The sequence below is a fragment of the Pseudoalteromonas sp. NZS100 genome (genome assembly GCF_015864815.1).
GTDB lineage: Bacteria > Pseudomonadota > Gammaproteobacteria > Enterobacterales > Alteromonadaceae > Pseudoalteromonas > Pseudoalteromonas distincta.
Window position 1 is genome coordinate 1 of the sequence record NZ_JADYWM010000019.1, and the last position, 57,671, is coordinate 57,671.

Annotated in this window: 55 protein-coding genes, 2 tRNA genes and 1 riboswitch (1 of these 58 running past the window's edge); of the genes, 19 read left to right on the plus strand and 38 right to left on the minus strand. The window is 39.7% G+C overall.

Going from position 1 to position 57,671, the window contains the following annotated elements:
- The 8 genes from I6E69_RS16520 to xerD all read right to left on the minus strand — a co-directional run bounded on the left by I6E69_RS16520 (nucleotide 1) and on the right by xerD (nucleotide 7,165).
- Nucleotides 1-77, minus strand: a tRNA-Arg gene (locus I6E69_RS16520).
- A gap of 38 nt (nucleotides 78-115) precedes the next feature.
- Nucleotides 116-208, minus strand: a tRNA-Ser gene (locus I6E69_RS16525).
- 128 nt (nucleotides 209-336) lie between these two features.
- The gene (locus I6E69_RS16530) at nucleotides 337-519 is read right to left on the minus strand and encodes a hypothetical protein (protein ID WP_002961421.1); all 183 of its coding nucleotides are present in this window, start codon (nucleotides 517-519) and stop codon (nucleotides 337-339) included.
- Nucleotides 520-841: 322 nt separating this feature from the next.
- Nucleotides 842-2,377, minus strand: coding sequence for a lysine--tRNA ligase (gene lysS, locus I6E69_RS16535; protein WP_197121685.1), 1,536 nt, complete (start codon nucleotides 2,375-2,377; stop codon nucleotides 842-844).
- A gap of 26 nt (nucleotides 2,378-2,403) precedes the next feature.
- Nucleotides 2,404-3,502, minus strand: a protein-coding gene (gene prfB, locus I6E69_RS16540) for a peptide chain release factor 2 (protein ID WP_100218355.1) whose coding sequence is annotated in 2 segments (ribosomal slippage) — nucleotides 2,404-3,426 and nucleotides 3,428-3,502 — 1,098 coding nt in all. Because the reading frame shifts where the segments join, the coding sequence is not laid out codon by codon here.
- Between the two features lie 144 nt (nucleotides 3,503-3,646).
- Nucleotides 3,647-5,368 (minus strand): single-stranded-DNA-specific exonuclease RecJ, encoded by a 1,722-nt coding sequence (gene recJ, locus I6E69_RS16545; RefSeq protein WP_197121686.1) that lies wholly within the window; start codon nucleotides 5,366-5,368, stop codon nucleotides 3,647-3,649.
- 78 nt (nucleotides 5,369-5,446) lie between these two features.
- Nucleotides 5,447-6,175 carry a bifunctional protein-disulfide isomerase/oxidoreductase DsbC gene (gene dsbC, locus I6E69_RS16550; RefSeq protein ID WP_002961417.1) on the minus strand — a complete coding sequence of 243 codons (729 nt, stop codon included), beginning with the start codon at nucleotides 6,173-6,175 and terminating at the stop codon, nucleotides 5,447-5,449.
- A 63-nt stretch (nucleotides 6,176-6,238) separates the two neighbouring features.
- The gene (gene xerD, locus I6E69_RS16555) at nucleotides 6,239-7,165 is read right to left on the minus strand and encodes a site-specific tyrosine recombinase XerD (RefSeq protein WP_002961416.1); all 927 of its coding nucleotides are present in this window, start codon (nucleotides 7,163-7,165) and stop codon (nucleotides 6,239-6,241) included.
- A 94-nt stretch (nucleotides 7,166-7,259) separates the two neighbouring features.
- Between xerD and fldB the strand changes: the two genes are divergently transcribed.
- A complete protein-coding gene (gene fldB, locus I6E69_RS16560) occupies nucleotides 7,260-7,781 on the plus strand; it encodes a flavodoxin FldB (protein WP_024605911.1) in 522 nt (173 codons plus the stop codon).
- A 385-nt stretch (nucleotides 7,782-8,166) separates the two neighbouring features.
- On the opposite strand, the gene I6E69_RS16565 is transcribed toward fldB, so the two are convergent.
- From I6E69_RS16565 to I6E69_RS16580, 4 genes are all read right to left on the minus strand, one after another.
- Nucleotides 8,167-8,634 (minus strand): YHS domain-containing (seleno)protein, encoded by a 468-nt coding sequence (locus I6E69_RS16565; RefSeq protein WP_039488345.1) that lies wholly within the window; start codon nucleotides 8,632-8,634, stop codon nucleotides 8,167-8,169.
- Between the two features lie 137 nt (nucleotides 8,635-8,771).
- Entirely contained in the window at nucleotides 8,772-9,218 is a 447-nt protein-coding gene (locus I6E69_RS16570) for a DUF2147 domain-containing protein (protein ID WP_197121687.1), read from the minus strand.
- A gap of 145 nt (nucleotides 9,219-9,363) precedes the next feature.
- Nucleotides 9,364-11,373 (minus strand): alpha-amylase family protein, encoded by a 2,010-nt coding sequence (locus I6E69_RS16575; RefSeq protein ID WP_197121688.1) that lies wholly within the window; start codon nucleotides 11,371-11,373, stop codon nucleotides 9,364-9,366.
- A 156-nt stretch (nucleotides 11,374-11,529) separates the two neighbouring features.
- Entirely contained in the window at nucleotides 11,530-12,228 is a 699-nt protein-coding gene (locus tag I6E69_RS16580) for a tRNA1(Val) (adenine(37)-N6)-methyltransferase (RefSeq protein WP_197121689.1), read from the minus strand.
- A gap of 75 nt (nucleotides 12,229-12,303) precedes the next feature.
- Here I6E69_RS16580 and srmB point away from each other — a divergent pair, with 75 nt between their 5' ends.
- A complete protein-coding gene (srmB, locus tag I6E69_RS16585; protein ID WP_002961405.1) occupies nucleotides 12,304-13,530 on the plus strand; it encodes an ATP-dependent RNA helicase SrmB in 1,227 nt (408 codons plus the stop codon).
- A 273-nt stretch (nucleotides 13,531-13,803) separates the two neighbouring features.
- Nucleotides 13,804-14,124 carry a BON domain-containing protein gene (locus I6E69_RS16590; RefSeq protein ID WP_002961403.1) on the plus strand — a complete coding sequence of 107 codons (321 nt, stop codon included), beginning with the start codon at nucleotides 13,804-13,806 and terminating at the stop codon, nucleotides 14,122-14,124.
- Nucleotides 14,125-14,701: 577 nt separating this feature from the next.
- Here the strand turns inward: I6E69_RS16590 and I6E69_RS16595 are convergent.
- Both I6E69_RS16595 and yaaA read right to left on the minus strand, forming a co-directional pair.
- Complete coding sequence (locus tag I6E69_RS16595; RefSeq protein ID WP_024596180.1) at nucleotides 14,702-15,658, minus strand: mechanosensitive ion channel family protein; 957 nt, start codon at nucleotides 15,656-15,658, stop codon at nucleotides 14,702-14,704.
- 120 nt (nucleotides 15,659-15,778) lie between these two features.
- A complete protein-coding gene (yaaA, locus tag I6E69_RS16600) occupies nucleotides 15,779-16,558 on the minus strand; it encodes a peroxide stress protein YaaA (protein ID WP_039488339.1) in 780 nt (259 codons plus the stop codon).
- Nucleotides 16,559-16,783: 225 nt separating this feature from the next.
- On the opposite strand from yaaA, the gene tal reads away from it, so the two are divergent.
- Complete coding sequence (gene tal / locus I6E69_RS16605) at nucleotides 16,784-17,734, plus strand: transaldolase (protein ID WP_197121690.1); 951 nt, start codon at nucleotides 16,784-16,786, stop codon at nucleotides 17,732-17,734.
- A 257-nt stretch (nucleotides 17,735-17,991) separates the two neighbouring features.
- Nucleotides 17,992-18,180 (plus strand): DUF3545 family protein, encoded by a 189-nt coding sequence (locus I6E69_RS16610; RefSeq protein ID WP_002961395.1) that lies wholly within the window; start codon nucleotides 17,992-17,994, stop codon nucleotides 18,178-18,180.
- Between the two features lie 87 nt (nucleotides 18,181-18,267).
- Here I6E69_RS16610 and ung read toward each other — a convergent pair whose 3' ends face one another.
- The 8 genes from ung to I6E69_RS16650 all read right to left on the minus strand — a co-directional run bounded on the left by ung (nucleotide 18,268) and on the right by I6E69_RS16650 (nucleotide 26,100).
- Nucleotides 18,268-18,930: a uracil-DNA glycosylase gene (gene ung / locus I6E69_RS16615; protein WP_197121691.1), complete on the minus strand. Its 663-nt coding sequence runs from the start codon at nucleotides 18,928-18,930 to the stop codon at nucleotides 18,268-18,270.
- Nucleotides 18,927-19,787 carry a cobalamin-binding protein gene (locus tag I6E69_RS16620; RefSeq protein WP_197121692.1) on the minus strand — a complete coding sequence of 287 codons (861 nt, stop codon included), beginning with the start codon at nucleotides 19,785-19,787 and terminating at the stop codon, nucleotides 18,927-18,929. The genes ung and I6E69_RS16620 overlap by 4 nt, the downstream gene beginning before the upstream one ends.
- Nucleotides 19,787-20,386 carry a cob(I)yrinic acid a,c-diamide adenosyltransferase gene (cobO, locus tag I6E69_RS16625; protein WP_024604202.1) on the minus strand — a complete coding sequence of 200 codons (600 nt, stop codon included), beginning with the start codon at nucleotides 20,384-20,386 and terminating at the stop codon, nucleotides 19,787-19,789. The genes I6E69_RS16620 and cobO overlap by 1 nt, the downstream gene beginning before the upstream one ends.
- Nucleotides 20,379-21,863 (minus strand): cobyric acid synthase, encoded by a 1,485-nt coding sequence (locus tag I6E69_RS16630; protein WP_197121693.1) that lies wholly within the window; start codon nucleotides 21,861-21,863, stop codon nucleotides 20,379-20,381. The genes cobO and I6E69_RS16630 overlap by 8 nt, the downstream gene beginning before the upstream one ends.
- A 4-nt stretch (nucleotides 21,864-21,867) precedes the next feature.
- Nucleotides 21,868-22,872 carry an iron ABC transporter permease gene (locus I6E69_RS16635; RefSeq protein WP_197121694.1) on the minus strand — a complete coding sequence of 335 codons (1,005 nt, stop codon included), beginning with the start codon at nucleotides 22,870-22,872 and terminating at the stop codon, nucleotides 21,868-21,870.
- Nucleotide 22,873: 1 nt separating this feature from the next.
- Entirely contained in the window at nucleotides 22,874-23,686 is an 813-nt protein-coding gene (locus I6E69_RS16640) for an ABC transporter ATP-binding protein (RefSeq protein ID WP_197121695.1), read from the minus strand.
- Nucleotides 23,687-23,932: 246 nt separating this feature from the next.
- Nucleotides 23,933-24,067, minus strand: a riboswitch (cobalamin riboswitch).
- 61 nt (nucleotides 24,068-24,128) lie between these two features.
- A complete protein-coding gene (locus I6E69_RS16645) occupies nucleotides 24,129-25,061 on the minus strand; it encodes a porin (RefSeq protein ID WP_002961381.1) in 933 nt (310 codons plus the stop codon).
- A gap of 166 nt (nucleotides 25,062-25,227) precedes the next feature.
- Nucleotides 25,228-26,100, minus strand: coding sequence for a LysR family transcriptional regulator (locus tag I6E69_RS16650; protein ID WP_197121696.1), 873 nt, complete (start codon nucleotides 26,098-26,100; stop codon nucleotides 25,228-25,230).
- Between the two features lie 91 nt (nucleotides 26,101-26,191).
- Between I6E69_RS16650 and I6E69_RS16655 the strand changes: the two genes are divergently transcribed.
- Complete coding sequence (locus I6E69_RS16655) at nucleotides 26,192-26,566, plus strand: DUF413 domain-containing protein (RefSeq protein WP_002961378.1); 375 nt, start codon at nucleotides 26,192-26,194, stop codon at nucleotides 26,564-26,566.
- Nucleotides 26,567-26,652: 86 nt separating this feature from the next.
- Nucleotides 26,653-27,888: a diguanylate cyclase gene (locus tag I6E69_RS16660; protein WP_197121697.1), complete on the plus strand. Its 1,236-nt coding sequence runs from the start codon at nucleotides 26,653-26,655 to the stop codon at nucleotides 27,886-27,888.
- 16 nt (nucleotides 27,889-27,904) lie between these two features.
- On the opposite strand, the gene rarD is transcribed toward I6E69_RS16660, so the two are convergent.
- Both rarD and I6E69_RS16670 read right to left on the minus strand, forming a co-directional pair.
- Nucleotides 27,905-28,822, minus strand: coding sequence for an EamA family transporter RarD (gene rarD, locus I6E69_RS16665; RefSeq protein WP_197121698.1), 918 nt, complete (start codon nucleotides 28,820-28,822; stop codon nucleotides 27,905-27,907).
- A 51-nt stretch (nucleotides 28,823-28,873) separates the two neighbouring features.
- On the minus strand, nucleotides 28,874-29,329 hold the full coding sequence (locus tag I6E69_RS16670) for a thioesterase family protein (protein WP_197121699.1): 456 nt from the start codon (nucleotides 29,327-29,329) through the stop codon (nucleotides 28,874-28,876).
- A 133-nt stretch (nucleotides 29,330-29,462) separates the two neighbouring features.
- Between I6E69_RS16670 and recQ the strand changes: the two genes are divergently transcribed.
- The 4 genes from recQ to I6E69_RS16690 all read left to right on the plus strand — a co-directional run bounded on the left by recQ (nucleotide 29,463) and on the right by I6E69_RS16690 (nucleotide 34,094).
- On the plus strand, nucleotides 29,463-31,286 hold the full coding sequence (gene recQ / locus I6E69_RS16675; RefSeq protein WP_024603604.1) for a DNA helicase RecQ: 1,824 nt from the start codon (nucleotides 29,463-29,465) through the stop codon (nucleotides 31,284-31,286).
- Between the two features lie 7 nt (nucleotides 31,287-31,293).
- Entirely contained in the window at nucleotides 31,294-31,578 is a 285-nt protein-coding gene (locus I6E69_RS16680) for a DUF3630 family protein (RefSeq protein WP_197121700.1), read from the plus strand.
- Between the two features lie 169 nt (nucleotides 31,579-31,747).
- Entirely contained in the window at nucleotides 31,748-33,457 is a 1,710-nt protein-coding gene (locus I6E69_RS16685) for a BamA/TamA family outer membrane protein (protein WP_033021578.1), read from the plus strand.
- A gap of 64 nt (nucleotides 33,458-33,521) precedes the next feature.
- Nucleotides 33,522-34,094 carry a mechanosensitive ion channel domain-containing protein gene (locus I6E69_RS16690; protein WP_138489650.1) on the plus strand — a complete coding sequence of 191 codons (573 nt, stop codon included), beginning with the start codon at nucleotides 33,522-33,524 and terminating at the stop codon, nucleotides 34,092-34,094.
- Between the two features lie 356 nt (nucleotides 34,095-34,450).
- Here the strand turns inward: I6E69_RS16690 and I6E69_RS16695 are convergent, their stop codons facing one another.
- Genes I6E69_RS16695 through I6E69_RS16705 form a run of 3 tightly spaced genes read right to left on the minus strand, consistent with a single transcriptional unit; the run spans nucleotide 34,451 to nucleotide 36,838 of the window.
- A complete protein-coding gene (locus tag I6E69_RS16695) occupies nucleotides 34,451-35,509 on the minus strand; it encodes a succinylglutamate desuccinylase/aspartoacylase family protein (RefSeq protein ID WP_002961978.1) in 1,059 nt (352 codons plus the stop codon).
- Nucleotides 35,496-36,401 (minus strand): 30S ribosomal protein S6--L-glutamate ligase, encoded by a 906-nt coding sequence (gene rimK / locus I6E69_RS16700; protein WP_002961977.1) that lies wholly within the window; start codon nucleotides 36,399-36,401, stop codon nucleotides 35,496-35,498. Before rimK ends, I6E69_RS16695 begins: the two co-directional genes overlap by 14 nt.
- A 2-nt stretch (nucleotides 36,402-36,403) precedes the next feature.
- Entirely contained in the window at nucleotides 36,404-36,838 is a 435-nt protein-coding gene (locus I6E69_RS16705) for an ATP-dependent zinc protease (RefSeq protein WP_002961974.1), read from the minus strand.
- Between the two features lie 287 nt (nucleotides 36,839-37,125).
- Here I6E69_RS16705 and I6E69_RS16710 point away from each other — a divergent pair, with 287 nt between their 5' ends.
- On the plus strand, nucleotides 37,126-38,097 hold the full coding sequence (locus I6E69_RS16710) for a zinc transporter ZntB (protein WP_024605062.1): 972 nt from the start codon (nucleotides 37,126-37,128) through the stop codon (nucleotides 38,095-38,097).
- Between the two features lie 57 nt (nucleotides 38,098-38,154).
- Here the strand turns inward: I6E69_RS16710 and I6E69_RS16715 are convergent, their stop codons facing one another.
- The 10 genes from I6E69_RS16715 to I6E69_RS16760 form a co-directional block, all read right to left on the minus strand.
- Complete coding sequence (locus I6E69_RS16715; protein WP_197121701.1) at nucleotides 38,155-39,327, minus strand: polysaccharide lyase family 7 protein; 1,173 nt, start codon at nucleotides 39,325-39,327, stop codon at nucleotides 38,155-38,157.
- Nucleotides 39,328-39,937: 610 nt separating this feature from the next.
- The gene (gene rraB, locus I6E69_RS16720) at nucleotides 39,938-40,273 is read right to left on the minus strand and encodes a ribonuclease E inhibitor RraB (RefSeq protein ID WP_002961968.1); all 336 of its coding nucleotides are present in this window, start codon (nucleotides 40,271-40,273) and stop codon (nucleotides 39,938-39,940) included.
- Complete coding sequence (locus tag I6E69_RS16725; RefSeq protein ID WP_182671483.1) at nucleotides 40,273-40,986, minus strand: 1-acylglycerol-3-phosphate O-acyltransferase; 714 nt, start codon at nucleotides 40,984-40,986, stop codon at nucleotides 40,273-40,275. The genes rraB and I6E69_RS16725 overlap by 1 nt, the downstream gene beginning before the upstream one ends.
- 162 nt (nucleotides 40,987-41,148) lie before the next feature.
- Nucleotides 41,149-43,443: a DNA topoisomerase IV subunit A gene (parC, locus tag I6E69_RS16730; RefSeq protein ID WP_002961963.1), complete on the minus strand. Its 2,295-nt coding sequence runs from the start codon at nucleotides 43,441-43,443 to the stop codon at nucleotides 41,149-41,151.
- A gap of 10 nt (nucleotides 43,444-43,453) precedes the next feature.
- Nucleotides 43,454-44,548: a sorbosone dehydrogenase family protein gene (locus I6E69_RS16735; protein WP_024605067.1), complete on the minus strand. Its 1,095-nt coding sequence runs from the start codon at nucleotides 44,546-44,548 to the stop codon at nucleotides 43,454-43,456.
- Nucleotides 44,549-44,577: 29 nt separating this feature from the next.
- The gene (gene parE / locus I6E69_RS16740) at nucleotides 44,578-46,467 is read right to left on the minus strand and encodes a DNA topoisomerase IV subunit B (protein WP_002961961.1); all 1,890 of its coding nucleotides are present in this window, start codon (nucleotides 46,465-46,467) and stop codon (nucleotides 44,578-44,580) included.
- Between the two features lie 107 nt (nucleotides 46,468-46,574).
- Complete coding sequence (locus tag I6E69_RS16745) at nucleotides 46,575-47,135, minus strand: YqiA/YcfP family alpha/beta fold hydrolase (RefSeq protein ID WP_002961960.1); 561 nt, start codon at nucleotides 47,133-47,135, stop codon at nucleotides 46,575-46,577.
- Nucleotides 47,120-47,905: a metallophosphoesterase gene (locus tag I6E69_RS16750; protein WP_197121702.1), complete on the minus strand. Its 786-nt coding sequence runs from the start codon at nucleotides 47,903-47,905 to the stop codon at nucleotides 47,120-47,122. The genes I6E69_RS16745 and I6E69_RS16750 overlap by 16 nt, the downstream gene beginning before the upstream one ends.
- Nucleotides 47,892-48,350: a DUF1249 domain-containing protein gene (locus tag I6E69_RS16755; protein ID WP_002961958.1), complete on the minus strand. Its 459-nt coding sequence runs from the start codon at nucleotides 48,348-48,350 to the stop codon at nucleotides 47,892-47,894. The genes I6E69_RS16750 and I6E69_RS16755 overlap by 14 nt, the downstream gene beginning before the upstream one ends.
- Before the next feature lie 26 nt (nucleotides 48,351-48,376).
- Nucleotides 48,377-49,003: an NUDIX domain-containing protein gene (locus I6E69_RS16760; protein ID WP_138489653.1), complete on the minus strand. Its 627-nt coding sequence runs from the start codon at nucleotides 49,001-49,003 to the stop codon at nucleotides 48,377-48,379.
- 151 nt (nucleotides 49,004-49,154) lie between these two features.
- Between I6E69_RS16760 and tolC the strand changes: the two genes are divergently transcribed.
- From tolC to I6E69_RS16775, 3 genes are all read left to right on the plus strand, one after another.
- Entirely contained in the window at nucleotides 49,155-50,510 is a 1,356-nt protein-coding gene (gene tolC, locus I6E69_RS16765) for an outer membrane channel protein TolC (protein WP_002961956.1), read from the plus strand.
- Between the two features lie 111 nt (nucleotides 50,511-50,621).
- Nucleotides 50,622-51,551, plus strand: a complete 930-nt coding sequence (gene lpxL / locus I6E69_RS16770) for an LpxL/LpxP family Kdo(2)-lipid IV(A) lauroyl/palmitoleoyl acyltransferase (RefSeq protein ID WP_197121703.1) — start codon at nucleotides 50,622-50,624, stop codon at nucleotides 51,549-51,551.
- A 41-nt stretch (nucleotides 51,552-51,592) separates the two neighbouring features.
- A complete protein-coding gene (locus I6E69_RS16775; RefSeq protein ID WP_024596226.1) occupies nucleotides 51,593-52,165 on the plus strand; it encodes a toxin co-regulated pilus biosynthesis Q family protein in 573 nt (190 codons plus the stop codon).
- 66 nt (nucleotides 52,166-52,231) lie between these two features.
- On the opposite strand, the gene glnE is transcribed toward I6E69_RS16775, so the two are convergent.
- Nucleotides 52,232-55,027 (minus strand): bifunctional [glutamate--ammonia ligase]-adenylyl-L-tyrosine phosphorylase/[glutamate--ammonia-ligase] adenylyltransferase, encoded by a 2,796-nt coding sequence (gene glnE, locus I6E69_RS16780; protein WP_182682834.1) that lies wholly within the window; start codon nucleotides 55,025-55,027, stop codon nucleotides 52,232-52,234.
- Nucleotides 55,028-55,104: 77 nt separating this feature from the next.
- Between glnE and I6E69_RS16785 the strand changes: the two genes are divergently transcribed.
- From I6E69_RS16785 to gshB, 4 genes are all read left to right on the plus strand, one after another.
- The gene (locus I6E69_RS16785) at nucleotides 55,105-55,998 is read left to right on the plus strand and encodes a hypothetical protein (RefSeq protein WP_002961952.1); all 894 of its coding nucleotides are present in this window, start codon (nucleotides 55,105-55,107) and stop codon (nucleotides 55,996-55,998) included.
- Nucleotides 55,999-56,063: 65 nt separating this feature from the next.
- A complete protein-coding gene (locus I6E69_RS16790) occupies nucleotides 56,064-56,564 on the plus strand; it encodes a hypothetical protein (protein ID WP_082007357.1) in 501 nt (166 codons plus the stop codon).
- Nucleotides 56,565-56,633: 69 nt separating this feature from the next.
- Nucleotides 56,634-57,368, plus strand: a complete 735-nt coding sequence (rsmE, locus tag I6E69_RS16795; protein WP_002961950.1) for a 16S rRNA (uracil(1498)-N(3))-methyltransferase — start codon at nucleotides 56,634-56,636, stop codon at nucleotides 57,366-57,368.
- A 54-nt stretch (nucleotides 57,369-57,422) separates the two neighbouring features.
- Nucleotides 57,423-57,671 carry the 5' portion of a glutathione synthase gene (gene gshB, locus I6E69_RS16800; RefSeq protein ID WP_154903711.1) on the plus strand. The gene runs 702 nt beyond the window's last position, so the window shows 249 of its 951 coding nt (coding positions 1-249); the start codon lies at nucleotides 57,423-57,425; its stop codon lies beyond the right edge, outside the window.

Consider the following 57,671-nt stretch of genomic DNA (forward strand, 5'->3'; position numbering starts at 1 on the left):
TGGTGGGCGCAGGAGGATTCGAACCTCCGACCGCTCGGTTCGTAGCCGAGTACTCTATCCAGCTGAGCTATGCACCCATACTTTAAAATTTTACAAAACACGCCATTAAAAGAAATGGTGGAGAGGGAGGGATTCGAACCCTCGATAGAGCTACAAACTCTATACTCCCTTAGCAGGGGAGCTCCTTCGGCCACTCGGACACCTCTCCGTCTTGTGGGGCGTATAATAAAGATTTCAGAAAATATGTCAAACACTTTTCTACCAAAAACGACTATATGGTTACAGATTGCACATATGCTTGGTTTAAAAGTGTAATTAGTTTGAAATTTAAGCGGGTTACGTATTTTTATTTGAAGGATTAACACCTAGCACGGGAACTAAGTCATCAGTTAACTGAGCCAAATACTGTTCTTGGTAACCTAATTGTTGAAATTCAGCGATACAAGCACGGTAGTAAGCGTTTCGTTCTTGCTCTGATGTGCACTCTTCTGATAAATCATCTAATCGCTTGTCTTTCATACTCTTATTCTAGGTCCTTTAAGAATCAATATTTAGCTGCTAAATACCAAGCAGTGTAAATTTCGTGCGTATTCTAGCCTAAATATTTACATAAATACAACATGTGTTTAAAAAACAATCATACTAAAAAGTTATAGCACTGTTAGTTTTAATATTAAAAACTTCCAATAACAATAAGTTAGTGAAGCTGAATTGCACATTAATCAGCACTAACAATTACCTTTAATTTTTAGTGTAGTACTTATTAATTAAAACACTAATTATAAGCAAAAAAACGCCGCTATTAAGCGGCGTTTATTAACTTACTTTGTTCTACTAAAGATTAGTCAGCTTGTGGACGCATATGCGGGAACAAAATAACGTCTTTAATTGTTGATGAATCAGTAAACAACATTACTAAACGGTCAATACCAATACCTTCACCAGCCGTTGGCGGTAAGCCGTACTCTAGTGCGCGTATGTAGTCTTCGTCGTAGTGCATTGCTTCATCATCGCCTGCGTCTTTCTCTTCAACTTGACGAGTAAAGCGCTCAGCTTGGTCCTGTGCATCGTTAAGCTCAGAGAAACCATTTGCAAGTTCACGGCCGCCAACGAAAAACTCAAAACGGTCGGTAACAAATGGGTTTTCGTCGTTACGGCGTGCAAGTGGTGACACTTCCCACGGGTAACCAGTAATAAACGTAGGTTGAATAAGCATGTGCTCTGCTGTTTCTTCAAATATTTCACACAAGAACTTACCTGGACCCCAAACACAGTTTTCAGGAATTTTAACGTGCACTTGTTTAGCGTACGCTTTTAACTCTTCAAAGTGGTTTTCTGGGTCGTTAAATACCGCAGCATCAAACTCAGGGTTATATTTTAAGATAGCATCCGCCATACTTAAACGTGTAAACGGTTGGCCAAAGTCGTATTCAACTGAATCGATAACTTCGCCGTTTTCGTCTTTAGTTGTATTAACTACAATTGCACTACCTAGTACGTTTTCTGCAACAGTACGTAGCATGTCTTCGGTGATGTTCATCAGGTCGATGTAATCAGCGTATGCTTGGTAAAATTCAATCATTGTAAATTCTGGGTTGTGACGTGTAGATAACCCTTCGTTACGGAAGTTACGGTTAATTTCAAATACACGATCAAAACCACCTACCACTAAGCGCTTTAAGTAAAGCTCTGGCGCTATACGTAGGTACATGTCGATATCAAGCGCGTTATGGTGAGTTACAAACGGACGCGCAGATGCACCGCCAGGTATAACCTGTAGCATAGGTGTTTCTACTTCCATAAAGTCACGGTCTGCTAAAAAGCGACGAATGCCTTCAACTACTTGTGAACGAATGCGGAATGTTTCGCGCGTTACTTCGTTAGTAATTAAGTCAACATAACGTTGGCGGTACTTTGTTTCTTGATCTGATAAGCCATGGAATTTTTCAGGTAGCGGGCGAAGTGACTTAGTTAGTAATTGATACTCAGTCATTTCTACGTATAAATCGCCTTTACCCGATTTATTTAACGCGCCTTTAACACCTATAATATCGCCAGTGTCTAGCTGACCATATTTTTCTTTAAGGTCTTTTTGAACATCTTTAGATGCATACGCTTGTACGCGACCTTTCATGTCTTGAATTACAAAAAACGGTCCACGCTTTGCTAAAATACGTCCAGCAATAGACACAACTTCTTGTAGTTCAACTAATTCTTCTTTGCTCTTATCACCAAACTGGGCTTGCAAATCAGCCGTGTAATGCTCACGACGGAATTGGTTTGGATGACCGTTGGCTGGGCAATTTTCGCGTATCGCGTCTAACTTGCCGCGACGCTCAGCGATTAACTTGTTTTCGTCTTGGATTTTATCAGTCATTTTTTAGCTCTTTATTAGCTTGGTGGTTATAGGCCAGATTTAAGGCTGGCTTCAATAAATTTATCTAAGTTACCGTCAAGTACCGATTGGGTATTGCGGTTTTCAACGCCTGTACGTAAATCTTTAATACGTGCGTCATCAAGTACGTATGAACGTATTTGGCTACCCCAACCTATATCAGATTTAGCGTCTTCTTGCGTTTGTTTTTCAGCATTTTGCTGCTGTAGCTCAAGCTCAAATAATTTAGCTTTTAACTGCTTCATCGCTTGGGCTTTATTTTTATGCTGTGAACGCTCGTTTTGACACTGCACTACGGTATTTGTTGGTACGTGAGTAATACGAACCGCCGATTCGGTGGTGTTAACGTGCTGACCACCCGCACCTGATGCACGGTAAACGTCTATACGTAGGTCTGACGGATTAATATCAATTTCAATATTATCGTCAATCTCTGGGTATACAAACGCAGAAGCAAATGAGGTATGACGACGACCACTTGAGTCAAACGGGCTTTTACGCACTAAACGGTGAACGCCTGTTTCTGTACGTAACCAACCGTAAGCGTATTCGCCAACAAAGCGAACTGTTGCGCCTTTAATACCGGCAACATCACCGTCGGTTGCTTCAACTAGCTCAACTTTAAAGCCTTTAGCCTCGCCCCAACGTAAATACATACGAAGTAGAATGTTACACCAGTCTTGTGCTTCAGTGCCGCCAGAACCCGATTGTAAATCAAGGTACGCATCGTTTGAGTCATGAGGACCTGAAAACATACGACGAAACTCTAAACCTTCTAACTGCTCGTTTAGATCGCTAAGTTCGCTTTGTGCTTCATCAAAGGTATCTTGATCTTCGGCTTCTACAGCAAGTTCAAGTAGACCTTCAACGTCGTCAGTACCGGCTACAAGGTTGTCGATTGTTTCAACAACAGCCTCTAATGCTGATTTTTCACGGCCAAGCGCTTGTGCGCGTTCAGGCTCATTCCATACGGCTGAATCTTCAAGTTCGGCGTTAACTTCTTCTAGGCGTTCTTGTTTAAGAGCGTAGTCAAAGGTACCCCCGAAGCAATTCAGTACGTTCGCGAATTTCCTTGATTTGGTTAATCACAGGATTCACTTCAAACATGTACATCACTCCAAAATGGCTAGGTAATTGCGCCCCTTTACATGGGATTTTCGCAACAAATTATCGTCAAATGATAAAAACGCCCGATTTTAACAAAAAACCGCGCGTTTTATTAGCCTTTTATGCATGATTTGTGCATATTTTTTAGTGCACTTTTTCAAGCTCTCTAACTATTAATTGCAGCGTAAATTTACCTCTAAACTCATTTATATCGAGTTGATAGGCTACTTTTACAAACTTCGCTTCTGTGTCGGGCCATTCTTTTACATCAATACCAAAGGCAATGGCGTCAACTAATCGCCCTGATTGATGCTTTAGCACCAGCTTTAAATGCTTTTCGCCGACTATGCGCTGCTGTATTACTTCAAAGGTGTGCTCAAACACCGGCTCAGGAAATTGCTGCCCCCAAGGGCCCGATTGCTTTAATAGTTGAGCAAACTCCATAGTAAAGCAGTCGTTTGGCAGCTCACCGTCGGTAAATACAATGCAGCGTTTACTTTCTTCACTCAGTTGCGCACTCACGGCAGCATCAAATGCTTTTTTAAAGTCATTAAAGTGTTGCTCATTAATACTTAAACCAGCGGCCATTGCATGGCCACCAAACTTATTAATTAAGTGTGGCTCAGCAGTATTAAGCCCTTCGAGTAAGTCGCGCATGTGCAACCCTTCTATAGAGCGGCACGAACCTTTTATTTCACCGTTTTCGCCACCAGCAAATATAACGGTTGGTCGGTGGTATTTTTCTTTTAAGCGACCAGCCAAAATGCCAATAACACCTTGGTGCCAATCGTCTTGAAACAAGCAGATTGCATCAGGGACGTTATCGTCGCTAAATGCGAGTCTATCAAGCACGGCTTGCGCCTCGGCTTGCATGCCTTGTTCTATTTCGCGCCTTGCAAAGTTTAAGCTATCGAGCTCGCCGGCTATACTACGCGCTTGGTTTATGTCGGTGCTAAGCAAGCAAGCTATACCCAAACTCATGTCGTCTAATCGCCCTGCTGCATTTAAACGCGGCGCAAGTGAAAAGCCAAAGTCGCTTGCGCTTAAGCGGGCAGCATTGCGGTTAGCCACTTCAATAAGCGCGGTAATACCAGGGCGTGTTTTACCACTGCGAATACGTGCTAAACCTTGGTGTACTAAGGTGCGGTTATTTGCATCAAGCGCCACTACGTCAGCAACCGTACCAAGCGCTACAATGTCGAGCAAGTTAGCTAAATTAGGCGGCGGTTGCTGCTCAAAATAGCCAAGGTCTCGCATTACGCTTCTCAGTGCTATCAGTAAGTAAAAAGCAACGCCAACGCCTGCTATAGATTTAGACGGGAAGCTACATTCGTGCCTATTTGGATTTACTATTGCATCGGCATTTGGTAGTTGCTCACCTTGTAAATGGTGATCTGTTACCAGCACTTTTATGCCAACCGCTTTTAAAATATCAATACCGGCAATACACGATATGCCGTTATCTACGGTGATCACTAAATCAGGCTTTATTTGTACTATTTGCTCTGCAAGTGCGGGGCTTAAACCATAACCTAAGCTAAACCGGTCAGGAATTAAGTAATCTAAATGCTTAAAGCCAAACATCTCAAGGCCTTGCATTAATGTTGCAGTACTTGTTGCGCCATCAGCATCAAAATCGCCGACTATTAATATTTGGCTTTGCGTCTTTAATGCCTCAATTAGTAAATCGCTGGCTTTGTCGATATCTTTAAACAATTTAAAGTCGTGAAGCGTAGCTACGCTGTTATTTAGCTCGTCGGCATTAAATACATTGCGGTTAGCATAAATTTGTTTAATTACAGGGTGTAAATTACTCGGTAGATGCGAGTCGTCAACGTTTTCACGCGCAATGATCAATTTTTTCATGCAGAGTTTTAACTTATTGGGTCGTATTAAAAAGACAAAAAAAGGCCATTAAGGCCTTTTTATTAGCTATAAAACGTATTACGACGCTTTGTTAGCATCTAATGCTGCTTTTAGTGCTGCTGCTGGCTGGTAACCAGGGATCATCGTACCATCTTCTAAAATAATGGCAGGTGTGCCGCTAATACCAAAGCTTTGACCAAGCTGGTAATGCTCTGCAACCGGTGCGCTACAGCCTGCAACTACTTTAGTACTTGTACCCGACTTAGCTTCTGTTAGTGCTTCTTGCTGATCGCGTGCACACCATACGTTCATTAAATCGGCGTAGCCTGAACCTTGTAAGCCACCACGTGGAAACGCAAGGTACTTAACGGTAATACCCGCATCAAGTAAATCGTCTAACTCGCGATGTAATTTACGACAGTAACCACAGCTAATGTCGGTAAATACGGTAATACTGTGTTTTTCGTTTGGTGCTTTGTACACAATCATCGAATCTTCGTATTCTTTAATGCCCTCAACACGCACGCCGTTTAATGCTTGCTCTGTTAAGTTGTTACGATTATTTAAATCGATTAACGTACCTTGCATTAAAAATTGACCATCTGGACTTGCGTAAAGCACGCCCTTATTAGTGATCAACTCTTTTAAACCCGCTACTGGGCTTGGGTTAATTTGCTTTACAGTTACACCAAGCTCGGCAAATTTAGTAATAATAGGATCATTAGCATCTGGTGTTACAGCAACGCCATTTGCAAATGCACTAATACTTGTGCACAACATGGCACCTGCTAACATTAATTTTTTCATAACTTCTCTCTATCCTAAAAATACTTAATATATTGACCGGCTTAATAATATTTACTTTCAAACTTACGCTCGCGGATGATGCTCTGCGTGTACCGACTTTAACCGTTCATTGGCAACATGGGTATAAATTTGCGTCGTTGATAAATCGCTATGGCCCAACATCATTTGTACCACACGTAAATCTGCCCCATGATTTAATAAGTGCGTAGCAAAAGCATGGCGCATGGTATGGGGCGATAATGGAGACTCAACTGATGCCAAAATAGCATAGTGTTTAATTCTATGCCAAAAGGTTTGTCGCGTCATGCCTACTCCGCGCTTAGATGGGAACACAAAATCGGTGGCGTGTTTTATCATTTGTGCACGCCCACCCTTTAAAAATTGCTCCAGCCAATACATGGCTTCTTCACCCAATGGCACTAAGCGCTCTTTGTTACCCTTGCCTTTTACAAACACAACCGCTTGGCGCAAATTAATTTGCTCCATACGAAGCCCAACAAGCTCACTTACACGCAAGCCCGTTGCATAAAGTAGCTCTAGCATGGCTTTGTCGCGCAGTCCCATCGCTTCTTCTGTGTTGGGCGCATTTAACAATGCCTCAACTTCAGCTTCTGAGAGTGTTTTAGGTAACGACTGTCCGGCTTTTGGTTGAGCTATGTTTAGCATGGGCGAATCACTAATTATTTTTTCGCGCACAAAGTACTGATAAAAACGCTTTAACGCACTAATGCTACGTGCTGTACTGCGTGGTTTTAAACCTAAATCAACTCGATGCGCTAAGTAGCTTTCTATGTCGAGCCCCGTTACCGTCATTAAATTTTCGCCCTTTAAAAATAGGCAAAACTTATCTAAATCACTGCGATAAGCGCTTAATGTATTTTCGCTTACGCCTTGTTCTAAGTACAGGCTATCTAAAAAGGTTTCTAGGTAGTCGCTATTACTGCTCATACTGCTGTTATTTTCAAAAGAATCGTCAGATAGCGTTGTCACATTATGCTCTCATGCTTTGCTAAGGTATCAATTAAAAATACCTTACGGTAAACTTGAGCCTATCATATCAGGCAATTACACAGTGATAAATACGATGCAAATTGGTTTATTTTTTGGTTCTACTACGTGCTACACCGAAATGGCAGCAGAAAAGATTCGCGACATTATTGGTGCCGATATAGTTACCCTGCACAATATTAAAGACGAGCCACTAAAAAATGCAGAGCAGTACGACTTTATCATCTTTGGTATTTCAACATGGGATTTTGGTGAAATACAAGAAGACTGGGAGTCAAAGTGGGACGACATAGCCGACGTAAACCTAAACGGTAAAACCATTGCTTTATTTGGCATGGGCGATCAGCAAGGTTACGGGCAATGGTTTCAAGATGCCCTAGGCATGCTACACGATGAAATAAATACGCAAACATTTACTCAACTTGGTTTTTGGCCAAACGACAGTAGCTACGAGTTTGAAGCCTCAAAAGCATTAACCCCTGATGGTAAACAGTTTGTTGGTCTTGCGCTCGACGAAGACAGCCAATACGAGCTAAGCGATGAGCGTATTGCAACATGGGTTGAACAGGTAATGACTGAATATAGCGAAACGCTTTAATTAATTAGCTAATAAGTAAAAAGCCCGCAACTAGTTTAGTTGCGGGCTTTTTAACTAGGGTCTGTTGATCTTTTAAGGTTAAATTTGCAGCAGTCTGTTTGGTATTAAGGCAAGGCAGAGCCTATGCAGTGTGGTTATTCCCCATAAATGGGCGATAACGTAGCATTAATGCCAAACAGGCGCTGCCCAAAGGGTTCTTCCTAGGGGCTACTTACTCTTTGTTGCTCGGTTTTTACTTATTCTTACATGGATGTAAGTCAGTAGAATAACGCAGGAGCAGTTATCGAGCCCACTAGGTTACAAATCTCGCGCCGCGATTAAATAACCCCTAGTTTGAACAAATTTTAATCCGCAAAGTTCAACAGACCCTAATAATATGAGTAATTTATTGAAACGTCATAACATTGGTCGTTTGTGGGTAATATCCATCAGCCATCACAATGTACGGCAATAAATTACTTAACCATTTTTGTTGTACGCTTTGGCTGTAATTTAAGTAAAGCTTACCTTCGTGAATATAAAATGCTTCTGGGTCAATCCCTACGGCATTCCCCTCATCAGCCATTGCATAAGCGCACCAGCCACCGTATTGCGGAGCATAACGCTTTGGGTTTTCTGCAAATGCCGTTTTGTTTTCTTCACTCGAAAAATGCCAGTCGGCACCTAAATAACTAAACGTATATTTGTCATTGCCTTTAACGGCTTTATTTTGGGTAAAATAAGCAACACTGTCGTACCCTTTAATAGCCGTGTTATTAAACCAACCCGTGTTTACCGCATCATCCTTTGCGTTTGCCCCACCGCTTATTAACAGTGTGCTAAGCATTATTAAAGCAACTATGTACTTAATCATATTTTACCCTTTTATTTACTCAAAATTTTATGCCAATTAAATATGGCAGGCTTAGTGAGTAAGAAAGGCAAAGCGCAAAAATGATTTCAGTTAATGCTTAATTATTTAACGTTTAGTAATTAAGTAAGTAGTAAAACTTACTCTACTCTTAGCCAATATTGGTTTCGGTAAAAAAAGCCAATGTAGCCGCGTACTTCGAGCTTTTTACCTTCATCCTGCGGGGTTAATTGTAAGGTGTAGGTTTTACCATTTGTTGGATCGAGTATTTCACCGTCTCCCCATACGCCATCATCTTGTGCTTTTACATCGGTGATTATGGTCATTCCTAAAATAGGCTGATCTTTTAGCTCATCATCACACTTACTGCATATATCGTTTTGTTTTGCCGGGTCTAGAATAGTTTCAATTTTGCCGCTTAATACACCGTTGGTTTGGGTAATACGTACATACGACTTAGCTTGGCTTGTATCCTCATCAATCGTTTTCCAAAGCCCTACAGGCGTAATAGCAGCAAATACACCTTGGCTTGCAAAAATGGTGGCTGTTAACGTGCTAAGTAATGCTAATTTATTTAACTTTTTCATTGTGTTGTCTTAATTCAATGTAACTAATGAGTGAATCATAACAGGTGATTTATAAACACACTATTAAAGCGCTGTACCTAAAATAAAAAAAACCTAAACTAATAATCATTAGTTTAGGTTTTCATATGAGCTTTTTTGTTTACTTTTAAAAACTACGAATTACTACACTTGAATTATTAAACTCAAATTTATTAACTTTTCCGCATTGCGCTATATGATTAGTGCTTGTATAAGGTGTATTGTTTTGAGCAATAGCAGTCTCCCATCCTTGGCCATTTTTAATGAATGCTTTTAGTTCAAACCATCCATTAACCGATTTACTGCAATCCATATCCACATCAAGCATCCAATAGTGTTCGCCCCATATATTTAATGGTGTTACACCAAAACCATCTGTGTTTAGCGTTTTTTCAGCGCTCCAACCTGCAGGCCAAACATTCGTTGTCCAGTCGGTAGCAGAACCTTCTGCTTCGCTACTTTGTCCATTTTCTATGCCATACCAATCAAGGTAGTTATCATTTGCTTTCCAAGGGCTTGTTGTCACGTTTTTTAAATTATTATGACGAATAGGCATTGCACACTCAAAATTACTTGTTTGGCAATTTCGACCAAGGTTTGCGTTTGCATAAGCGTGGTCAATTCCACCGCGCAAAAACATATCTTGTCCGCTTTGTGTTTGTGCATTAATAAAAATAACCGTTCGCTGCCAGTCACCTTCAGTGCTTGGCGCTGAACTTGTATTTAACTTGGCATTTTTATGAATTGCCATCGCATCCCAAGCGCCAATATTAAGATTAATAGTACCGTCGGAATTAACCGTTATAACCTCACCACTACAACTTTTAGCATCAGCCGACAACTCGCCTTTTAACACATTACAGTATTGCCCTGGCGCCATATCGGTTTGCACAGTTGCACTTAGTGTTGAGTCTTCTTTGTTAATAGCCATATGACCCGAGCTACCTCGGCCAAATGAAATTTGATTATTTGTGTTATCCCACCAGTTTGTTACTGCCCAATTGTCGGCGGTGTTATTTCTAAAATCGACCCCGCCTGCAATATATGACCAGCGATGCTCACACTTCCAATTACTAGCAAAACACTCTAAGTCACCATTATTATGTACCGGTACATTTGGCCCACCAGCATCTGTATCACCATGAAAATTATAACTCGACATTACTTTTGGATAACCGTACGGATAAGCCAACATAAATACATTGGCTAAGTCATATAAGCGGCCATCTTCAAAGGTAATAACATTACCAGCGCCGCCATGCCCGCGCTGATTGTCGTGATTATCTACAAAGACCACCGCAGAAGAGCTTGGCATAAAGCCCCACCCTTCGCCAAAATTACTCAGCCATGCAAGCGAGCCGTTTCTAAAGGTGTTACCAAGCTCAGTGCTATATTTAAATTCAGTTACTAAACCTGTGCTTAAATATTCAGAGGCACCCACAGCCTCCCCACCTTGATCAATCACTTCTTGAAAAACCACTGGCGAGCCATTTACTTTAGCCATTAAACTTTGGATATCGCTTGCTGCAACATGTTTAGAAGCATCAAACCGAAAGCCTTTTACGCCAATAGCTTGTAAGTCGTTAATATATCCTGCAATGGTATTTTGCACATAGTTTGAAGCGGTATCTAAATCGGCAAGTCCAACGAGTTCACAATTTTGTACTCGGTAGCGATCGTTGCCATAGTCAGAACTATTAATGGTACAACTTTCATGAAAATCTTGTGGGCTATAAATAGGAAAGCTTTTATTACCAAAGCTATTTCCCGCTGTGCCAGTGCCACTTCCTGCTGCCATATGATTAATAAGCGTATCAACGTAAATATCAACCCCAGCTGCACTACAGCGATTTACCATATCGATAAACTGCGCACGGTTTCCGCCACGACTTTGCAGTTCATAACTTACTGGCTGATAACGTGTCCACCATTGGCTTCCTGTAATGTGCTCATTAGGCGGCGAGACCTGTACTGCAGCGTAGCCTTTTGGTCCTAGGTATTGCTCACATTCTTGCGCTACATCTTGCCAATTCCATTCAAACAAATGCACAAATGTGGTGGGCGTAGCTGTGGCAATACTCGGTAAGAGCAACCCTAGGCTTAAACCTGCGGTGGTGATTACTTTATTGAGTTTCATAGTGTGTGATCCAACTGTTGAGCGAGCAAAACAACTACTCGACGTTATTTACAAGTGGTTAACACTAGATTGAGAATTGATTAAATAAAAACTGAATACGTATGCATAATAGGTAAATTATCCTTTATTACTAGATAACCTACATAACTTGGCAATTTACATTTTCAAATAAAATGCTTTGCACAGGGCTATATAATCAGCGGTGTAGGTATTATCTAAGTTTCTAATACACAGAATTGATGTTTCTATATCGCTTTTTACGTAGCTAAATGCCATTAAACTGCGGCTAATATCTTTATTGGGCGTGGCTTTTACTTGGCAATGAGTATTTAAATAAAGCCCATTTTGAGTAGCAAGCTCAATAAATAATGCACCTTCAACGCTTGGTAGTATTAAGCTAAAGCGAGAGCGGCTATGGCTTAAACGTTTAAACGCATTTATTAACTCTTCAAAACTTAAGCCGTCGGTATGGCGCGCGGTATTACGCGCAGCATTATCGCCTTTTAAACTGTGATTAAAATACGGTGGATTGGAGATAACAACATCAAACTTAACTTCACTACTAAAGCTTTGAATAGTTTGGTGCTTAATACTTATTGTTGGCCACGGACTATTAGCTACATTTTGTAATGCTTGGGTATAGGCGCTTTCGTCAATTTCTACCGCAGTTATATCAAGCTCATTACTGCGCTGCTTACACATTAATGCTAGTAAGCCGGTGCCTGTGCCTATATCAAGTAATGACTTTGCACCGCTTAAATTAGCCCATGCGCCAAGCAAAATGCCATCGGTAGAAACTTTCATTGCACAGTGGTCGTGTTCAACTTTAAATTGTTTAAATACAAAACCAGACATTTTTTCACCTTTTCATTCACCAAGCGCAGCATAGCGCGTATAATCAGGGTAATTGTCCCTTATTTTAGACACTCTATGCAATTTTCTGAATTTGATCTTGATAACAAGCTACTCGATGCCATTAATAAAATGGGCTACGAGACGCCAACCAGCATTCAACAACAAGCTATTCCTGAAGCACTACAGGGGCGCGATATTTTAGCATCTGCGCCTACTGGTACAGGTAAAACAGCGGCATTTTTAATTCCGGCTATTCAGTACTTACTGGATTTCCCACGTCGTGATCCTGGTTTTGCGCGCGTCCTCGTTATGACCCCGACTCGTGAGTTGGCTTATCAAATTCACGAACAATGTGAACTGCTAGCTAAACGCACACACCTAAAAATTGGTGTAGTAACAGGCGGTATTAACTACGGCACGCATAAAGAAATTTTCGAAAAAAATAATGATATTTTAATCGCCACACCAGGTCGATTAATGGAATACCTAGAAACCGAAAACTTTCATGCTGAACACGTAGAAATGCTTATTATTGATGAAGCAGATCGCATGTTAGACATGGGTTTCAAAAAAGAAATGAGCCGTATTTGTGACGAAGCTAAAAATCGTCGCCAATGTTTTTTATTCTCAGCAACACTCGAAGGTGACAGCGTAGAAAGGTTTGCTGAAAAAACATTAAACGACCCTGCACTGCTTGAAGCTGAATCGTCACGTAAAGAAAAAGCTAAAATTCACCAGTGGGTACATTTAGCCGATGACTATCATCATAAACTAGAGCTTTTAGTAAATACCTTAAATGGTCCAGACGTGACTAAAGCAATTGTGTTTGTTAAAACCCGTGAGCGTTTAGAAACACTGATTGGCGAGCTAACCAATAATGGCGTTAAAGCAGCTTGGTTACGCGGCGAAATGCCACAAGACAAACGTATGAAAGCCATGGAAAACTTTCACAGTGGCAAAACACGTATCTTAATTGCTACCGACGTAGCCGCACGTGGTATTGACGTATCTGACATTAGCCACGTTATTAACTTTGATATGCCGCGCACTGCCGACGTATACGTACACCGTATTGGTCGTACTGGCCGTGCTGGTAAAAAAGGGATTGCAATATCGTTAGTTGAAGCACACGACATTGGTATTTTGTATAAAGTAGAGCGCTACGTTGAACAAAAACTAAAACGCCGTGTAATTAAAGGTGTTGAGCCACAGCATAAAGAAGCTAAGCCGCCGGCTAAAAAGCGTAAAGATCCAGTAAAAATGAAAGCCAAGAAAAAGGCTAAGGTTAAAAAGAAAAAGTAACCTAACATATTTTTATTCTAAGCCGACTTTTGTCGGCTTTTTTAATGCAAGCCTTACAGGCTCTGGTGTTTGTACCTGTTACATATGTAACCCAAGCATGTAACTCATACTCATTTAAATGTAATTTTTGCCCACCTTAATTCCCACTTAATAAAATTACCTTATATTTCATAGCGTTAATATTGGCACCGAAATTGTAACTACAAAGATAACCTAGCCTATGGAATTTCCATTTTGTGGCTGCACTATTCACCGTAATGTAAGGATTAAGTTATGAACCGCTTCAAGTTAACTATCGCTTTAGTATCATTTTGTTGTTTATTTTTATTAGCTTGCGCTACAAAGGTAAGTGCAGCAACCAACATGGCCGTAGTAAGCAGTGTAGCCACTCAACCTAACCTACAGCAAACTATTACCAACACCCTACGAACTAACCCTAACCTGGCGTTAAGTGATATTCGTGTGCAGGTAAAAAATGGTGAAGTAGATTTATACGGTGAAGCACAAACTGGTTTTCAGCGCGCACTAGCTCAAAAATTTCTAGAAAATATAGATGGGGTTAAAATCATTCGTAACAAAATTAGCGTTATTTAATACGCACCACAAAAACCTATTTGTATAACTAATTCATAAGCGCGGCTTGTTACTCCAACACAAGCTGCGCTTTTTTATATTCTGTTTTAAGGCAAATTTTGCAGCTGTGAAAAAGATAAAATAAAGCCTAAGCAATACGATTATTCCTCCCCCTAAAACGATAGCTCACACTAATACTTAAGGAGATAGATTTAGAATTGACGCTAGCGTGTTTGTCTTTGCTCTTTTAACCCTTAAGTTAACCCAATTGATACTGAAAAAGCTTACACAGATTCTTTAGCCGGCCTAACTGGCTTAAAAAGGATGATTTATTTAGTTATTGAAATAGATGAGAGCGTTATTTCAGAGTGTGCGGCAAGGCAGTAAAAAAATCGTTGGATAAACACTAATCTTACTTGTTAATACTCCCATGGCCAAACGCAACTAATTAGAATTGATATTCAATAAACACAAACTAGATATTTAAACTTTTAGCTAATAATCCGTTTATAAAAAAAAGCGCAATTTTACTCTGTAAAAATGCGCTGTTGGTAAGTAACTATTTCCCAATGCTTTTGCCTAATGAGTTTTAACTAAATTACTCACTTTGGCTAGAGTCAGCACCGTCGCTACTGTCTTTATTGGATGACTGCTGGCTTATTTTATCGCTTATCATGGCATCGAGTTTTTCACCGCCTTTAATGCCAAAATCTAAAGTACGAATTGGGAAAGGAATACTAATATCAGCTTCATCTAGTGCTTGCTTAACGGCAACAACACCTTTGTGGCGTACCGTCATAAAGTCAGGCTCGCCTGGGTATTTAATCCAAAACCACACCAGTAAGTTAATGCTGCTGTCGCCAAAACCTTCAGCGTATACAGCGGTTTCGTCTTTACGTATTACAAAGTCAAATTCGTTAATTTTATCGACTATAACGTCTTTTGCTTTTTCTATGTCGTCGCCATACGAAATACCTACGGGTACTTCTATACGTCTTATACCTAGCGTGGTGTAATTTTTTAGCACATTTCTAAATAAGACTTTGTTTGGTACAAGTATTAGTTGCCCGTAAAAGCTCTCTATTAGCGTGTTACGTAGGTTTATAGAATGCACCGAACCAAACACATCATCGGTTTCTATTACATCACCTGTTTTAAATGGCTTACGTACACCCATTGCTATACCAGCAATTAGGTTTTCGGTCATGTCTTGAAACGCAAAACCAATGGCCAAACCCACAATACCCGCACCAGCAAGTAGCGAAGTAACGGTGCCTTTTAGGCCAACAAAATCGAGCGCTATAAATAAACCGATGCACAACACAATAACTTTAAATATTGACGCCATTAAATCGGCAATTTGCGTTGAGTCGAGAGAGCGGCGCAACACGTTTTTCATCAGCTTGCCAGCAAAGCGCGCCAATATTGAAAATACTATGGCAATTACAATTGCCACTATAAAATTAGGGATATGGCTGATAACAACATCAAACCACCCTCCGAGCTTTTCCTCTATTAGCTTTTCGGCTTCGCCAACTGACGGAATACTGATCATTTTGTTTGCACCTATTTAATTAATAATCTCATTAATATTAGATATAGCTGCAAATATAACGCCAGTATCAAAAAAGCCATGCAATGCATGGCTTTTCAATTGTTTATTTAAGCTTATAACCTAATTTTGTTCGTCACGCATAAATACCGGCTCAAGCTCTTTAACTGTTGCCTCAGGGCTAAAGTAATAACCCGCCACAGTAAACTCTTTAAGCTGACTTAATTGCGTTACTTTATTTTCGATAATGTAGCGCGCCATCATGCCGCGTGCTTTTTTAGCGTAAAAGCTAATTACCTTGTATTGACCGTTTTTACAGTCTTTAAAGTGTGGGGTAATAATTTGTGCATTTAATGCTTTTTTATCTACCGCTTTAAAGTATTCGTTTGAAGCAAGGTTAACTAAGTATTGCGCGTCTTGTGCTTTTAATACTTCGTTTAGTTTGTTCGCTATTACGCTGCCCCAAAACTCGTATAAGTTTTTGCCACGCGAGTTTTCAAGCTTGGTGCCCATTTCAAGACGGTAAGCTTGCATTAAATCAAGTGGTTTTAATAAGCCGTATAAACCCGAGAGAATACGCAAATGATTTTGTGCGTAATCAAGCTCGCTAGCTTTAAGCGTACTTGCATCTAAACCGCCGTATACATCGCCATTAAAGGCAAGCACTGCTTGTTTAGCATTACTTTGTGTAAACGGCTGCGCCCACTCGCTAAAGCGTGCAGCGTTAAGCCCAGATAGCTTATCGCTAATTTTCATTAAACTGCCAATTTGCGCTGGTGTTAGTTCACGGCATACTTTCATGAGCTCTTCGCTGTGCTCTAGTAATTCAGGTTGAGTGAACTTGTCTGTTGCGGGTGGCGTTTCGTAATCAAGATTTTTTGCAGGTGAAATAACAGTGATCATAGTTAGCTATTGACTTGTAATTTATTTAGTGTCAATTTCAACATTAAATGAAACGAAAAGCACGTTTTGTTTAAATAAATCCTCTCTTAATAACCCATGCATTGCCGTTTTTCTATTGATAAGGACATAAGACCTATCAAGCATTGTCACACTGTTGCAGTATGGATTGTATATATTAAGAGTGATTAGATTTTTCTTTTAACTTGCTTGGAATGAGGAAAGCAAATGACTTCAGCTCTACAAAGGCTAAAACAACATTCATCTATCGTAGCCGACACTGGTGATATTGAAGCTATTAAAAAGCATCAACCAGAAGATGCAACTACAAACCCGTCGCTTTTATTAAAAGCGAGCGAGATTGAAGCATATAAGCCTTACCTAGATAAAGCTTGGAGCTATGCAAAAGAAACCGAGCAAGAGCCAGCTAAACAACTTGAACTAGCATGTGATTACTTTGCTGTGTTACTTGGTAAAGAAATTAGTGAGATTGTACCTGGTTATATTTCTACTGAAGTAGATGCACGCCTTTCGTTTAATACGCAAGCGACTATTGATAAAGCACATACTCTACTTAGCCTTTACGAAAAAGAAGGTGTAAGCAAAGACAAAATTTTAATCAAAGTAGCGTCTACGTGGGAAGGTATTAAAGCCGCTGAGCAACTAGAAAAAGAAGGTACTAAATGTAACCTTACTTTATTATTTAGCGATGCCCAAGCTCGCGCATGTGCCGATGCAAACGTATTTCTAATTTCGCCATTTGTAGGGCGTATTTTAGATTGGCACGTTGCTAACGGTATGGAAAAACCAACCGATCCGCTACAAGATCCAGGTGTTCAGTCTGTACGCAGCATTTTTGAATTTTACAAACGTCATGACTACAAAACAGTTGTGATGGGTGCAAGTTTCCGTAATACAGGCGAAATTATTGCTCTTACTGGTTGTGACAAGCTAACCATTAGCCCTAATCTTTTAGAAGATTTAGGTAACCTTGAAGGCGCACAGGAATACTTGCTAGAAACAGATATTCCTAAAGAGCCAAAACCAGAGCCACTTACAGAAGCGCAGTTCCGTTGGTTACATAACCAAGATGCTATGGCTACTGAAAAACTGTCTGAAGGTATTCGCTCTTTTGCTGATGCACAAGAACAATTAGAGGCGCGTTTTAAAGCAATGTAATTTGCTATAATCGTGTTTTAGAAAACGTCGCAATAGCGGCGTTTTTTTATGCCTAAAATAGGCTACTTCTCTATTTAACCTTCATATAATCTTCGTATAATCTTCGTATAATCTTCGTATAATCTTCGTATAATCTTCGTATAAACCTTCATCAATTAATCACACTTATGTAACATAACTGTCACTTTTTTATTCTATTTTAACTAGGCCTGTGGTATAGGTATTCTTGAGGTCAATAAAATCAATAGGAGAAGTTCATGGATAGCCTAAACGATATATTAGAGATATTAGAAGGACCAGATACAACAAGGAAAACCTCTCAGAAAAATAAAAAAAGAAAATGGCGTGAAATAGAAGCAATAAAAGACAAACAGCGCCTACGTAAAGAACTACAAGAACTAGACTACTTTACAGACAGTATTGCAATTGATGAGCTCGATTTTTAATTCAATACGCCCCAACTAAACAAAAAGGCTTCCAGAATCTGGAAGCCTTTTTTAATGGTTTAAACAATTTGAGTTCTTTAGAATAAATTAGATTTGCCAGTTAATTGGCTTATCTTTTTGGGCTTGCAATAACTCATTCGTTTGTGAGAAATGCTTACAACCAAAAAAGCCTCTATGCGCCGAAAGCGGCGATGGGTGCGGCCCTTTTAAAACATGATGGCGAGCGCTATCTATGCCTTTACCTTTTTTTTGTGCATGTGCACCCCATAAAATAAATACCACACCTTCGCAGTGCTTATTAATATGGGCAATTACATTATCGGTAAATTGCTCCCACCCTAAATGCTTATGTGAATGCGCTTGCCCTTGCTCAACGGTCAATACTGTATTGAGTAAAAACACGCCCTGATCTGCCCAGCTTTGCAGGTAACCATGCTCAGGAATAATAAACCCGCTGATGTCGACAGCTAACTCTTTGTACATATTTTTAAGCGACGGCGGCAGCTTTTTTACATCAGGTAATACCGAAAAACACAAGCCATGCGCTTGCCCTTCCCCGTGGTATGGGTCTTGTCCTAAAATTACAACGCGGATGTCATTAAGTGCTGTGGCATCAAAAGCACTAAATACTTGAGCTTCAGGCGGATAAACAGCAACACCTTCATTGCGGCGATTAGCCACATACTCTAACGTTTGCTGCATGTAAGGTTGCTGTAATTCACTTTCTAAAAATGTAGCCCAATCGCTCATTGTGTACTCTTAATCTGTTTACGTGATGCGTCTATTTTATCACACATATCCGCGAGTCCATCTAGCATGCGCGGAGTAAAACGATGTAATAAATCGGCATTTACGCTAATAAATTGATCGTTTTTAACTGCAGGCACTTCTGGCCACTTTTGCCAATTAACAACCGGCTGTGGCGTTTTTGATTTTTCATCAGGGATAATAATAACTTGTGGCTTAGTAACAATGACATTTTCGATACTAATTTGCGGGTAATCTGTAATGCTTTGTGCAAATACATTACTTACATGGCATGTTTCAATCAGTTGGCTTATCCATGTATTTTTACTTACTGTCATCATGGGCTCAGCCCATAACTGATAAAATCCGGTAATATTTTTTTTATCTTGCTGGCTTTTAATAATCGCGTTTAGTTTTTGTGTAAATGCATTTGCCGCTTGCTGGCTTTGCTCAATATTTCCTGTAAATTCACCAAAAGTAAGTAACTCGTCGGCTACACCCGCGATTGTGACGGGGTTACTCAAATACACTTTTATACCTAAACGCTCTATTTGGGCTAAATCTTCGCTTTGATTTCCGCTTTTCCACGCAATAACTAAGTCGGGTTTAAGCGCCAATACTTTTTCAAGCGAGATGCCGTAATAACCCCCTATGCGCTCAATACTTTGGGCTTCACTTGGGTAGTCGGCGTAATCAACCGTGCCCACAATATTATCGCCCGCCCCTATGGCAAATAGGTTTTCGACAATGTGCGGTGCAAGCGCGATTATTCGCAGTTTTTTAGAATCATTAGCCAGCTCTGCAAGTGTACTGCCCGATACACTAAAAAGCAGCAGCCCAATAAAAAACGCTTTAAACATTAGTAATCAAACCCTTCAAGCGCTTTTATGCCTGAGTCGAATGCGTGTTTTACATTACGCACTTCGCTTACCGTGTCGGCAAGGTCAGTTAAAGTGCGGTGTGCTGCACGCCCTGTGATAATAACTGACTGCATTGGCGGGCGGTTATTAAGGGCTGTTACTACTTCATCTAAATCAACATAGCCGTATGTCACCATATACGTAAGCTCATCGAGTAATACTAAATCAATACTGCTATCAGCAAGCATGCGCTTTGACTCTTGCCATGTTGCCTGCGCGGCTGCAGTATCGGCTTCTTTATTTTGTGTATCCCAGGTAAAACCGGTGTTCATTACAACAAACTCAACGCCTGCACTTTGTAATAAATTACGCTCGCCACACTCCCACGTACCTTTAATATATTGGCAAACAGCTGCTTTTTTACCATGTCCAACGCAGCGTGCTACAACGCCAAAGCCCGAGGTTGATTTGCCTTTACCATTACCGGTGATTACCTGAAAAATACCTTTTACATCTTGCGCTGCCGCAACACGTGCATCCACTTGTTCTTTTACTTTTTGTTGGCGCTGCTTATGCTTATCGTTGTTTTGTTCAGTCATTATTGTGCCCTTCATAAATCGAGATAATTTGCTGTATGTTTAAATGCGTTTTGCACATGGTTGCTAATCGTTCTAACTGCTGCTCGCGGTGAGCGGCAATACTAATTGGGTTAATTGAGGCGCTTGGTTTTACCCATTTTAAAATTTGCGATGTAGCATCGGCTTCATCAAATAAGCCATGTAAATAAGTGCCCGCAATGGCGTTATCATCGCTAATAAAGCCATCAAACGTAAAGCCATGTGGGTGGCTTTCATCAAAGGTTAAAAATGGCTTATTAAGCGCTGCACCTTGGCTAATCCCTGCATGTATTTCGTAACCACTACAGGGTGTTGATTGGTTATTTAAAAGCAGTGTAGCGGTTATTTTAGTTAATACTTTTTGTGTTGTTAGCGTGGTTTCAAAATCGCACAGGGCAAGCCCATTTATTTGCTTTAATGATGACTCAATACCATCTGGATCGTTGAGCGTATTGCCCAGCATTTGCATGCCACCACAAATACCAAGTACTTTACCACCATAGCGTAAGTGGCGTTTAATTTGAGTGTCCCAGCCTTCATTTTTCAAAAAATTTAAATCGCCCAGCACATTTTTACTGCCAGGGAGAATTATCAGATCAACGTCTGGGATCGTTTGCGTATGGCGCACATAATTTATATTAATGTTTGGGTGCAAACGCAGTGCATCAAAATCGGTGTGGTTACTAATGTGTGGAACAAGCAGCACTGCAATATTAATTGAGGCGTTGGTTACGTTATTATCAATTGCGACGGCGTCTTCAGCATCAAGCGCAAGGTCGTGTAAATAAGGTAATACGCCAAGCACGGGTTTGTTTGTGTATTCTTCAAGCCAATCAAGCCCGCCTTGCAGCAAACCTATATCGCCTCTAAAGCGGTTTATAACAAAACCCTTTACGCGCGCTTGTTCTGACTCGCTTAACAACGCAAGCGTACCTACCAAGTGTGCAAATACGCCGCCTTTATCAATATCAGCAATTATAATTACTGGGCAATCTACCTCTTCGGCGTAACCCATGTTAGCAATATCGTTTTCACGCAGATTTATTTCAGCAGGGCTCCCAGCCCCTTCAACAAGGAGTAATTCAAAGCGTTTAGCTAAGCGGTTATGTGAAGTAATTACTGCATCCATCGCCACTTTTTTATAGTCGTGATATTTGCCCGCTTCCATATTACTAACGGCTCTTCCGTGAATAATCACTTGTGCGCCCGTATCGCTATTAGGTTTAAGTAATATAGGATTAAAGTCTATTTCGGGCTCTACTTTAGCTGCTATTGCTTGCAAAGCTTGCGCACGACCAATTTCGCCGCCATCTTTTGTTACTGCGCTATTAAGTGCCATATTTTGTGGTTTAAAAGGCGCAACCTTTACCCCACGCTTAGCAAACACCCTGCAAAGGGCAGCAACTAGGGTACTTTTACCAGCATCAGATGTAGTGCCTTGCACCATTAAGGTTTTCATGGAATTACACCCTTCGCTTTCTAAAAAACAATAAACTCAAAAAGAACACGCTACCAATAGCAGCGGTTATAACACCTACGGGCAATTCTTGGTTTTTTAGCAATGAGCGCGAAAGTACATCAACCCACACCATAAATGTACCGCCCACTAAGCTGGTTACTAGCAATCCCGCGATGGTGCCTTGGGAGATAAAAAAGCGCACAATGTGCGGTACCATTAATCCTACAAACCCAATACCACCACACATAGCCACCAACACAGCGGTAATTAATGAGCTCAAAACCAGCATAAGTACTCTAAAACGCTGGACCCTAACACCTAATGTAATTGCGCTTTCATCGCCCAGTAACATAGCATTGAGCTGCCTTCTAAAGCTCAGCATTACAAACGTACACAATGTAATTACCAATAAAGGCAACCAAAGCGTTGCCCACTGCGCACGTGCAAAGCTGCCCAGTGTCCAAAATAAAATAGCGGCTACCGCCTGAGGGTCGCTCCAATAAAGCAACAAGCTGGTAAATGCACTAAATAAAAACGACAGAGCAACGCCAGCTAATAACATTGATTCTACCTGTGCACTTTGCTGCCTACCTGCAATAAGAATTAATAAACTCATAGCGAGTAAGCTACCTAATAACGCTGCTGCCGATAACATAAAACCTGCGCTAATGCCTGCTAATGCCATAAGTAACACCACCCCAAATGAGGCGCCCGACGATATACCAAACAAGTAAGGATCGGCTAAAGGGTTACGCGTTACCGTTTGTAAAATAAGCCCCGCAATTGCTAAGCCAGAGCCTGCTAAAAAGGCGAGTAATGTGCGTGGCATTCTTAGTTCAAAAATAATACGCGTATTAAAAGACGCATCATTTGAGAGCAAAAAACTATTAAGTACGTCTTGAAGTGAGGTCTCTGCTGCACCAAAACTAAGTGCTGCAAATAAGCTAAATAAAGCAGCTGCAGCACTGATGAATAGCGCAAGTGAGTGGCGATTATTAACTGCGCTCATATTATTTGTAACCATAAAAGTAAGTAATATGAGGGATGCTATTTCCCGACTTCGATATTTGCGGGTGGTTATTTACTTGGGCGCAGACACCAAAAACGTCGCCTAGCATGTTTTCGGTTAATACCTCACTTGGCGTGCCTGTATGTGTAATTTCACCATTTTTAATAACCACTAGTTCATCGCACATTGCAGAAGCTAAGTTTAAATCATGAAACGATGCAAATACCGTTACACCCAACGATTTAGCAAGCTCCATAACCTGTATTTGGTATTTAACATCTAAATGGCTAGTTGGTTCGTCCATTATTAACAACTGAGGTTGCTGGACTATGGCGCGGGCTATCAAGGCACGTTGCTTTTCACCGCCTGAGAGCGACTCAAAGCTTTGATCACTATGATCTTCCAACCCTACAGTGCGGATTGCTTGGGTAATTTTTTGTTTATCAATGTTAGTTACCGAGCTAAATAGCGATTTATGAGGCGTTAGGCCAAGCGCAATAACATCAAATACGCTTAAGTTAAATTGCGACGGAGTTTCTTGCAAAACAACCGCTACTTTTTTTGCGTACTCATCGCTTTTTAGCTGCCAAATATCGGTGTTGTTAAACTCTACAACGCCATCACTGGGTTTACTAAAACGATATAAACAACGCAATAAACTCGATTTACCTGCGCCATTAGGTCCAATTAAACCAACAAATTTACCTGTGGTTATTTTAAGGTCTATTTTTTTGAGAATCGTTTTATTGCCAATACCCCACGATACGTTTTTAACGTTTAGTAATGGTTTATTTAATGGCGTTTGAGTGTGCAATAGTCAGTCCTAGATAGGGTTAAACTCACTAAAAATGCGATAAAAATACTAATGCACTACAAGAAAAAATGAGTAAACCCGCTCGTTAAAAGAATTCATACCAATTGCATTAAATTAGTGATTTATTATAGCGACAAATAAATAGCTTAATAACAAGGCGGAAATTATGACATATACTTGTTCTATATGAATAATTTTTAACGAAGTTAGTAAGTTATATAATTCGCTAGAAAGATCATGTTTTTAATAAAATTGGTATTATACCATTTGTATCTGACTTAAAGCTTTGCGCTAATTACAGTTGCGGGAACAGTCGAGGACTCGCACCTCATTCCAAATGAAGCTCTATTATGGGCGGCTAAGTAAATAATTTAAAGCAAAAAAAACCGCACTCAAAAGAGCGCGGTTAAAAAGGGAGTGTTTTAACTAATTTAGCGAATAGTTAAAACTTGTATTCCATACCTAAGCCTACGTAGTCTTGGTCAACGTTGTTGTCCATATCGAAGCTTGAGTAAAAGCCAAATACTTTAATGTTTTTATTTAATTTGTGATCAAGACCAACTGATATTGCTGACTTATCGTCGCTGTCGTCAAAGTCCATGTCTTGGTATTGCACTTTAAATGTGTTGTTACCCATGCTGTAAGCTGCATTTAGTAGGTAACCATCCGCTTCTGCGCTGCCGTCAACTTTTTCTTGTGTTTGGTACATTGCACCTAACTTAAAGTTTTCAACTTTACCTTGGATTGACGCGCGTACTACATCGTAGCCATTTACTTCACTATCGGCTGCGATAGAGGCATATACTGCGCTCTTTTTAAGTGCCACGTCACCGTAAGTAACCGCCATTGAGTAACCGTTATCAGCGTCTACATCATCTTCAGCTACAAAAGTAGCAAGTACTTTAAAACCTTCGTATGAGTTTGATGAATAACTAACTGTATTTCCTAAGCGGTTTTCACCTTTAAATACATTTTTAATATCGCCTTCAAGGTCGTTAAACAAGTCTAACTTACCTTGAGATTGTTTAAGCGCAGTATCGTTACGACCAATAACCACTTGGCCAAACGCACCTTTTAAACCAACGTATTGGTTACGCGCAGAAATATTGTCGTCGTTATCGCCTTTTGAATCAGCATCAGACACATCAACTTGAAACTCAAACTTATATACCGCTTCTAAACTATCATTTATTTTTTCAGAACCTTTAACACCAAGACGAGATGCATTACTTTTTATCTCAGTAAAAGACCCTTCGCCGTCATCAGATGATTGCACTGTTACATTCGCTTTACCGTAAATGTCTACATCAGCAAGTGCATTAAAAGATAAACCACTTAATAGTGCTAAGCATAAGCTCGATTTTACAAATTTCATGTTATTTCCTTGGATAATCACAAAAGACTAATTTTTAAAACTGCTGCATTTTGTCACCGCTAAATGACAGTAATATTACAATGGAAATATTAATGTCTTTTTTTATTAATAAAAATGCATTAAATTTGAAATCAAAATAACATGAAAACCTAATAAACGGCCGAACTTACTTACTTTGCTTTAATGACAAGCTTGGCGTCATTTGCGATAGTAAATTAACTAAGGTTTCTATTAACTCTTTTTGCTCGTTGTCTCTGTGATACGCTATAAACACGTCTCGCGAGGTATTTTCTACATCTTTAACATGAAACAGTTCACCTTTTTCTAAATGCCCTTCTACCAATACTTGAGGTATAAATGCACTGCCGCCACATTGCAGTATTAAATCAAGTGCAATACGTCCTGTGCTGGTTCTAAAATAAGGCGGTGTTTTACCGGTAAACTGACGCGCATGCCAAAGTGAGAAAGTAGTTCCCCAATCAACATATACATACTGATTATCAAAAAAGTTTTCGTTCGTTGCAGTGTCGTATCCGCTTACGGGAATGATTGGCAACTCACAGATTCGCTCTACCATTAACTCGTCTACTTTTGGTGGATCAAACAATATTGCCAAATCAAGCGTGCGTTCTAATAACAGCCGAGTGCTTTCTTGTTGTGCTTTAACTTCTGCGACTAATGACACGCCCGGCATCGCTGATACAATATTTGTTATACCAAACTGTAAAAAAGCATCCCAAATATTGGGCGTTCCTGCTAAGCTAATTTGCTTATGCATATTATCGGCAAGCGCAACATCCACTTTGGCGCGTTGCATGCCCGTAATAATCATTTGTGCATGGGGTAATAAACGCTCGCCAGGTGCTGTAAGTTGAATGTTATTACGCTGGCGAATAAACAAATTAACACCAAGTCCTTGCTCTAATTGGCGAATTCTAAAGCTCACTGCAGACTGCGTAATATAAAGGTTTTCGGCCGCTTTACCAAAGTGACGCGTACGCACTACCTCAACGAATGTTTTTAATAAATCGATATCCAATTTTTTATCCTCACGATAAAAATAATTTGTTTAATAAATTGCCAAACTTGCATCATACTCCAGCTAATTACTAAGGTATGAGGATAAAGCTATGAGCAATAACATTTCATTACTACGCCAAGCATTTGTTAGCCAACGTCAATTTTATGATGATCAAAACTTTCCACGAGGCTTTAGCCGCAGCGGAAACTTCACCTTATTAGAAGCCAGCATACTTGAACAACACGGAGTTGTTTTAAAAGGCTTATACAGTAAAACAATTGAGCCGCAAAACGAACACCAAGAACAGTTTGTAGCAGTCGTAACTGGCTCACAAGAACCTACCAACCCAATCGAACGAGCTTGGGTAAAATACTTAAAACTAACGACCTGCAAAACTAAGTTTCATACTTTATTTGGCCGCTCAAAAATGTCAGGGCCGGCACCGATTAGCCAAGAGTATTATTCAGAAGCGGATAATCTGTAAGTACTTAAGTTATTTGCTTTTTTGCGTTTTAACAGTTACAACTTGTATAAGCAAATATTTTTGCAAAATATATATAGGGTTGTTCCGTGACGCGAAAAATACTAATAGTTGAAGATACACCTGCCATGGCGCGAGTGCAAAAGCACATCGCGCTTAAGGCTGGTTATGAAGTTGATATAGCTGAGTCATTAGCGCAAACAAAAGAGCTTATAAGTAAGAATAGCTACTTTTGCGCTGTAGTTGACTTTATATTACCTGATGCCCCATTAGGTGAGGCAATACCTTGTACTATTAATGCAGACATTCCAACTATTGTAATGACGGGCAATATTGATAAAAAAACTCGCGACACTGTAGAAAAATACCCAATCATCGATTACATCATTAAAGAAAATAAACAAGCTTATCAGTACCTCGAAAAACAGTTACAGCGCCTGCCTCGCAACGAAAATGTAAAAGTACTCGTTGTTGACGACTCTAAATCGACCCGACGATACATTTGTAGTTTATTAGTGCGCCATAAATATCAAATTATTGAAGCGCAAGACGGACAAGAAGCGTTAAACCTACTTGAAGCTTCACCTGATATCTCAGTTATTATTACTGATAATGAAATGCCCAACATGAATGGCGATGAACTATGTAGCGAGATTCGCCGCTTATATAGCAATGATGAAAAAGCTATTATTGGTATTTCGGGTTCTGACTCTGTAGGGCTTTCTAGTTTATTTTTAAAAAATGGCGCAAACGATTATTTGCACAAACCTTTTAATAGCGAAGAGTTTTACTGCAGGCTTAGTCAAAACGTCGATATGTTAGAACTTATAGCCACCATAAGGCGACAAGCCAACACGGATTATTTAACTAATTTACCAAATCGTCGTTACTTTTTTGAAGAAGCTGAAAAGTCATTAAAGCAAATAAAACATACTAAAGGTGACGGTGCTTTAGCTATGCTTGATATTGATCACTTTAAATCAATTAACGATACATACGGGCACGATGTTGGCGACGAAGTATTAAAAGGGCTCTCTATTTGCTTCAGTAAATACTTTAAAAAGCACTTAGTAGCACGTTTAGGCGGTGAAGAGTTTGCAGTTTGCTTTATGAATATAAACAAACAAGAAGCCCTTAAACGCCTTGAAGGCTTTAGGTATTTTATAGAAATGAATAGCCAAGAGTTTAGTAAAGCTAAAATAAAATTCACTATTTCTATTGGCTTTGCAAACGGGCCTGTTTATCAAATTGATGAACTTTTAAAACAGGCCGACTTAAAGCTTTACGACGCTAAAGAATCTGGTCGTAATAAAGTAGTTAGTTAACCATTTAATTAGTTAATTATACTTCTGCGGCTGTAATAGCCGCTTTTTTACGTTTGCGTGATTGATGGTAAGAGTCCCAACTAAAAATAGCCAGTGCACTCCAAATACATGCAAATGTTACTACACGCTCTGCATCAAACACTTCACCATAAAACACCACAGCTAGTATAAACATTAAGCTTGGTCCAATGTATTGAAAAAAGCCAAGTGTAGTATATTGCAAACGCTTAGCTGCACCGGTAAAACACAGCAGTGGTAATGTAGTTACAATACCTGCACTAATCAGTAGTACATTAGTATGCCAATCATTAGCTGCTAAGCTTGAAGTCGGTGTTGGCACCATTAACCACCAATAAATAAGTGCGACAGGCAGTAATATAAGTGCTTCGAGTAAAATTCCAGGTAAGGCTTCAACGGGTAGTTTTTTACGTAATAAGCCATAAAGTGCAAATGATATAGCCAGTGAAAAGGCAACTACCGGAAACGAGCCAAAACTAATTAGCTGCAGCACTACACCGCTAAAGGCAAGGGCTACTGCTACGCCTTGGAACTTACGCAGGCGTTCACCTAAAAAAAGCATACCCAGTAATACATTTAAAAGAGGATTTATGTAATAGCCCAAGCTTGCATCAAGCATGTGGTTATTATTTATAGCCCATATAAATAAACCCCAATTAAACCCAAGCAGTGCAGAGGTTATAACAAGCATAAGCAAAAGCTTAGGTTGAACGATAATGCGTTTAATTTTACCCCAATACCGTAAAACACTTACTACCAATACTAAAAACACAACCGACCAAATAACCCGATGCATTAAAATTTCAAAAGCAGAAACATGCTGAATCAACTTAAAGTATATTGGCGCAAGGCCCCACATTAAAAAAGCAAGACAAGCAAAAATAGCACCTTTACGCTGCTCAGTATCAATCGACATAATAAACACTTAGTGATTTAAAAGGCCGCTAGTTTACTTGCCATACGCGTTTTATCCAACTAAATACGTGCCGGTTCCAAAAGCAATTTGAACAGACTGTTCGTTATGTAATTCCATTCTGCATACACATACTTTATTACCTGAACGAATAAGTGTTGCGCTGGCAGTAAAGCTCTCTCCTTTACCAGGGCGCAAATAATCAGTACGTAAGTCGATAGTCCCAAGCGTGGCTAATTTTGTTTGCACGCTTGTAATATCTAAATCGGTGAGTTTATCAATTACACTTGCTGCAGCGAGCATACCGCCTACATTATCAAGTACGGCTGAAATAACACCACCATGGAGTATTTTTTGCGCAGGGTTGCCAATGAGTACATCCTGCCACGGGAACGTAATTTTGGCCTGTTCAGGGCTTAACGACTCAACCGATATTTTTAAAAACTGGTTAAACGGCATGCCATTTACAAATAACGTGCCCACTTGTTCAATTAACATTTCTTTATTCATTATTATTCTCTATGTCAAAACAGGTAAGATGAGTAAAACATACATAGTGTAAAACTACGAGACTCCACTTAAATAATTTATCAAGTAACTCAGCTAAAGACATCTCACTAAAAAACCACTAAAATACCCGCCAATGAATACATCAACTCCACCTTCTAGCACCCTTGTGCGTAAACCCGAAACTGTCCTCAAACAAGTGTTTGGCTACAGTGAATTTCGCGACGGTCAAAAAGCAGTTATTGATGCCGCTATTAACGGCCAAGATTCGCTTGTATTGCTTCCTACTGGCGGCGGAAAATCGGTGTGCTACCAAATACCCGCTTTAGTGCTTGAAGGCGTAACCATTGTTATATCTCCGCTTATATCGCTAATGCAAGATCAGGTAACGCAACTGCAAGCTCTTGGGGTAAAAGCCGCTTACGTTAATAACAGCTTAGCACGAGAAGAACAGCAATTGGTGTATCAACAGCTTCATCAGGGGCAAATTAAGCTCTTATATGTGGCGCCTGAAAAAGTATTACAACGCGAATTTTTAGAGCGTTTATCGCATTTAAATGTGAGTTTATTTGCCATTGACGAAGCGCACTGTGTGTCGCATTGGGGTCATGACTTTAGACCTCATTACTTTCGCTTAAACGAATTAAAGCAACGTTTTGCACATGTCCCAATGATGGCATTAACCGCCACCGCCGATAAAGCCACACGGTTTGATATAGTTGAGCAATTAAAACTACAACAGCCTTATATTCATACTGGCAGCTTTGATCGCCCCAATATTCGTTACACCATAGAAGAAAAATTTAAACCTATGGTGCAATTGCTTCGCTACCTAAAGGAGCAAAAAAGCCAAAGCGGTATTATTTATTGCACCAGCCGTAAACGCGTAGACGACATTGCTGAAAAGCTTGCAGATGCAGGACTAAACGCTGCCGCTTATCATGCTGGTATGAGTAACGAGCAACGGCAATTTGTACAAACCGGGTTTGCCCGTGACGATATACAAATAGTGGTCGCAACCGTTGCTTTTGGCATGGGCATAAACAAGCCTAATGTGCGTTTTGTACTGCATTACGATATTCCAAAAAGTATAGAGTCGTACTATCAAGAAACAGGTCGAGCTGGGCGAGATGGACTTGCCGCAGAAGCTATAATGTATTTTGATCCAGCTGATATTGGTCGCGTAAGGCGCTTTTTTGAAGACATAGACGACGAACAACGCCGCCGCGTAGAAGAACAACGCTTTAACGCAATGGCAAGCTTTGCCGAAGCGCAAACATGTCGTCGTCAAATATTACTTAACTACTTTAGTGAATATCAACGCGAACCTTGTGGCAACTGCGATATTTGCTTAAATCCGCCAAAAAGCTTTGATGGTACGTTAGTCGCCCAGCAAGCACTTTCGTGTGTGTACAGAGCGGGACAACGTTTTGGACTTGGTTATATTGTTGAATTACTTCGCGGTGCAAACACGAGCCGCATCCGCGATAATAATCATCATGAGTTAAGTACCTACGGCATAGGTAAAGATAAAAGCAGTGAGTTTTGGCTCAGTATTTTACGCCAACTTATTCATCAAGGCTTACTTAGCCAAGATATAACACAAGGTGCGTCACTTAGATTAACAGAAGCCGCGCGTGTAATTTTAAAAGGTGAATACGCACTGCAATTAGCCGAGCCACGCCTGCAAGCCAAACACGTTTATCAAGATAAATTAGCACAATTTAATTACGACAAAAAACTCTTTGCTCGCCTGCGCGCACTTCGTAAAGAACTTGCTGATGCCGACGATGTGCCACCTTATGTAGTATTTAATGATAAAACGTTAGCCGAAATGGCGCAGCTTATGCCAACAAACGACAGTGAATTTTTAAAGGTCTCAGGTGTTGGTTTTACTAAGTTAAATAAGTACGGCGGCGAATTTTTAACGGCAATTCGACATTACCTAGCTACTAATTAAGAGCATTATGACCCAAATAGAATATGACCATACACACAAATGTATTTTGATTAATCCCATTGAGCTACCAAACGATGAAGACTTTGAGCTGTGGAGTACATTATTTTTACACTCAGACGAAGTAACACTCAATGAGTACTCTACAGGCGCCGATCGCCACCAAGTTCGCTTTACCTATAATCATCAAACCTTTAATTTAAACTATGAGCATTACAGCCAAAGCATCTGGATTAATGCCGAAGGTCATGAAGCTGAACACTTACTCGCCGCTTTAGCATTTTATTTAAGCTAGCTTTTAATGCCTAGCGCATAGGTCGCTGCAAACCAGCTGGCTATTAACAAAAGTGAATATGAGTAACAATTAATTAATTTCAAAATCCATACCTTTTACTTACATTATAATAACAATGATGTAAGCTGATATTACGATAGTCATTTGCTACGTAGCAGTAAGAGGTTTAATGGTGAGCAAGAAATGGATAGCACAATGTTGTATTAGTTTAACGGTTTTAAGCTTTTATGTGCCTAATACGTTCGCACAACAATCTTCAATGAAAACTGATAACTGCCTTGTAGAACAGACAGATTTAAGCACAAATAAAAACCTACGCCGAGAAGTTCAAGACAAAACAACCCTCACGCACAGTAATAGTAACGCTAAAATAGCCTCAATAAAGCTCAAGCAACTTAATGTATTTAATACTGAGCTTGAAGAGGAAAATATTGCTTTATTCCGTTTTGCTAATCGCGCTCACATTCAAACAGAGCCCGATGTCATTAATAACCTTTTATTATTCTCCCCAGGTGACAAGTACGACGCTAAAAAGCTCGCAGAATCTGAGCGTTTACTTCGCAAAGAAAGCTACTTATATGATGCACAAATTAGTGCTACCGAAAACTGCGACGGCGACGTTAATGTAGAAGTGGTTACCCGTGATTTATGGACACTTTTACCTGAAGTGAACTTTAGTCGGAGCGGTGGAGAAAACAAATCGAGTATAGGTTTTAGAGAATCTAACCTGCTTGGGTGGGGTAAGCGCCTTTCTTTTTCGCGCACGACCGACAGCGATCGTAGCGGTTACTTATTTGTTTACGACGATCCTAATATTTTATCTACTCGCTACCGAGGCCGTTTAGAGTACGCCGATAACAGCGACGGCAAGCGCCATTTGCTTGAGCTAACCTATCCATTTTACGCAATTGACACCCCCTTTAGTTACGGTATTTTAAGCTATTCTGAGCAGCGCGAAGAGTCACTATATAAACGCGGCGAAGAGTTTAGCGAATTTGATCAAACTACCGATTTAAACCGTGTATTTATAGGACACTCTAAAGCGCTTAATAATAATTGGACCCAGCGACTAACGTTAGGCTATACCGATGAGCAACATACCTTTGAAGCTATAGACACTACATTTGCACCACTTGCCGATGACAGAAGCTTAAGTTACCCCTTTATAAGCGGCCATTGGTTTGAAGATAACTACATAAAAGTACGCAATTTTGACAGTATATCTCGCACTGAGGATTTAAATTTAGGTTGGAATATTAAAAGCTTAATTGGCTATTCAGATGAGTCATTAAGTAATGACGACAGCCGCGCGGTGTATTCTTTTAACTTTAAAAAAGCCCACTTTACTAACGATAATACCTTATGGCGTTTTAGTGCTGATATTGATGGCTATTGGAATAAAGAACAGAAAAAACTCGAAAACTTTATGGCCACCAGCCAAGTACAATATTATTTAAATACCAGTGAAGACCAATCTTGGTATGTTAAAGCCCGCGTGCAATACGCCAAAAACCTGACTGCTGATCAACAGCTTACTTTAGGTGGCGAAACAGGCCTGCGTGGTTACCCGATGGATTATCAACATGGCGATCGCAGCTTTTTAGTTAATTTAGAAAAGCGCTATTACTGGGAGTACGATTTACTACAATTATTTAAAGTGGGTGGCGCAGCTTTTGTAGATGTAGGCAGAGCATGGTTTAACGATGAAGATAACGGTGAAAATGCACATGTATTGAAAAATGTAGGCGTTGGTCTGCGTTTGGCACCGAGTCGCGCAAACTCAGGAACCATGATCCACATTGATATTGCCGCCCCTGTTGATAGCTACGACGATGTAGACTCAGTCCAGTGGCTAGTAAGCGTTAAAAACACTTTTTAAATAATACAAACACGTTAAACTAATACCAATTGCATTAAATTGTTATGAAAGTTCAGGACCTAATGTGGAAATAATAGAAGTTTTAGAATTGTTTGCATCACAATATAAGTTGGTTGTAACTATAATCGCTATTTTGGTTTTCCCTCTTCTATTAAAAATAACCAAAAAACTACTCGAAAAAGCGATTAAAGGCAAAGTAGATTTGCACCGAAAATACCGTGCAGAGCTTTTACTAAAAATTATACTCGCCTTTGTAGTACTGTGTTTGGTTTTAGTATTTTGGGGTATAGAGCTGCGTGGTTTATTGGTTTTAGGCTCTTCTTTATTTGCCATGTTAGGGGTAGCGCTTTTTGCCGCTTGGTCATTATTGAGTAACCTCACCGCATTTTTACTGATGTTTATTCAAAACGATTGCCGCGTTGGTTATTGGGTACGAATTATTGATGGTGCGAATCATGTTGAAGGGCGCATTGTTGAAATGGGCTTAATGAATGTAGTACTTGAACATATTGATGGGCACCGTGTAATTTACCCTAACAATTTATTTGTGACCCGTCCTGTCATGGTTTTAAATAAAGAACCAAAGCCAACTAAAACCCCTGTTATAAAGCGTATTATTGGTCCTAAAAAAACATAGTTTAAAAAATCATATTCACAAAAAAGCCGCAGTAGTCAAAATACCTACTGCGGCTTTTTAATGCTTAACTAGCCAAAATTAAGACTAGGGCGTGTTGATCTTTGATGGTTGAATTTGCAGCAGTATGTTTGTTTTTAGGCAAGGCAGAGCCTATGAAGTGTGGTTACTCCCCATAAATAGGCGATAACGCAGCATAAATGCCAAACATGCGCTGCCCTTCGGGTTCTGCCTAGGGGCGATAAACTCTTTGTGACTCGGTTTTTACTTAGCCTACTAGGTTACAAACCTCGCGCCGCGATTTAATCTTCCTTGGATTAAACAAATTTCAATCCGCAAAGTTAAACACGCCCTAGCTATTAGTTATTTAGTTCAGCTGTTTTAAGCTCGTCATCTAAATCATTTATCTCATCAATAAAGTTCTCTAGTTGCTGCTCTACTAAACTATTGTCATTTGCAAAGTAAGCAAGGTGGAATACCGCATCACCTTCATTTACCAATGGCATCGTTTGCTGACCAATAACAATACCGCCTTTAGGCGCTAAAAGCTCAAGCTCAGAATCCCCTAGAGGGCTACTTATATATGCAAGCACTTGCCCTTTAGTTACATGCTCCCCTAGTGATACTTGTGCACGCACAATGCCATCAACCTCTGCACGTATCCAACTAGTCGAACCTGCAATAATAGGATCTGGTAACTTTTTAGGGCGCTTGCCACGGATCATTTTTAAATGGCGCATAACATAATCAACGCCCTGCACACCAGCCGCAATAGCGATAGGATCAAAGCGTAGCGCTTCGCCTGCTTCATAAGTAATAACAGGTATACCTAAATTTGCGGCTTCACTGCGTAATGAACCATTACGAAGGGATGCATTTATAACCGCCGGCGTACCAAATGCTTTAGCCATTTCAGCGGTTGCTTCATCTTCTAAATTAGCGCGAATTTGCGGCAAATTAGTACGATGAATAGCGCCAGTATGCAAATCAATAATGTGAGTACAATGTACTGCCACTTGATTAAAAAACATATAAGCCATACGCCCAGCTAATGAACCACGTTCAGAACCTGGGAAGCTGCGATTCATATCGCGTCTATCTGGTAAATAACGCGATTTGTGAATAAAGCCAAACACATTCACAATAGGCACAGCGATTATTGTTCCGCGCAGTTGGCTTGGATCTATTTTAGCAAGTAACTGACGCACAACTTCTACGCCATTTAGCTCATCACCATGAATAGCCGCACACACCATAAGCACTGGGCCTTCCATTACACCATTAACCACTTCAATAGGAATATTAAGTGGTGAATGGGTGTAAAGCTTAGCTGCTTCTAAGGCAAGCGTTTTACGCTCGCCTACGCCTACATTTTCTCCTAATAAGGAAAAAGGACGGTTAATTTTAACCTTTGCCACGTGTTGCTGTTCCTTTACTTGAGGCATTTTTTTCGATGAAATCAATCACCATACCTGCAATATCTTTACCTGTTGCTATTTCAATGCCCTCTAAACCCGGTGATGAGTTAACTTCCATCACAAGTGGCCCACGAGATGAGCGAAGTAAATCAACTCCCGCTACATTTAAGCCCATTGATTTAGCCGCTGCTACTGCCGTTTTACGTTCCTCTGGAGTAATGCGAACTAATGTAGCGCTACCACCACGGTGAAGGTTAGAGCGGAACTCACCTTCTTGTGCTTGGCGCTTCATTGCTGCGATTACTTTGTCGCCTAGTACAAAACAACGTATGTCTGCACCACCCGCTTCTTTAATATATTCTTGAACCATAATATTGGCTTTTAAGCCCATAAACGCTTCAATAACACTTTCAGCTGCTTTGCGTGTTTCAGCAAGTACAACACCAATGCCTTGTGTGCCTTCAAGTAATTTAATTACAACAGGTGCACCGCCTACCATTTCTAATAAGTCTTTTACGTCATCGGGTTTGCTGGCAAAACCTGTTACTGGCATACCAACGCCTTTGCGCGAAAGTAACTGAAGTGAACGTAATTTATCGCGCGAACGAGAAATAGCGACTGATTCGTTTACAGGATAAACACCCATCATTTCAAACTGACGAAGTACCGAACAGCCATAAAATGTAACCGATGCACCAATACGCGGGACAATTGCGTCAAATTCTTTTAAGTTTTCACCGCGATAGTGAATTTCTGGTTGCTCAGAGTTGATATTCATATAACAACGCAATGCATCAATCACTTTAACTTCGTGGCCGCGTGCTTCTGCTGCCTCAATTAAGCGACGTGTTGAATATAGCTTTCTGTTACGAGATAAAATACCGATTTTCATAGTTAAACCTTACGACCTAATAGTTGAGATAAAGCCGGGTCAACGACTATACGATTTTCCATGGCTGTACGCCCTAATAACATTCTAAACTTCATTGTTGCACGGCTTGTTAAAGTAAGCTCGATAGGCCAGCTATGCTCGCCTGCATGTAATGTAGTTTCTATAAAGTAGCGTAGCTCTTTTTGCCCACTTGAGCTGGTTACGTACTTCATTTTTTTAACTTTTGCATTGCAAGTGACTTGCGTTTGTTCATCATCTTGCAGTGGTTGGGCCGTAAATTTAACCCATTTTTCTGAGTCAACTTCGTATTCTTCAATGTTAATTGCATGAATACATGAAGTGCGAGCGCCAGTATCAATTTTTGCTTTTATCTCGTTAATACCAAGCTCAGGTAAACTTAACCACTCACGCCAACCAACTGTGATCTTTGCTGTCATAAATGTGCCCTTAATAAAAAAGTGACTTATACGCTACAGACCAAAAAACACCAACGAAATAAATTTATCTAGTCGATTAGTAAATTAAATTGATCTTTTTAAGCAACTGGTCACACAATGCACGCCTTGCTAAGCCGTACTTTAATGCCACTTTGCTCAACACAGAGGCTCTGCATATATTTTGCTATTTAAGCTTAACTTATTAAAAGTAAAGGTAAGCCTGTAAGCAACTAAGTAGATACACTATAGTTAACAGTATTAAAAATACACTATTATGAGAACTAATTATGATTAATGGTTTACTACATGCACTTGTACTTGATGGACAAGGCGGCGCTCGTCCTATTGGAAGCACTAATGAGCTAAATAGCTGGCAACCAAGCCAAGGTAAACTTTGGGTGCACATGGATTATAGCCAAAGTGAGGCAGTTGAATGGCTCAAGGCACAGCCTCATTTAAACGATTACGAACTAGAGTCTTTAATTGCTGACGAAACACGCCCACGTATTACGGCTACAACTAACGGGCACATGTTATTTTTACGTGGTGTAAATTTAAATCCAGCACAAAGCCCTGAAGACATGGTTTCAATTCGTTTATTTATTAGCGAAGACATTCTTATTACTACCCGTAAACGCCGTTTATTATCGGTGCAAGATACGCTCGCCTGTTTAAATGAAAATAAAGGCCCATGCAATATTTCTGAATTAGTGTGCTCTATTACACAAAAATTAACCTCACGTATGCAAAGCGTTATTGACTCACTAGATGAAACACTCGACGAGTTTGAAGAAGAAATAGATGAACCAAGTAAAAAGTTTGACAACCAGGGCTTATCACAATTGCGACGCCAAACTATTGCCTTAAAACGTTATTTAAAACCGCAAAAAGAAGCCCTTAGCTCAATGGTAAATAACCACTACCTATGGTTATTAGATGACGATAAAGCAAAACTTAATGAAACCACTAACTTATTAATTCGTTATCTTGAAGAGCTAGATAGTTCGATTGAGCGTGCGCAAATTATTCAGCAAACAATCACTAACCAAGTTTCTGAGCAGTTAAACCAGCGAATGTATGTTATGTCTGTAGTGGCAGCACTTTTTTTACCACTGGGCTTTTTAACGGGGCTTTTAGGTGTAAACGTAGGAGGTATTCCTGGTACAGAGAGCCCTTATGCGTTTAGTGCTTTTGTCATATTTTTAATTGTGCTCACTGGCGGTATTGGTGTGTATTTTAAAAATAAAAAATGGCTGTAAATTAAAACGCATATTTAATATGGCCACTCAATTGAGTGGCCATAATTAAGTGGCTACTTAGTTTGTTTGACGGGTATAAGTAACATTAGTCATTGTTACTTTTGATTGGCTAATGCCTAAATCTTCAAAGCAATTTTTGAATGAATTAGAGTTACCTGCTTCACCGCATTTATCTAGAGTATTTGGATCTTGAGACTGTAAGTAGTTACCAAACTTAAAGTAAGATTCAGAATCATCTTCTACAGGAATACCAAACGAATTACCTAGTGCACTTACATCTACATCGCCGTAATTATTTACCACTCGCAAGTTAAATGACTCACCGCTTGTGATAGTACCTAGCGCAAATTTTTCTTCATTGCCACTGGTATTACGCAAACGAACATACACATCAAAAATGCCATTACCCGCTACGCTGTCGTTAAAACCTGATTCATCAGTATCTGAAACATACACTTTAGAAATAGTCCCAGTATCGCTGGCGTGGTGCTGTGAAATAATTGTTTTACCGCCATCAGACATTTCAACTTTTACAGTTGCTTCAAATACTTCGTAAGACTGTGTCATGGCAACACGCAAGCTTTCTTTTACCTTGTACTCATGACGCCAGCCATTCCCGTTAGGCGTAATATGCTGTGCCTCCAAAGGTACAAATACTAACGTACTATCGTTCACTAACGGGTTAGGGCTATCCCCTTCTAAATCAAAAACACTACCACTTGTAATGCTGCTTGGAATCGTTGTACCGTCTCCAGATCCTGCACCATCATCAGTGCCACCGCCATTATTACTGCCCTCAACTAATGTAAAATTATCAAAGCGTACATCACTTGAGCTATTGTAATGCTTAGCAAATACTTGCAGTGAATTGGTATTCGCTGAAGTAAACGTTTTAGTTACCTTGGTCCAAGACGATACATCAAAGGTTTTGTTTTTAAATAAACCGTTTAAGTCGTTAACCCCAATCTGCCCTTTACCAAGTACATAAGCACTTAATGTATATTCAGTGTTTGGCTGAATATTTACTAATTGATAAACACGTGCAGGACTTCCCTGAATTTTTAACGATTTAGATCCGGTATATGCATCAGATGAAATAGCCGCTGGCTCAGTTTCGTTCCAACTACTAAAACCGCTTTCAAAGCCAGGGTTATTAATAGTTGCAGCGTGAGATAACGCTGAGGTTGCAGTAATTGCAGTGCAAATAAACAATTTCTTGTGGTTAATCATTATCTTTATTCCTTTAAACCTGAACATAAAAACAACCTAACTACTTAGGTTAGTGAAATTCACTAACACTTAGATCTTACCGCTATACAGGTTTTTAATTGTGTATGAATAGTAATGGTAATTTAAATGGCAAATAAAACTTACCAATTGACATTACCAAAAAGCATGCCCGAAGGCGGAGTAAAGGTTATATTTATTGTTACCAATATGTCAACACAGTGTGGTACAGCAAATAAGTATTACTTACATCTTTATTACTACTTAAAAACAAATTTAATTTTCAATTTAATCAATACATTAGATTTTATTAAGTAACGAATTAATTTTTAAAAATAAATTTTAATTTCAGACATAAGTACTAAAAAATAAATAACACTGCTTACCAATAATTATGGACAATATTAATTTAGTATGAATAAAAAATAAAAATAGAGATAAATTAAAGACTAATTTAAAATTGGTAATAACCAGATTTAAATTGGTAATGTACATTTTTGATTTATATAGAGGCTAATGAGTGTATTTAAAGCTTAAACAGGGAGTAAAACTAAAAAAAGGCGAGCATTGTTAAATGCTCGCCTTTACTATTTTTCTAATGCTGGGTAATTAATTACTCTTGAAAGTAAGTGCCCCAACCGTCGTATTCAACATCGCACTCAACGGCTAGTTGCGCTAGCTTATCAACGTCTTCCATAATAACGTCTACGTCTAGCTCAGCTTCAACTACAATGTCAAAGCTCCAAATTTTACTGCCATCTTCAAGTTCAAGCTCTGCTGGCTCTTCAACATCGTAGCCTAATTTAAAAGCAGCCAATGCAGCTTGCTCTAGTTTAGGGAAGTCTTCACACACAAAATGGTGTTCTACTTCATAAAGTATTTCAGGATCTGATCCATCTTCAAGTAGTGAACTTACGATGTCTTCACTTATTTCACGCCAGTTTTCCATTATTTTTCTCTCACTTGAGCATCTAATTCAGTTATTTTAGCAGCCATAATGCTATGCACGCTTTTAGCATGCTCACGCGCGCTAATTTCTTTATCAAGCGGTATAGGCGCTAACATTTCGATGTAAATTGTACCATTATCCCAACGATTTAGCTTAATGGTTTTATGTGTTGTATTCATACATACCGGAATTATGGGTACATCTGCGCTCATTGCGGTGTGAAAAGCACCTGTTTTGAACGGTAGCAACCCTCTTCCATAGCTTCGTGTGCCTTCTGGAAACATCCATACAGATAAGCCATTATTTTTAATTTTTTCGGCTGCTTTGGAGATAGTTCCCGCTGCTTTAGAGCGATTCGATCTGTCTATTAATATATTACCCGACAACCAATAAAGCTGACCGAAAAATGGGATCCACTTTAAGCTCTTTTTCCCCAAACTTACGCAGTTTTTAGGCACCATTGCAGGCACTGTAAATAAGTCGTAGCTATTTTGATGATTAGCAACATAAACTGCAGGGCCTGCATCAATTGCATCTTCATGACGTGTTAAAACTAATTTAACGCCAATCATTTTAGCCATTGAGCCAAACCAGCCCGCTATAATATGTACATTATTGGGATGAAATGGTCTTACAATCGAAAGTAATAAACCAAAAATACAACTGAATAATATAAACATCAGCATAATAAAAACGCGTATAACAGCTAGCAAATGAGTTTCTCCAAAGATCAATTATGATTATTATAGCGTTATTTTGTGACACAGACGAGTCAATAGCGCACAAGTGTACGCTGAAATATGCAAGCTCTTTACTTTAAAACAAAAACGGCCTGCAATTGCAGACCGTTTTTATTTATACAAAAAAGTAATTGGTTACTCTTCGTTAATGGCTTCTATTGGTTCATCATCTTGTGGGGTTAGCTCAACAACGGCTTCGTCAACACGCTGTAAGCCGCGCGGTAGTTTATTACCCCTACGCCCTCGCTCACCATGATAATGCTCTAAATCAGATGGTTTAAGCGTTAGTTTACGCTTACCAGCATGAAGCGTAACACTGCTTCCTTGTGGCACAACAGCAAGCACTTTTACAAACTCTTCACGGGCTTGTACTTTAGCTCCAGGAATAGAAATAATCTTATTCCCTTTACCTTTGCTAAGTTTTGGTAAGTCACGCAGCGGGAATAAAAGCATGCGACCTTCGTTAGAAATAGCCATACAGTAATCACTAGCAACATCGTTCACCCTAATAGGAGAAAGTAATATTCCACCCTTAGGGACACTTACCAGCGCTTTACCATTTTTATTTTTACTCACTAAGTCTTTAAAGTCGGTAATAAAGCCGTAACCTGCATCTGACGCCATAAGCAATACTTGCTCGTCTTCACTCATTACCACGTGCTCAAAATTAGCACCTGGTGTTAAGTTAAAACGACCTGTCATTGGTTCACCTTGGCTACGCGCCGAAGGCAGACTGTGCGCATCTGTTGCAAATGCCCGCCCTGCTGAATCTAAAAATACAGCAGGTTGATTGCTCTTACCCCGAGCCGAGGCTCTAAAGCCATCACCTGAACGGTAATTTAAGCCTTGTACATCTAAGTCATGACCTTTACCAACGCGTGCCCAGCCTTTATCAGATAGCACAACAGTGACTGACTCTGATGGAATTAAATCTTTTTCGTTAAGTGCTTTCGCTTCTGAGCGCTCAATCACTGGCGAGCGACGATCGTCACCGTACATTTCAGCGGCTTCTTGAATTTCTTTTTTAAGCAGTGTCGACATACGACGTTCTGAGCCCAAAATTTGCGCTAATTTATCACGCTCTTTGGCTAGTTCATCTTGCTCACCGCGAATTTTAAACTCTTCAAGTTTTGCTAAATGACGAAGTTTTAATTCTAAAATAGCTTCTGCTTGCGTATCAGTTAAATCAAAGCGCTCCATTAATACAGGCTTTGGTTTGTCTTCGCTGCGGATGATTTCAATCACTTCATCGATATTTAAAAAGGCTGCTAATAAACCTTCTAAAATATGCAAACGTGCTAATACTTTATCTAAACGATACTGCAAACGACGACGCACTGTTTCGCGTCTAAATGTTAGCCACTCACTTAAAATACAGCGCAAGTCTTTAACTTGCGGGCGACCATCTAGGCCTAGCATGTTTAAGTTTACGCGGTAATTTTTTTCAAGATCGGTGGTTGCAAATAAGTGCGCCATTAATGGCTCAGCTTTAATGCGGTTTGAGCGCGGAATAATTACAATACGCGTTGGATTTTCGTGATCTGACTCGTCACGTAAATCAGCAATCATAGGTAATTTTTTAGCGTTCATTTGCGCTGCAATTTGCTCAAGTACTTTACCACCTGAACACTGATGCGGCAGCGCTGTAATAACAATATCGCCATGCTCTTCGGTGTAAACCGCACGCATTTTGATAGACCCACGACCGGTTTTATATATTTTATGAATATCGGCTTTTGGGGTAATTATTTCAGCATCTGTTGGGTAATCTGGTGCATGTACAAGCTCAAGTAATTCTTCAAGCTCTGTTTTTGGTTTATCAAGTAATAAACAACATGCGCTAGCCACTTCACGTACGTTATGTGGCGGAATATCTGTTGCCATACCTACGGCGATACCCGTTATACCATTGAGTAAAATATGCGGTAAACGAGAAGGCAATACTACAGGTTCATCCATGGTGCCATCAAAGTTTGGTGTCCAATCAACAGTGCCTTGGCCAAGCTCTTTGAGCAGTACTTCTGAAAACTTAGATAAACGCGCTTCGGTATAACGCATTGCTGCAAACGATTTAGGGTCATCTGCCGCACCCCAGTTTCCTTGTCCATCTACCAAAGGGTAGCGATAAGAAAACGGCTGCGCCATTAATACCATAGCTTCGTAACAGGCACTGTCGCCGTGTGGATGGTACTTACCAAGTACGTCACCCACTGTACGGGCTGATTTTTTGTACTTAGCGTTAGCCGACAAGCCCAGTTCGCTCATCGCATAAATAATACGACGCTGCACTGGTTTTAAGCCATCACCTACATGCGGTAGGGCACGGTCCATGATCACGTACATGGAATAATTTAAATAGGCGTCTTCGGTAAAACGCCCCATTGTTTGTTGCTCAATTCCTTGCATTAGCAAGGTATCTGTATCACTCATTAAAGCTTACCTAGTTTTTCTTATAGCTTACACGGTAAATTACATTGGCGTAATCATCGCTTACTAACAGACTGCCGTCACCTAATTCTGCAAATGCAACAGGGCGTCCAAATGTTGTTTCGTCTTTCATAAAGCCAGTAATAAATGGCGTATATTTAGTTACGCGACCTACTTCGATTGTTGCTAGCCCTACTTTATAGCCTGACTTCTTAGAACGGTTCCATGAGCCATGTTCAGCAACAAATAATTGTTGCTTATAACTTGCTGGAAATTGCTTACCGTTATAAAAATGAATACCTAGTGGTGCTACATGCGCTGGAAGTGCAAGTGCTGGCGACGTGTAATCGGCAATGTTTTTACCTTCACCAAACTCAGGGTCGATAATTGCACCGGCATGAACATATGGAAAGCCAAAATGCTCACCTTCTTGCGTTGCACGGTTTAACTCATCAGGTGGAATATCATCGCCCATCATGTCGCGACCGTTATCACTAAACCATAAAGCTTGAGTAGCTGGATGAAAATCAAAACCCACTGTGTTTCTAACGCCTTTAGCTATTGTTTTTATTTGTTTTGTTTCTACATTAAGCGCAAAAATACGACCAAAACGCTCATCCTCAGCACAAATATTACACGGTACACCCACCGGAATGATTAATTCTCCCGTTGGTGCAAAACGTAAAAATTTCCAGCCATGATGACGCTCACTTGGTAGTTTGTTGTAGACCACATCAAATTTTGGATCTTTTAATTGGGTATCAATATTTTTAAAGCGAATAATACGATGCACTTCGCCTACATATAAATCGCCATCTTTAATTGCTATGCCAGAGGGCATGTTTAAGCCTTTAGCCACAACAATTTTTTTATCTGCTACGCCGTCGCTATTGTGATCAATAAGCGCATATACGTTGCCCGCTTTACGAGAGCCAACATACACAATACCTTTTTTTGAAACGGCTATTTGACGTGCATTTTCTACATCATTTGCAAATAAACTAATTTCAAACCCAGGTGCTACGGTGAGCTTATCAAGTATATTTTTAGCCATTGCAGGAGCGCTAGTCAGCCCAAGTAACAGCAAACTTCCTAGTAATTTTTTCATTCGTCTCTCCTAGTGTTAGGCACAAGCAATTAAACGAGCGCCTTGTTACCATGATCTTCTAACCATTGACGACGATCAGGCGAACGTTTTTTAGCAAGTAGCATATCCATCATTTCCATGGTTTCTACTTCTTCATCAAGCGTAAGCTGCACTAAGCGTCGTGTATTAGGATCCATTGTGGTTTCACGAAGCTGTAACGGATTCATTTCACCCAGACCTTTGAATCGTTGTACGTTTACTTTTCCGCGTTTTTTCTCGGCTTCTATGCGCGCCAAAATAGCGGTTTTTTCTTCTTCATCTAGGGCGTAATAAACTTCTTTGCCAATATCTATTCTAAATAATGGCGGCATTGCAACATACACATGCCCTGTTTTTACTAACTCTGGAAAATGACGAACAAACAGTGCACATAACAATGTTGCGATGTGTAACCCATCCGAGTCAGCATCGGCCAGTATACAAATCTTATTGTAACGCAGTCCCGACATATCTGTTGATTCTGGGTCAATACCCAGTGCCACTGAAATATCATGTACTTCTTGTGATGCTAGTATTTGCCCCGACTCTACTTCCCAAGTATTTAAAATTTTACCACGTAGCGGCATAATTGCCTGAAATTCACGGTCTCGCGCTTGTTTAGCAGAACCACCAGCAGAATCACCTTCCACTAAAAACAGCTCGGTTCGGTCATTATCGGCAGCACTACAATCGGTCAATTTACCTGGTAATGCAGGGCCTGCAGTAACTCGTTTACGTACGACTTTTTTAGCTGCACGCAAACGGCTTTGCGCGTTTGAAATACATAACTCAGCTAATAATTCTGCGGTATCGGTATGTTCATTTAGCCATAAACTAAACGAGTCTTTTACAACACCCGATACAAATGCGGCACATGAGCGCGATGAAAGTTTTTCTTTGGTTTGCCCTGCAAATTGTGGATCTTGCATTTTAACCGACAATACGTAACTACAACGTTCCCAAATATCATCAGGTGTTAGCTTTACGCCACGAGGTAGTAAATTTCTAAACTCACAAAACTCTCGCATTGCTTCAAGCAAGCCTTGGCGCAGACCATTTACATGTGTACCACCTTGTGCGGTAGGAATTAAGTTTACGTAGCTTTCCGCTATTGATTCGCCACCTTCAGGTAGCCATACAACAGCCCAATCAGCGCCTTCAATTGAGCTTTTAAATTCACCAACAAATGGGTCTTGCGGTAATGTTTCAAACCCTTTAACGGCTTCAATTAGGTAATCTTTTAAGCCAGTTTCGTAAAACCATTCTTTGGTTTCTTTTGTTTGCTTATTAACAAACTTAATACGCAGTCCTGGGCATAAGACCGCTTTGGCTTTTAATAAATGATTAAGCTTGGTAATTGAGTAGTTTGGTGAATCAAAGTAGCTAACATCAGCCCAAAAACGAACGGTGGTACCTGTATTGCGCTTACCAACAGTACCAATTACGCTCAAATCTTCTACTTTATCGCCATTTTCAAATGCCATTCTGTATTGTTGAGCGTCGCGCCTTACGGTTACTTCTACACGTGTAGATAACGCATTTACTACAGAAATACCTACACCGTGTAAACCACCCGAAAATTGATAGTTTTTATTAGAAAACTTACCACCGGCGTGTAACTTAGTGAAGATTAGTTCAACCCCAGGGATACCTTCCTCAGGATGAATATCAATAGGCATACCACGTCCGTCATCGCTCACTTCGAGCGAGTTATCTTCGTGGAGAATTACGTCGATACGGGTAGCATGACCCGCCATAGCTTCATCGACACTGTTATCGATAACCTCTTGGCCTAAATGGTTTGGGCGTACGGTATCGGTGTACATCCCTGGGCGTCGTTTTACCGGATCTAATCCATTAAGTACTTCAATGGCTTCGGCGTTATAATTTTGATCACTCATAGTTTTTGTCTTTATATCCGCTAAGGCTCTAATACGTTTACTAGTTTTATTGTTATATGCGCTAAAGCGTTAATATAGTAACTAACCTCAGTTCAGGCTAACTAGTTTTACGTGATTTTAAGAAAATCTACAATACTTGCAAAGGTGCGTTCAAATTCAACGTAGCTATGATCGCCACCAAACTCTATCAATTGCTTGCATTGCGAATAATATTTTACTGCGTGTTGAAAGTTCAACACTTCATCGCCTGTTTGCTGTAATAAATACAGTAACTCAGGATGTGCTAATTTATCTACAGCGAGTAATTTCAGCGCCTCAATATGACTGTTATTTAAATCGTAATGATAATCTTGATACGGATTATAATTAGGCCCAAGTAACGACTGTAATAAATTATAAGGTGCGACCGCGGGATTAATGACCACTGCAGGAATTTGATAACGCTGCGATAAATACGTGGCAAAAAAACCACCTAACGAGCTACCTAATAAAACGGTATCTGGCGTTAGTAATTGTTCAAGCTCAATTATAGCTTGTAGGGGCTCGTGGTTTAAGTTCGGTACACAATAATCAACGTCATAGTTTGCCATAAGCTCACCAAAGCGCACAGCTTTATATGATTTTTGTGAACTATTAAAGCCATGAATATAAATTACGCGCTTAGCCATACCACTTCCGTTTTTACTTCGACTTTATCTTTTTTACTCTTTATATTTAGCATTCTGTAAGCAGGCCCTGCATTTTTTTGCTCCCACTTTGGAGTGTATTTTACAAACTGGACTGAACTGGCAGGACTTGCATATATAGGCAAGCCTCTAAAGTTTTGTTCATAATCGTTGTGTACATGACCATGAAAAAGCGCAGATACATTATTACTATTAACTAAAATATTTAAAAGCTGTGGACCATTTTCTAATAAGTGCTTATCAAGATAGCCATTTATTGGCAGCGGATTATGATGGCAAAAGATAACTTTACTATTATTCGAGTTGACTAAAGTATCAGTTATTTCATCTAAATGCGCGCCAGTAACCCATCCTGCGGGCGTGGGCCCTTTAGAATTAATAAGAAGCAGCTCAACCCCGTTAGCAATAATATGTTTAGCCGAATTTATTTTCCCGCCACTTATGCGATTAAGCATTACTAGTTCATCATGATTACCTGGTACCCAAAATACAGGGCAAGTGATGTCACTGGCATTTATAAGTTCACTAAATAATAAGTACGATTCGAAACTATGGTCTTGTGTTAAATCACCACCAAAAATTACGCAATCTACTGGCTGCTCAGCGATGTGTGCCAAAGCTTGTTCAAAATGGGCTGCAGTATTTACATTAAAATATTCACCCTTTTTATCTGCAAATAAATGGCTGTCGGTAATATGCGCAATGCACAAAGATGATTTATCAAATGTATATGTATCATCAAACCAAGCCATTATTTACATCCCAATTTAATGTTGCTTGCCCGTGCTCTACACAGGCCACTAACCAGTCGTATAAAAAAGCATTAAGTTGATACTTTTCATCTTTTTGATGCATTTTAGGGTTGGGGTATCCGTACGATGGTTTTATGCGTTGATGGTAATCGTGATGAATAATTTCAGCTACTTTCGCATCATGATACAAGCGAGCCGTTAAATACAGCGGCGCTATCCCTTTAACCATTCCTGTTAGCTGCTTAATTGAAATATCCATAGTGTATTTTGCGCTGCCATCAATTTTTGTAGCAAATTCACTGTTGCCAAGTTTTACTTCACGAATGCTTCCTATATTGCGCTCGCTCGGTAACAACTTTAATAGTCGCACATAGTTATGCTCACAAAGTGTTAAATACTTTGGGAGGCTTTGAATATATCGATTTGTTGCTAATTGTGCTGTCAAAGTTCCGCCATAATATTAGTAAGAGTTTATGCCCATTTACTTGCCATTTTCTCGCGATTTAGCGCAAGCCACTGCATACAAATAACCGTTGCCGCATTATCCATTTCACCGTTATTGAGGCGCATTAGCGCATCATCAACCGATAAAATATGAGTTTTTATATCCTCGCCTTCAGTTTCAAGACCATATACACCTGATTCTACTTGGCTTAAGTCAGTACGCGCTAAATATAAATGTAAGCGCTCAGTTGTACCACCAGGGCTTGATAGGTATGAAAGCATAAATTCAAGTTCAGTTAATTCAAGCCCTGCTTCTTCATACGCTTCTTTTTTTACAACTGATTCGTAATCCGTACTGCCGTCAGTCATTCCGGCTATACATTCTAGTAGCCACGGCGAATGCTTACTTTTAATAGCGCCAATACGTATTTGCTCAATTAAAAGAACAGTATCTGATATTGGGTCGTAAGGAAGTACTGCAATTGCATCGCCACGTTCTAATATTTCTCGGCTAATTAGCTCTGATTTTCCACCCGCAAAAAGAGCATGTTCAAACTGGTATAAATCAACCTGAAAAAAACCTTTATAAAGGTTTTTTATTGGCTTTAAATTTACATCTTTATGTGTAAATTGAACGAGCTTTTTATCAACCACGTGCCTACCTCCTACTTATCTAAAGCTTTAAAATGCGTTAATATATTCTGTTACACTTGAACATACTGTTTTACTAATTATTTTTTTTGTTATGCAGTAAAACAGGTTAACATGCTTTTAGTACAAAAATTGTCTAAGGACCGAACCCCACATGAAAAAGAACATTCTTGCGGCGCTAGTTAGTTTATCATGCGCACTAGGTGCAACAGCAGTGAAAGCTGAAGATTTACTACAAGTTTTTGAAATAGCAACAGCTAACGATCCTACTGTTTTAAAAGCAAAAGCCCAAGCCGATGCGCAGTCTTACCAAAGCGATTTGGCGATGAGTGCACTATTACCTCAAATTGGTTTAACTATGGGTTATACGAAAAGCGATGCAACGTCGTACCAAAGCGTTGGCGACTTATCTAACCAAGTTAAAGTTGAAAGTGATACAGACCAATTCTCTCGTGGTGTAAGTTTAAGCCAAACATTATTTGATTTAGGTGCTTGGAACACTTTAGATATTGCCGATAAGCAAGCTCTACAAGCAAGCGGCCTATATGATGCAGCTAAACAAAATTTAATTGTACGCGTTGCTGAAGGTTATTTTAACGTATTAAGTGCCAGTGATAACCTTGAATTTGTCGAAGCTGAAAAACGTGCCATTGCACGTCAACTTGAGCAAACAAAACAACGTTATGCAGTAGGTTTAACAGCTATAACAGACGTACACGAAGCACAAGCTCAGTTTGATAACTCAGTAGCCCAAGAAATTATTGCCAGTAATGCTGTAGAAACTGCACGCGAGCAACTTCGTGAGATAACTGGTAAATATCACGAAAAATTAGACTTTTTAAATACAGATACTTTCTCAACAACTAAGCCAACGAAGCGCTCAAGCGACTTTGTTAAAGTAGCTGAAGATAAAAATATCAACTTACAAGTCTCTAAAGTAACGGTTGATATTGCAAAAGATCAAATTGAATTAGCAAAAGCAGGTCATTATCCAAAACTAACTCTAAGTGCAAGTTATGGTGACTCTCTTACAGACACTCAAATAAATGGCGCTAATTTTGATGACCAACCGCGTTCAGACTCTAGTTCTGTTGGGCTTAACTTTAGCGTACCTTTATATTCAGGTGGCGCAACGGTTGCTGCAACAAACCAAGCGCGTGCGTTTTACGTATCAGCGAGCCAAGATTATGAAACAAATTACCGCGCAGTCACTCGCACAGTAATTACATCTTATAATCAAGTTGTTTCAGATATTGCGACTTACAAAGCGCTAGAGCAAGCGGTTGTTTCAGCTCAAAGTGCCCTTAAAGCAACTGAAGCCGGTTTTGAAGTAGGTACTCGTACCATTGTTGACGTACTAGTGAGTACGCAAAATTTATACGATGCAAAACGTAACCTTGCTGATGTGCGTTACCGTTATGTGTTATCTACCCTTCGCTTAAAACAAGCTGCGGGTACACTAACAAGTGAAGATTTAGTTGCTATAAACCAAGGTTTAAAATCAGCTTAACTTTTACAGCTAAACATAATATAGATTTATTCAAAGCCAGCATGTAGCTGGCTTTTTGTATTTTATAGCGCTTAGCGTTAAACTATCGTTTTTATTCTCAGAGAGATTTTTGTGGTCACCTCATCTCCTTTTAAAGCATCTTTTTTAGGCCCTCGATACTGGCTAACGTGGGTTGGCGTTTTATTTTTATACTTAATTTCTTGGCTACCACAAAAGCTACAGCTGGCAATGGGTAAGCAACTTGGCCGCTTAGTCCATAAATTTATGAAGCGCCGTCGCCATATTGCAGAAGTAAATATTAAGCTGTGTTTTCCTGATATGAGCGAAGCAGATCAAAAAGAACTTGTACTCAAAAATATGGAAAACACCGGCATTGCAATGGTTGAAACCGGCATGGCTTGGTGGTGGCCGCAGTGGCGAGTAAAAAGTGTATATGGCTCAATCAAAGGTTTGGAGCACTTTGAGCGCGTTCAGGCATCTGGTAAAGGTGTTTTATTACTTGTACCTCATATTCTGCATCTTGAAATGGCGAGTCGTGTAATGGGATTAAAATGCCAAGGTTTAGGCTTTTACCGCCCTCATAACAACGCTCTAATGGAATACTTTACAACGAATGGCCGCCTTCGTTCTAACGAATACCTAATTGGCCGAAAAGATGTAAAAGGCTTACTAAAATCATTAAAAAACAAAAAAGTATGCTATTACTTACCTGACCAAGATTACGGCCGTAACCGCTGTGAATTTGTCCCATTTTACGCAGTACCTGACGCTGCAACGACAACAGGTACTCTTATGTTCGCTGGCAGTAAAAACTGCGAAACTATGAGCTTAATCTCGCGTCGTGACGAAAATGGTAAATATCACTTAGAAATACTGCCAGAGCTTGAAAACTTCCCAAGTGGTGATGATAAGGCTGATGTAACACGTGTAAATCAACGCATGGAACAATCTGTTAATGCCGCTCCAGAGCAATACATGTGGCTACACCGTCGCTTTAAAACTCGACCGGATAAAAATACCCCTTCTTTTTATAAAAAGTAATGGTATAACAATAATAGGAACAAATAAGGTGGGTAATAATCATGTGGTTTTGGATTAGACATTTATCATTTGCAGCCGTGCTAATAGCACTCGCCGTATACTTCTTAGTGGGTGATGGTTCTGTATTTGATATTAAAAAATCTAAAAATGCAGCCGCCGAAGGATTATCACGCTTTTACTCCTCCATTCGTAACCAAGTAAAAAGTAATAAAGAACGAGATCAATTTGTTTTAAAACTTAAAACACCAGAACAAACCTTGGATAGAGTATTGGCTGAACGTGCGCGAACAGTAGATCCAATGCCGACCACTTGGACTGGAGAGGTTGAACCTAGGCGCTTTGAAAATGGCACAACCCTTAAAGATGTACTTAATCAATATGCTAAAAACGAGGGAATTGAGCTCTACTGGTACTTAAGTAAAGATTACGTAGTTAAAGATCATTTTAGAGTAGACAGTAACTTTACTTCAGCACTGTACCAAATTGGACGCGCTATAAATGATGACTTTGAGCATGAGGTTTATACTTACTTTTGCCATAAACAAAGAGCAGCGGTTATTACCGAGTTACCATCAGAATTTGTACGTACAAACTGTTTAAAACTAAAGGTTTAAGGGTTTACACATACAAAAACCCAAGCAAGCGCTTGGGTTTTTCAATTCAATTCAATTCAATTCAATTCAATTCAATTCAAAAATACTATTCCAAATATTAGTTACGTTAGTAATATCTTGTAAAAACGTTTCTCGCGGGATCAATTTGCCTTTTTGCTCCAAGCTCAATACGTGATAACACGAGCGGTAATCAATATACGCTTTTATCAACTGCTGCTTTTGCTCTTTAGTAATACAACCTATATTTGCCGCATCCGTTAATATTCTTACGTTGTCTGAGTAAACTGTAAGCTGTTCAAACTCGTTTGCGTGTTTAAGTACTAAATATTGCGTAATAAACTCAATATCAGCCATGCCACCAACATCTTGTTTTAAATCAAATTGATCAATATTTCCCTTCGCTAGATGGTCGCGCATTTTTTCGCGCATTTTTATTACATCAGCTTTTAGCACGGTATCATCGCGCTGCTGGCAAAGTATATTTTTACGAATTTGTGAAAAACGATCTATCAGATCGTTTTGACCTAAAATTAATCGAGCCCGAACAAGTGCTTGATGCTCCCACGTCCATGCTTGAGTTTGCTGATAGTGATTAAAGCTCTCTAAATTGATAGCCAATAAACCAGAGGCTCCTTCAGGACGTAATCGCGTATCAAGCTCGTATAAAATGCCCGATGCAGTACGGGTATTAAATAAATGCATTAAGCGCTGAGCGAGCTTTAAATAAAACTGACGAGAATCTATCGGTTTTTCACCATTAGTTAGGCTTGAGCCATCATGATTATGCACAAACACCAAATCTAGATCTGAGTCGTACCCGACTTCTAAACCACCTGTTTTACCATATGCAATAACAGCAAAACCTTTATTTTCATCATCTGTGCCAGGGGGCATACCAAAGCGCTTAACAGTGTTATGCCATGCAATATTAACAGCTTGGTCAACAATCGCCTCTGCCAGTACGGTTAAATGATCGCTTACTTTCATTACGTCAAGAACACCGGTTGCATCGGCGGCAGCAATTCGTAATTGATGCGTTTGCTTAAATTGCCTAAGCGACTCCATTTGCAATTCTAAATCGTCATGCTCTATTCGTAAAAAATACTGTCTTATTTCATCTTTATACGCTGTGAGCGGGGTTGGCTTATAAAGAACTGCGGGGTCTATTAGTTCATCAAGTAATATGGGGTAGCGAGAAATATGCTCCCCTATCCATTTGCTATGACAACACAGTAAAACAAGTTGCTTTAATGCACCTTGGTTTTCGTAAAGCAATTCTAAATAGGCAGTACGCGAAATTATCTTATTAAAAATTTGGCAAACCATTGTGAAAGCTGCTGCACTGGCATTAAAGTCATTTAATTGATTTAGTAAAACAGGCATTAACTTATCAAGAGTGTCACGCCCTCGGTTACCTATATTTACCTTAGACAGCCTTAATTTAAAATCGTTAAGGGGTGCTTGCCATTCATCTCTGGCCTCTTTTAAAAAGCTCACATCACCATGATCCCAAGCACTAATAAATGCGCCTTCACAGGTATCAAGTGGCACGGTTTCCTCGCCAATCACAAGTGCAAACTCACCGTTAACTTGTTTCATCACCTTTTCTATAGTGTTTAAAGTGGCAGAAAAATCAGCTTGTTCTAATAATAAATTTAAGCGCTGCTGATTCAATTCATCATCGGGGAGTGTTTGCGTTTGCTGATCGTCAAATATTTGAAGGTACTGCTCAACTTTACGTAAATAAAGGTAATTGCGCCTCAGCTCGCTTGCTTCTTGCTCATCTATAACTTGGTTAAGTGCCAACTCATTTAATGCTTTAAGTAAAGATTGGGTTTGTAAATTAGCCTCTCGCCCACCTCTTACCATTTGCAGGGCTTGCACTATAAATTCAACTTCACGAATACCACCAGCGCCTAGTTTTATATTATTAGTTAAGCGTTTACGGCGAACCTCTTGTGCAATCATTAACTTCATTTTACGCAAAGATTCAATCACCGAAAAATCAATATACCGGCGGTAAACAAACGGCTTTAAAAGCTTAATAAATTCATCCCAATATTTATTAGGAGTGCCAATTAAGCGCCCTTTTAACATGGCGTAGCGTTCCCAGTCGCGCCCTTGTTCTTGGTAGTAATCTTCAATGGCATTAAAGCTCATAACCAAAGGGCCGCTTTCGCCAAACGGGCGTAGGCGCATATCAACTCTAAATACTTGCCCATCACCGGTGGCTTGGTTAAGTGCTGCAATCAGTTTTTGTGCAACTTTGGTATAAAACACTTGGGCCTCAAGGCTTCTGCGGCCACCTTGGGTTTTTGTGCTGCGCGGATACGCAAAAATAAGATCAATATCAGAGGAATAATTTAGCTCCTGTCCGCCAAGCTTCCCCATCCCCAATACCATTAGCGGCATTGCTTGGTTTTGCTCATCAAGCGGCTCACCATTTACTTTTGCCACCTGTGCATGCGCCCATTGGTTGGCGCTATTAATTAGCATGTCAGCCAGTTGGCTTATGTAATTAATACTATCGGCAATGGGGTTATTACAGCATAAATCTAAAAAGGCGACTTTAAGCCAGTACTTTTCACGATATTGACGAAGTACTTTATGACACTGTGCTTCATCAAGGTCAGCTAAATTCAGGTTTTTAAAAGGAGAATCTATTACTCTATTTTGTATTTCGTCTTTGCATAATAGCCAGGTATTTAAATCAGGTTGTGACTCTAAACTGCGCCAAGCAAAGTCGCTTAATGCTAATAACCTTACAACTTCACTTTGTTTACTTTGCTGCGGGTATAACTGTTCAAAGCGCATCAAGCCAAGTTTTTGTAATTGAATAGGAAGTTGCTTTACGTTACTCATCAATCCTCTCTTTTATATCATCAATAACCGTACTAGAATGATTAAAACCTAGAAAGGTTAACTTAATTAGGATCACCATGTCATATTTGTCTTTATCTAACACTAGTTTTATTGCGATTGCCATTAGTTTTGCGGTTATTTGCATAACTATTTTTTGTTTACGAGTTGTCACTCAAATCAAAGCAAAACAAGCGCTTAAAGATGAGTTAGCGCAACACGACAACTTTGCCATGGGGATTAGTTTTGCATCTGAAATATCGGTTGTTATAGCCACTATAGCCTTTTTATTTGACGAAATAAGCGTAAGCACTGCACAGTCAAACCCGTTAAAAGTATTAATTATTATTGTTCTCTTATTCACTTTTATAAAAGTGGGCCATTTAATTCACAGAAAATGGATACTCCACAGGTTTAATGAAGAAGCTGCCATACTAAAACAAAATGTATGTGCTGCATTGGTAGACTCAGGAATGTTAATCGCTAACTGTATTATTGCTCTGGGCTTGTACACGTGGACGCACACCCAAGGGTTTAGCAACTTACTTATTGCTTGCGTTAGCTTTTTTACACTTCAGGGGATGTTTGCACTTGATAGCAAAATACGAGAACACCGTTTTGCAAAAGCAAACCAAGGTGCGTCACTACAAAGTAACTTTAACCTAGAAAATACATCTATTGGTATAAGATATGCTGGAAAATCAATTGGCTTAGCGTTGGCTGTATATGCTGGTTTATCTAGCGCAGCATTTCAAAACGGTAAAATGGTTGAAAACATATTTACACTTGTAATGCATTGCGGTGTAATGTGGATACTACTTTACGGCTTAACGTATGTGATAAAAGTTATCTCTTTACCAAATATTGATACGGCTCTTGAAATAGACCATCAAGATAATATTGGGGTAGCATGCATAGAGTTTGCTGTTTTTTGTGCTATAGGTTATTTACTTATTAGTATGTTTTCTCTTTAGACCTTTTTTACTGAAAATACAGCAATTAAAACGTCTGCATTTAAGTAATAATGGTAATTACTTAGATGCAACAAGGTCCTAGCTCTATGCCGCCTGAAATAACGAACTATTTGTTAATTGACATAGACAACGAATTTAGCCGCGCATTTGCCGAATACTATGTAAATAGTAATGGCATAACAAAAGCGAGTACACTTATTGCTGCAGGGAGTAATACCCGCCAATTAGTAAAAATGATGTTTGACGAGCTTATTAAAGACTATAGTTATTGCGATCTTGAAAACGAAATAAGCGTTTCTGAGTTAATTAATTATTTAAAAGATCATCACGATTTACACGGAGTCCTTTTCAATAGCACCGATTATTTACTCGCAAGTGATAAGCAGCGCTTTATTTATAACTCCTTACATGAAGAACGCTTTTTAATAAATCTTGATGATACAGGCTATACACTAAGCCGGGTTACCGATGAGACGTTAACGGAACCTTCGCAAAATCATCACGATATAGCGCACACCCCACAAGATTTAATAGACCTTGCAGAGCAACTTAATAAAAATAAATAATTGCGCACAGCCCCCAGCTTACTTACCATAGCAATATATATTTTTACGCTATGTAGTAAGTGACGCCCTATGCGAGTTCCTCATATTTATCAAACATCGAGTATTGCCCTAAACACCCCTGTAACTTTAGATGACGATGCTGCAGGGCATATTGGCAGAGTGCTGCGCATGAAAGTAGGCGAGCATGTATCTATTTTTAATGGCGAAGGTGGCGAATACCTTAGTGAAATAATTGAGGTAACAAAAAAAACAGTCGTCGTAATGCCATTAGAACTTAACCCTCACGATGTAGAATCTCCACTTAAAATTCATTTAGGTCAGTGTGTATCCCGTGGTGATAAAATGGATTTTACAATTCAAAAGTCAGTTGAACTAGGTATTACCGAAATCACCCCTATTTTTAGTCAGCGCTGTGGCGTGAAACTAATGGGCGATCGTCTTGAGAAAAAACACCAACAATGGCAAAAAATTGCAATTGCTGCGGCTGAGCAGTCAGGGCGTAATTTTGTGCCAATTATTCACCCACCTATAGATTTAAAACAATGGCTTGCACAACAAACCGATGCAATTAAGCTCACTCTTCACCCTCGTGCTGAGCACAGCATTAAAACCATTACGGTACCTAAAGATGGCGTACGCTTTTTAGTAGGCCCAGAAGGTGGCTTTACCGACGATGAAATGGCACTAACCAAACAACTAGAGTTTGTAGATATTCGCTTAGGCCCGCGCGTTTTACGAACGGAAACAGCTGCTTTAACGGTCTTAAGTGCATTACAACTTCAATTTGGCGATTTAGCTAATTGAAATAACTAAAAGCACCCTCATATAAACAGTAACATTTATAGTAAGGCACAGCGCATGGCAATTAAGTTAGGTATTATTTCAGATCCTATTAGTGGATTTAACATCAAAAAAGACACCGGTTTTGCAATGATGATGCAAGCGCAAGAACGTGGCTACGAAATTTATTATATGGAGATGGACGATTTATCTCTTCGTAAAGGCAAGTCGTACGCTACAGCGTCTAAAGCGCAAGTGTTTAATAATGCAGAAAAATGGTATGAGCTTGAAGAAAAAGCCACTATAGCCCTTGCCGATCTTGACGTA

Bases quoted from the DNA above. Each gene is read 5' to 3' on its own strand.
- I6E69_RS16655 (WP_002961378.1), top strand. From the start codon at position 26,192: ATGAGCAATAACATTTCATTACTACGCCAAGCATTTGTTAGCCAACGT.
- I6E69_RS16705 (WP_002961974.1), bottom strand. From the start codon at position 36,838: ATGACAGCAAAGATCACAGTTGGTTGGCGTGAGTGGTTAAGTTTACCT.
- srmB (WP_002961405.1), top strand. From the start codon at position 12,304: ATGCAATTTTCTGAATTTGATCTTGATAACAAGCTACTCGATGCCATT.
- I6E69_RS16590 (WP_002961403.1), top strand. From the start codon at position 13,804: ATGAACCGCTTCAAGTTAACTATCGCTTTAGTATCATTTTGTTGTTTA.
- I6E69_RS16685 (WP_033021578.1), top strand. From the start codon at position 31,748: ATGGTGAGCAAGAAATGGATAGCACAATGTTGTATTAGTTTAACGGTT.
- recJ (WP_197121686.1), bottom strand. From the start codon at position 5,368: ATGAAAAAATTGATCATTGCGCGTGAAAACGTTGACGACTCGCATCTA.
- I6E69_RS16750 (WP_197121702.1), bottom strand. From the start codon at position 47,905: ATGGCTTGGTTTGATGATACATATACATTTGATAAATCATCTTTGTGC.
- recQ (WP_024603604.1), top strand. From the start codon at position 29,463: ATGAATACATCAACTCCACCTTCTAGCACCCTTGTGCGTAAACCCGAA.
- yaaA (WP_039488339.1), bottom strand. From the start codon at position 16,558: ATGATCACTGTTATTTCACCTGCAAAAAATCTTGATTACGAAACGCCA.
- I6E69_RS16775 (WP_024596226.1), top strand. From the start codon at position 51,593: ATGTGGTTTTGGATTAGACATTTATCATTTGCAGCCGTGCTAATAGCA.
- I6E69_RS16680 (WP_197121700.1), top strand. From the start codon at position 31,294: ATGACCCAAATAGAATATGACCATACACACAAATGTATTTTGATTAAT.
- I6E69_RS16715 (WP_197121701.1), bottom strand. From the start codon at position 39,327: ATGATTAACCACAAGAAATTGTTTATTTGCACTGCAATTACTGCAACC.
- I6E69_RS16645 (WP_002961381.1), bottom strand. From the start codon at position 25,061: ATGAAATTTGTAAAATCGAGCTTATGCTTAGCACTATTAAGTGGTTTA.
- I6E69_RS16630 (WP_197121693.1), bottom strand. From the start codon at position 21,863: ATGAAAACCTTAATGGTGCAAGGCACTACATCTGATGCTGGTAAAAGT.
- rraB (WP_002961968.1), bottom strand. From the start codon at position 40,273: ATGGAAAACTGGCGTGAAATAAGTGAAGACATCGTAAGTTCACTACTT.
- fldB (WP_024605911.1), top strand. From the start codon at position 7,260: ATGCAAATTGGTTTATTTTTTGGTTCTACTACGTGCTACACCGAAATG.
- I6E69_RS16565 (WP_039488345.1), bottom strand. From the start codon at position 8,634: ATGATTAAGTACATAGTTGCTTTAATAATGCTTAGCACACTGTTAATA.
- tal (WP_197121690.1), top strand. From the start codon at position 16,784: ATGACTTCAGCTCTACAAAGGCTAAAACAACATTCATCTATCGTAGCC.
- rarD (WP_197121698.1), bottom strand. From the start codon at position 28,822: ATGTCGATTGATACTGAGCAGCGTAAAGGTGCTATTTTTGCTTGTCTT.
- dsbC (WP_002961417.1), bottom strand. From the start codon at position 6,175: ATGAAAAAATTAATGTTAGCAGGTGCCATGTTGTGCACAAGTATTAGT.
- I6E69_RS16785 (WP_002961952.1), top strand. From the start codon at position 55,105: ATGTCATATTTGTCTTTATCTAACACTAGTTTTATTGCGATTGCCATT.
- glnE (WP_182682834.1), bottom strand. From the start codon at position 55,027: ATGAGTAACGTAAAGCAACTTCCTATTCAATTACAAAAACTTGGCTTG.
- I6E69_RS16635 (WP_197121694.1), bottom strand. From the start codon at position 22,872: ATGAGCGCAGTTAATAATCGCCACTCACTTGCGCTATTCATCAGTGCT.
- I6E69_RS16735 (WP_024605067.1), bottom strand. From the start codon at position 44,548: ATGAAAAAATTACTAGGAAGTTTGCTGTTACTTGGGCTGACTAGCGCT.
- parC (WP_002961963.1), bottom strand. From the start codon at position 43,443: ATGAGTGATACAGATACCTTGCTAATGCAAGGAATTGAGCAACAAACA.
- cobO (WP_024604202.1), bottom strand. From the start codon at position 20,386: ATGACTGAACAAAACAACGATAAGCATAAGCAGCGCCAACAAAAAGTA.
- I6E69_RS16790 (WP_082007357.1), top strand. From the start codon at position 56,064: ATGCAACAAGGTCCTAGCTCTATGCCGCCTGAAATAACGAACTATTTG.
- I6E69_RS16570 (WP_197121687.1), bottom strand. From the start codon at position 9,218: ATGAAAAAGTTAAATAAATTAGCATTACTTAGCACGTTAACAGCCACC.
- I6E69_RS16620 (WP_197121692.1), bottom strand. From the start codon at position 19,787: ATGTTTAAAGCGTTTTTTATTGGGCTGCTGCTTTTTAGTGTATCGGGC.
- I6E69_RS16610 (WP_002961395.1), top strand. From the start codon at position 17,992: ATGGATAGCCTAAACGATATATTAGAGATATTAGAAGGACCAGATACA.
- I6E69_RS16575 (WP_197121688.1), bottom strand. From the start codon at position 11,373: ATGAAACTCAATAAAGTAATCACCACCGCAGGTTTAAGCCTAGGGTTG.
- parE (WP_002961961.1), bottom strand. From the start codon at position 46,467: ATGAGTGATCAAAATTATAACGCCGAAGCCATTGAAGTACTTAATGGA.
- lysS (WP_197121685.1), bottom strand. From the start codon at position 2,377: ATGACTGATAAAATCCAAGACGAAAACAAGTTAATCGCTGAGCGTCGC.
- rimK (WP_002961977.1), bottom strand. From the start codon at position 36,401: ATGAAAATCGGTATTTTATCTCGTAACAGAAAGCTATATTCAACACGT.
- I6E69_RS16580 (WP_197121689.1), bottom strand. From the start codon at position 12,228: ATGTCTGGTTTTGTATTTAAACAATTTAAAGTTGAACACGACCACTGT.
- I6E69_RS16595 (WP_024596180.1), bottom strand. From the start codon at position 15,658: ATGATCAGTATTCCGTCAGTTGGCGAAGCCGAAAAGCTAATAGAGGAA.
- I6E69_RS16530 (WP_002961421.1), bottom strand. From the start codon at position 519: ATGAAAGACAAGCGATTAGATGATTTATCAGAAGAGTGCACATCAGAG.
- ung (WP_197121691.1), bottom strand. From the start codon at position 18,930: ATGAGCGATTGGGCTACATTTTTAGAAAGTGAATTACAGCAACCTTAC.
- tolC (WP_002961956.1), top strand. From the start codon at position 49,155: ATGAAAAAGAACATTCTTGCGGCGCTAGTTAGTTTATCATGCGCACTA.
- I6E69_RS16710 (WP_024605062.1), top strand. From the start codon at position 37,126: ATGATTAATGGTTTACTACATGCACTTGTACTTGATGGACAAGGCGGC.
- I6E69_RS16670 (WP_197121699.1), bottom strand. From the start codon at position 29,329: ATGAATAAAGAAATGTTAATTGAACAAGTGGGCACGTTATTTGTAAAT.
- I6E69_RS16745 (WP_002961960.1), bottom strand. From the start codon at position 47,135: ATGGCTAAGCGCGTAATTTATATTCATGGCTTTAATAGTTCACAAAAA.
- rsmE (WP_002961950.1), top strand. From the start codon at position 56,634: ATGCGAGTTCCTCATATTTATCAAACATCGAGTATTGCCCTAAACACC.